Source organism: Neobacillus sp. OS1-32 (assembly GCF_030915425.1).
GTDB classification, from domain to species: domain Bacteria; phylum Bacillota; class Bacilli; order Bacillales; family Cytobacillaceae; genus Neobacillus; species Neobacillus paridis.
Map to the genome: position 1 here is coordinate 1 of NZ_CP133263.1, position 56,801 is coordinate 56,801.

At 43.3% G+C, this 56,801-nt stretch carries 47 protein-coding genes, 22 tRNA genes, 3 rRNA genes, 1 pseudogene, 1 riboswitch and 1 other annotated feature (1 of these 75 running past the window's edge); of the genes and pseudogenes, 58 read left to right on the forward strand and 15 right to left on the reverse strand.

The window, feature by feature from the left end; translation table 11 throughout:
• Positions 1 to 102 precede the first annotated feature (102 nt).
• From RCG24_RS00005 to RCG24_RS00175, 35 genes are all read left to right on the forward strand, one after another.
• Positions 103 to 1,652: ribosomal RNA gene (locus RCG24_RS00005) — 16S ribosomal RNA — on the forward strand.
• 189 nt (positions 1,653 to 1,841) lie between these two features.
• Positions 1,842 to 4,779, forward strand: a 23S ribosomal RNA gene (locus RCG24_RS00010).
• A gap of 335 nt (positions 4,780 to 5,114) precedes the next feature.
• Positions 5,115 to 5,231: ribosomal RNA gene (gene rrf / locus RCG24_RS00015) — 5S ribosomal RNA — on the forward strand.
• Together the 16S, 23S and 5S rRNA genes with 22 tRNA genes alongside form the textbook arrangement of a ribosomal RNA operon.
• A gap of 10 nt (positions 5,232 to 5,241) precedes the next feature.
• Positions 5,242 to 5,317 (forward strand) — tRNA-Val (locus RCG24_RS00020).
• 14 nt (positions 5,318 to 5,331) lie between these two features.
• Positions 5,332 to 5,404, forward strand: a tRNA-Thr gene (locus RCG24_RS00025).
• A 32-nt stretch (positions 5,405 to 5,436) separates the two neighbouring features.
• Positions 5,437 to 5,512, forward strand: a tRNA-Lys gene (locus RCG24_RS00030).
• 32 nt (positions 5,513 to 5,544) lie between these two features.
• A tRNA-Lys gene (locus RCG24_RS00035) sits at positions 5,545 to 5,620 on the forward strand.
• Between the two features lie 9 nt (positions 5,621 to 5,629).
• Positions 5,630 to 5,714: transfer RNA gene (locus tag RCG24_RS00040), tRNA-Leu, on the forward strand.
• Between the two features lie 8 nt (positions 5,715 to 5,722).
• A tRNA-Gly gene (locus RCG24_RS00045) sits at positions 5,723 to 5,797 on the forward strand.
• Positions 5,798 to 5,802: 5 nt separating this feature from the next.
• Positions 5,803 to 5,891: transfer RNA gene (locus RCG24_RS00050), tRNA-Leu, on the forward strand.
• Between the two features lie 10 nt (positions 5,892 to 5,901).
• A tRNA-Arg gene (locus tag RCG24_RS00055) sits at positions 5,902 to 5,978 on the forward strand.
• 8 nt (positions 5,979 to 5,986) lie between these two features.
• Positions 5,987 to 6,063 (forward strand) — tRNA-Pro (locus RCG24_RS00060).
• Between the two features lie 15 nt (positions 6,064 to 6,078).
• Positions 6,079 to 6,151: transfer RNA gene (locus RCG24_RS00065), tRNA-Ala, on the forward strand.
• 24 nt (positions 6,152 to 6,175) lie between these two features.
• Positions 6,176 to 6,252, forward strand: a tRNA-Met gene (locus RCG24_RS00070).
• A gap of 8 nt (positions 6,253 to 6,260) precedes the next feature.
• A tRNA-Ile gene (locus RCG24_RS00075) sits at positions 6,261 to 6,337 on the forward strand.
• A 27-nt stretch (positions 6,338 to 6,364) separates the two neighbouring features.
• Positions 6,365 to 6,457: transfer RNA gene (locus RCG24_RS00080), tRNA-Ser, on the forward strand.
• Positions 6,458 to 6,478: 21 nt separating this feature from the next.
• Positions 6,479 to 6,552, forward strand: a tRNA-Met gene (locus tag RCG24_RS00085).
• Positions 6,553 to 6,555: 3 nt separating this feature from the next.
• Positions 6,556 to 6,632: transfer RNA gene (locus RCG24_RS00090), tRNA-Asp, on the forward strand.
• A gap of 154 nt (positions 6,633 to 6,786) precedes the next feature.
• Positions 6,787 to 6,862, forward strand: a tRNA-Phe gene (locus tag RCG24_RS00095).
• Between the two features lie 21 nt (positions 6,863 to 6,883).
• A tRNA-His gene (locus tag RCG24_RS00100) sits at positions 6,884 to 6,959 on the forward strand.
• 323 nt (positions 6,960 to 7,282) lie between these two features.
• A tRNA-Gly gene (locus tag RCG24_RS00105) sits at positions 7,283 to 7,356 on the forward strand.
• Between the two features lie 4 nt (positions 7,357 to 7,360).
• A tRNA-Ile gene (locus RCG24_RS00110) sits at positions 7,361 to 7,434 on the forward strand.
• Between the two features lie 16 nt (positions 7,435 to 7,450).
• A tRNA-Asn gene (locus tag RCG24_RS00115) sits at positions 7,451 to 7,525 on the forward strand.
• A 3-nt stretch (positions 7,526 to 7,528) separates the two neighbouring features.
• Positions 7,529 to 7,616: transfer RNA gene (locus tag RCG24_RS00120), tRNA-Ser, on the forward strand.
• Between the two features lie 9 nt (positions 7,617 to 7,625).
• Positions 7,626 to 7,697 (forward strand) — tRNA-Glu (locus RCG24_RS00125).
• A gap of 367 nt (positions 7,698 to 8,064) precedes the next feature.
• Positions 8,065 to 8,790, forward strand: coding sequence for a GntR family transcriptional regulator (locus RCG24_RS00130; protein WP_202653138.1), 726 nt, complete (start codon positions 8,065 to 8,067; stop codon positions 8,788 to 8,790).
• A gap of 8 nt (positions 8,791 to 8,798) precedes the next feature.
• Positions 8,799 to 9,131, forward strand: coding sequence for a PTS system mannose/fructose/sorbose family transporter subunit IID (locus RCG24_RS00135; protein WP_308079079.1), 333 nt, complete (start codon positions 8,799 to 8,801; stop codon positions 9,129 to 9,131).
• A 72-nt stretch (positions 9,132 to 9,203) separates the two neighbouring features.
• The gene (gene nagA / locus RCG24_RS00140; RefSeq protein ID WP_308078001.1) at positions 9,204 to 10,352 is read left to right on the forward strand and encodes an N-acetylglucosamine-6-phosphate deacetylase; all 1,149 of its coding nucleotides are present in this window, start codon (positions 9,204 to 9,206) and stop codon (positions 10,350 to 10,352) included.
• 106 nt (positions 10,353 to 10,458) lie between these two features.
• Positions 10,459 to 11,400 (forward strand): hexose kinase, encoded by a 942-nt coding sequence (locus tag RCG24_RS00145; protein ID WP_308078002.1) that lies wholly within the window; start codon positions 10,459 to 10,461, stop codon positions 11,398 to 11,400.
• Positions 11,401 to 11,425: 25 nt separating this feature from the next.
• Positions 11,426 to 12,415, forward strand: a complete 990-nt coding sequence (gene lacD / locus RCG24_RS00150; RefSeq protein WP_308078003.1) for a tagatose-bisphosphate aldolase — start codon at positions 11,426 to 11,428, stop codon at positions 12,413 to 12,415.
• 569 nt (positions 12,416 to 12,984) lie between these two features.
• Positions 12,985 to 14,937, forward strand: coding sequence for a 1,4-alpha-glucan branching enzyme (gene glgB, locus RCG24_RS00155; RefSeq protein WP_308078004.1), 1,953 nt, complete (start codon positions 12,985 to 12,987; stop codon positions 14,935 to 14,937).
• Positions 14,876 to 16,021: a glucose-1-phosphate adenylyltransferase gene (locus RCG24_RS00160; RefSeq protein ID WP_308078005.1), complete on the forward strand. Its 1,146-nt coding sequence runs from the start codon at positions 14,876 to 14,878 to the stop codon at positions 16,019 to 16,021. Before glgB ends, RCG24_RS00160 begins: the two co-directional genes overlap by 62 nt.
• A gap of 63 nt (positions 16,022 to 16,084) precedes the next feature.
• On the forward strand, positions 16,085 to 17,116 hold the full coding sequence (locus RCG24_RS00165; protein ID WP_308078006.1) for a GlgC family sugar phosphate nucleotidyltransferase: 1,032 nt from the start codon (positions 16,085 to 16,087) through the stop codon (positions 17,114 to 17,116).
• Positions 17,113 to 18,579 carry a glycogen synthase GlgA gene (gene glgA, locus RCG24_RS00170; RefSeq protein ID WP_308078007.1) on the forward strand — a complete coding sequence of 489 codons (1,467 nt, stop codon included), beginning with the start codon at positions 17,113 to 17,115 and terminating at the stop codon, positions 18,577 to 18,579. Before RCG24_RS00165 ends, glgA begins: the two co-directional genes overlap by 4 nt.
• Positions 18,554 to 20,950: a glycogen/starch/alpha-glucan phosphorylase gene (locus RCG24_RS00175; protein ID WP_308078008.1), complete on the forward strand. Its 2,397-nt coding sequence runs from the start codon at positions 18,554 to 18,556 to the stop codon at positions 20,948 to 20,950. Before glgA ends, RCG24_RS00175 begins: the two co-directional genes overlap by 26 nt.
• Positions 20,951 to 20,988: 38 nt before the next feature.
• Here the strand turns inward: RCG24_RS00175 and RCG24_RS00180 are convergent, their stop codons facing one another.
• The gene (locus RCG24_RS00180) at positions 20,989 to 21,924 is read right to left on the reverse strand and encodes a 1,4-dihydroxy-2-naphthoate polyprenyltransferase (protein WP_202653152.1); all 936 of its coding nucleotides are present in this window, start codon (positions 21,922 to 21,924) and stop codon (positions 20,989 to 20,991) included.
• Positions 21,925 to 22,265: 341 nt separating this feature from the next.
• On the opposite strand from RCG24_RS00180, the gene RCG24_RS00185 reads away from it, so the two are divergent.
• The 6 genes from RCG24_RS00185 to menC all read left to right on the forward strand — a co-directional run bounded on the left by RCG24_RS00185 (position 22,266) and on the right by menC (position 29,725).
• Positions 22,266 to 23,666 (forward strand): isochorismate synthase, encoded by a 1,401-nt coding sequence (locus RCG24_RS00185; RefSeq protein ID WP_308078009.1) that lies wholly within the window; start codon positions 22,266 to 22,268, stop codon positions 23,664 to 23,666.
• A gap of 1 nt (position 23,667) precedes the next feature.
• Positions 23,668 to 25,413 (forward strand): 2-succinyl-5-enolpyruvyl-6-hydroxy-3-cyclohexene-1-carboxylic-acid synthase, encoded by a 1,746-nt coding sequence (menD, locus tag RCG24_RS00190; RefSeq protein WP_308078011.1) that lies wholly within the window; start codon positions 23,668 to 23,670, stop codon positions 25,411 to 25,413.
• Positions 25,413 to 26,228, forward strand: a complete 816-nt coding sequence (menH, locus tag RCG24_RS00195) for a 2-succinyl-6-hydroxy-2,4-cyclohexadiene-1-carboxylate synthase (protein ID WP_308078012.1) — start codon at positions 25,413 to 25,415, stop codon at positions 26,226 to 26,228. Before menD ends, menH begins: the two co-directional genes overlap by 1 nt.
• Before the next feature lie 14 nt (positions 26,229 to 26,242).
• Positions 26,243 to 27,061, forward strand: coding sequence for a 1,4-dihydroxy-2-naphthoyl-CoA synthase (gene menB / locus RCG24_RS00200; RefSeq protein ID WP_308078013.1), 819 nt, complete (start codon positions 26,243 to 26,245; stop codon positions 27,059 to 27,061).
• A gap of 64 nt (positions 27,062 to 27,125) precedes the next feature.
• Positions 27,126 to 28,622: an o-succinylbenzoate--CoA ligase gene (locus RCG24_RS00205; RefSeq protein ID WP_308078014.1), complete on the forward strand. Its 1,497-nt coding sequence runs from the start codon at positions 27,126 to 27,128 to the stop codon at positions 28,620 to 28,622.
• Positions 28,619 to 29,725, forward strand: coding sequence for an o-succinylbenzoate synthase (gene menC / locus RCG24_RS00210; RefSeq protein ID WP_308078015.1), 1,107 nt, complete (start codon positions 28,619 to 28,621; stop codon positions 29,723 to 29,725). The genes RCG24_RS00205 and menC overlap by 4 nt, the downstream gene beginning before the upstream one ends.
• Before the next feature lie 62 nt (positions 29,726 to 29,787).
• On the opposite strand, the gene RCG24_RS00215 is transcribed toward menC, so the two are convergent.
• On the reverse strand, positions 29,788 to 30,732 hold the full coding sequence (locus RCG24_RS00215; RefSeq protein WP_202653159.1) for a metal ABC transporter solute-binding protein, Zn/Mn family: 945 nt from the start codon (positions 30,730 to 30,732) through the stop codon (positions 29,788 to 29,790).
• Between the two features lie 206 nt (positions 30,733 to 30,938).
• On the opposite strand from RCG24_RS00215, the gene RCG24_RS00220 reads away from it, so the two are divergent.
• Positions 30,939 to 31,496: a beta-class carbonic anhydrase gene (locus RCG24_RS00220; RefSeq protein WP_374049143.1), complete on the forward strand. Its 558-nt coding sequence runs from the start codon at positions 30,939 to 30,941 to the stop codon at positions 31,494 to 31,496.
• Here the strand turns inward: RCG24_RS00220 and yidD are convergent.
• The 3 genes from yidD to RCG24_RS00235 all read right to left on the reverse strand — a co-directional run bounded on the left by yidD (position 31,487) and on the right by RCG24_RS00235 (position 32,353).
• Positions 31,487 to 31,732 (reverse strand): membrane protein insertion efficiency factor YidD, encoded by a 246-nt coding sequence (yidD, locus tag RCG24_RS00225; RefSeq protein ID WP_202653160.1) that lies wholly within the window; start codon positions 31,730 to 31,732, stop codon positions 31,487 to 31,489. The two genes, RCG24_RS00220 and yidD, sit on opposite strands and share 10 nt — an antisense overlap.
• A gap of 103 nt (positions 31,733 to 31,835) precedes the next feature.
• Positions 31,836 to 32,006 carry a YtzI protein gene (gene ytzI, locus RCG24_RS00230; RefSeq protein WP_202653161.1) on the reverse strand — a complete coding sequence of 57 codons (171 nt, stop codon included), beginning with the start codon at positions 32,004 to 32,006 and terminating at the stop codon, positions 31,836 to 31,838.
• An 89-nt stretch (positions 32,007 to 32,095) separates the two neighbouring features.
• Entirely contained in the window at positions 32,096 to 32,353 is a 258-nt protein-coding gene (locus RCG24_RS00235; protein WP_202653162.1) for a DUF6154 family protein, read from the reverse strand.
• A gap of 198 nt (positions 32,354 to 32,551) precedes the next feature.
• On the opposite strand from RCG24_RS00235, the gene RCG24_RS00240 reads away from it, so the two are divergent.
• Both RCG24_RS00240 and ytkD read left to right on the forward strand, forming a co-directional pair.
• Positions 32,552 to 32,878 (forward strand): hydrolase, encoded by a 327-nt coding sequence (locus RCG24_RS00240; RefSeq protein WP_202653163.1) that lies wholly within the window; start codon positions 32,552 to 32,554, stop codon positions 32,876 to 32,878.
• A gap of 74 nt (positions 32,879 to 32,952) precedes the next feature.
• Positions 32,953 to 33,429 (forward strand): RNA deprotection pyrophosphohydrolase, encoded by a 477-nt coding sequence (gene ytkD, locus RCG24_RS00245; protein WP_202653164.1) that lies wholly within the window; start codon positions 32,953 to 32,955, stop codon positions 33,427 to 33,429.
• 16 nt (positions 33,430 to 33,445) lie between these two features.
• On the opposite strand, the gene RCG24_RS00250 is transcribed toward ytkD, so the two are convergent.
• The 3 genes from RCG24_RS00250 to RCG24_RS00260 are packed head-to-tail and all read right to left on the reverse strand — an operon-like array spanning position 33,446 to position 36,052.
• Complete coding sequence (locus RCG24_RS00250) at positions 33,446 to 34,252, reverse strand: ABC transporter permease (RefSeq protein ID WP_308078016.1); 807 nt, start codon at positions 34,250 to 34,252, stop codon at positions 33,446 to 33,448.
• On the reverse strand, positions 34,233 to 35,012 hold the full coding sequence (locus tag RCG24_RS00255; RefSeq protein ID WP_202653166.1) for an ABC transporter ATP-binding protein: 780 nt from the start codon (positions 35,010 to 35,012) through the stop codon (positions 34,233 to 34,235). The genes RCG24_RS00250 and RCG24_RS00255 overlap by 20 nt, the downstream gene beginning before the upstream one ends.
• 23 nt (positions 35,013 to 35,035) lie before the next feature.
• Positions 35,036 to 36,052 (reverse strand): ABC transporter substrate-binding protein, encoded by a 1,017-nt coding sequence (locus RCG24_RS00260; RefSeq protein WP_202653167.1) that lies wholly within the window; start codon positions 36,050 to 36,052, stop codon positions 35,036 to 35,038.
• Between the two features lie 108 nt (positions 36,053 to 36,160).
• Between RCG24_RS00260 and RCG24_RS00265 the strand changes: the two genes are divergently transcribed.
• Complete coding sequence (locus RCG24_RS00265) at positions 36,161 to 36,949, forward strand: alpha/beta hydrolase family protein (protein ID WP_202653168.1); 789 nt, start codon at positions 36,161 to 36,163, stop codon at positions 36,947 to 36,949.
• 41 nt (positions 36,950 to 36,990) lie between these two features.
• Positions 36,991 to 37,233: a DUF2584 domain-containing protein gene (locus tag RCG24_RS00270; protein WP_202653169.1), complete on the forward strand. Its 243-nt coding sequence runs from the start codon at positions 36,991 to 36,993 to the stop codon at positions 37,231 to 37,233.
• A 61-nt stretch (positions 37,234 to 37,294) separates the two neighbouring features.
• On the opposite strand, the gene pckA is transcribed toward RCG24_RS00270, so the two are convergent.
• Entirely contained in the window at positions 37,295 to 38,881 is a 1,587-nt protein-coding gene (gene pckA / locus RCG24_RS00275; protein WP_202653170.1) for a phosphoenolpyruvate carboxykinase (ATP), read from the reverse strand.
• A 229-nt stretch (positions 38,882 to 39,110) separates the two neighbouring features.
• A riboswitch (SAM riboswitch) is annotated at positions 39,111 to 39,245 on the forward strand.
• A gap of 221 nt (positions 39,246 to 39,466) precedes the next feature.
• Between pckA and metK the strand changes: the two genes are divergently transcribed.
• Positions 39,467 to 40,669: a methionine adenosyltransferase gene (gene metK, locus RCG24_RS00280; RefSeq protein ID WP_202653171.1), complete on the forward strand. Its 1,203-nt coding sequence runs from the start codon at positions 39,467 to 39,469 to the stop codon at positions 40,667 to 40,669.
• A gap of 327 nt (positions 40,670 to 40,996) precedes the next feature.
• Positions 40,997 to 42,898, forward strand: coding sequence for an asparagine synthase (glutamine-hydrolyzing) (gene asnB, locus RCG24_RS00285; protein WP_202653172.1), 1,902 nt, complete (start codon positions 40,997 to 40,999; stop codon positions 42,896 to 42,898).
• 20 nt (positions 42,899 to 42,918) lie between these two features.
• On the opposite strand, the gene RCG24_RS00290 is transcribed toward asnB, so the two are convergent.
• A complete protein-coding gene (locus RCG24_RS00290; RefSeq protein WP_202653173.1) occupies positions 42,919 to 43,434 on the reverse strand; it encodes a gamma carbonic anhydrase in 516 nt (171 codons plus the stop codon).
• Between the two features lie 167 nt (positions 43,435 to 43,601).
• On the opposite strand from RCG24_RS00290, the gene RCG24_RS00295 reads away from it, so the two are divergent.
• Both RCG24_RS00295 and RCG24_RS00300 read left to right on the forward strand, forming a co-directional pair.
• Positions 43,602 to 44,405: an alpha/beta hydrolase gene (locus tag RCG24_RS00295; protein ID WP_308078017.1), complete on the forward strand. Its 804-nt coding sequence runs from the start codon at positions 43,602 to 43,604 to the stop codon at positions 44,403 to 44,405.
• A 35-nt stretch (positions 44,406 to 44,440) separates the two neighbouring features.
• Positions 44,441 to 45,523, forward strand: coding sequence for a tetraprenyl-beta-curcumene synthase family protein (locus RCG24_RS00300; RefSeq protein WP_374049112.1), 1,083 nt, complete (start codon positions 44,441 to 44,443; stop codon positions 45,521 to 45,523).
• Between the two features lie 118 nt (positions 45,524 to 45,641).
• Here RCG24_RS00300 and RCG24_RS00305 read toward each other — a convergent pair whose 3' ends face one another.
• Positions 45,642 to 46,214, reverse strand: a complete 573-nt coding sequence (locus tag RCG24_RS00305) for a tRNA 5-(aminomethyl)-2-thiouridylate-methyltransferase MnmM (protein ID WP_308078019.1) — start codon at positions 46,212 to 46,214, stop codon at positions 45,642 to 45,644.
• 2 nt (positions 46,215 to 46,216) lie between these two features.
• Positions 46,217 to 47,176 carry a tRNA modification radical SAM protein MnmL/YtqA gene (locus tag RCG24_RS00310; protein ID WP_308078020.1) on the reverse strand — a complete coding sequence of 320 codons (960 nt, stop codon included), beginning with the start codon at positions 47,174 to 47,176 and terminating at the stop codon, positions 46,217 to 46,219.
• A gap of 195 nt (positions 47,177 to 47,371) precedes the next feature.
• Here RCG24_RS00310 and RCG24_RS00315 point away from each other — a divergent pair, with 195 nt between their 5' ends.
• A complete protein-coding gene (locus tag RCG24_RS00315) occupies positions 47,372 to 47,653 on the forward strand; it encodes a YtzC family protein (RefSeq protein ID WP_308078021.1) in 282 nt (93 codons plus the stop codon).
• Positions 47,650 to 47,814 (forward strand): glycogen biosynthesis protein GlgD, encoded by a 165-nt coding sequence (locus tag RCG24_RS00320; RefSeq protein WP_308078022.1) that lies wholly within the window; start codon positions 47,650 to 47,652, stop codon positions 47,812 to 47,814. Before RCG24_RS00315 ends, RCG24_RS00320 begins: the two co-directional genes overlap by 4 nt.
• Before the next feature lie 216 nt (positions 47,815 to 48,030).
• Positions 48,031 to 48,251: a binding site (T-box leader), on the forward strand.
• A 22-nt stretch (positions 48,252 to 48,273) separates the two neighbouring features.
• Here the strand turns inward: RCG24_RS00320 and RCG24_RS00325 are convergent.
• Positions 48,274 to 48,405, reverse strand: a complete 132-nt coding sequence (locus tag RCG24_RS00325; RefSeq protein WP_308078023.1) for a hypothetical protein — start codon at positions 48,403 to 48,405, stop codon at positions 48,274 to 48,276.
• Between RCG24_RS00325 and leuS the strand changes: the two are divergent.
• Both leuS and RCG24_RS00335 read left to right on the forward strand, forming a co-directional pair.
• Positions 48,391 to 50,809: pseudogene (leuS, locus tag RCG24_RS00330) on the forward strand (leucine--tRNA ligase). The gene RCG24_RS00325 and the pseudogene leuS sit on opposite strands and share 15 nt — an antisense overlap.
• 108 nt (positions 50,810 to 50,917) lie before the next feature.
• Positions 50,918 to 51,103 carry a sporulation protein Cse60 gene (locus RCG24_RS00335; protein WP_308078024.1) on the forward strand — a complete coding sequence of 62 codons (186 nt, stop codon included), beginning with the start codon at positions 50,918 to 50,920 and terminating at the stop codon, positions 51,101 to 51,103.
• Positions 51,104 to 51,111: 8 nt separating this feature from the next.
• Here RCG24_RS00335 and RCG24_RS00340 read toward each other — a convergent pair whose 3' ends face one another.
• Positions 51,112 to 52,377, reverse strand: a complete 1,266-nt coding sequence (locus RCG24_RS00340; RefSeq protein ID WP_308079080.1) for a BaiN/RdsA family NAD(P)/FAD-dependent oxidoreductase — start codon at positions 52,375 to 52,377, stop codon at positions 51,112 to 51,114.
• 195 nt (positions 52,378 to 52,572) lie between these two features.
• Here RCG24_RS00340 and RCG24_RS00345 point away from each other — a divergent pair, with 195 nt between their 5' ends.
• From RCG24_RS00345 to speD, 3 genes are all read left to right on the forward strand, one after another.
• The gene (locus RCG24_RS00345; protein ID WP_308078025.1) at positions 52,573 to 54,204 is read left to right on the forward strand and encodes a putative polysaccharide biosynthesis protein; all 1,632 of its coding nucleotides are present in this window, start codon (positions 52,573 to 52,575) and stop codon (positions 54,202 to 54,204) included.
• Positions 54,194 to 54,913, forward strand: a complete 720-nt coding sequence (locus tag RCG24_RS00350; protein ID WP_235887939.1) for a pseudouridine synthase — start codon at positions 54,194 to 54,196, stop codon at positions 54,911 to 54,913. The genes RCG24_RS00345 and RCG24_RS00350 overlap by 11 nt, the downstream gene beginning before the upstream one ends.
• A gap of 135 nt (positions 54,914 to 55,048) precedes the next feature.
• Positions 55,049 to 55,855 carry an adenosylmethionine decarboxylase gene (speD, locus tag RCG24_RS00355; RefSeq protein ID WP_202653182.1) on the forward strand — a complete coding sequence of 269 codons (807 nt, stop codon included), beginning with the start codon at positions 55,049 to 55,051 and terminating at the stop codon, positions 55,853 to 55,855.
• Between the two features lie 33 nt (positions 55,856 to 55,888).
• Here speD and RCG24_RS00360 read toward each other — a convergent pair whose 3' ends face one another.
• Complete coding sequence (locus tag RCG24_RS00360; protein WP_235887940.1) at positions 55,889 to 56,599, reverse strand: AAA family ATPase; 711 nt, start codon at positions 56,597 to 56,599, stop codon at positions 55,889 to 55,891.
• A gap of 201 nt (positions 56,600 to 56,800) precedes the next feature.
• Here RCG24_RS00360 and RCG24_RS00365 point away from each other — a divergent pair, with 201 nt between their 5' ends.
• A protein-coding gene (locus RCG24_RS00365) for a DUF2935 domain-containing protein (protein WP_202653184.1) crosses the window boundary here: on the forward strand, position 56,801 shows a 1-nt sliver of it. 428 nt of this gene lie beyond the right edge of the window; a 1-nt sliver of its 429-nt coding sequence is all that appears in the window; its start codon straddles the right edge of the window (only 1 of its three bases is visible, at position 56,801); its stop codon lies off the right edge, out of view.

Genomic DNA, 56,801 nt, shown 5'->3' on the forward strand with positions numbered 1-56,801 from the left:
TGTTCTTTGAAAACTAAACAAACAAAAACGTCAACATAGAAAAAATTCATTTCTAACGAAATGAAGCCAACGTTAAATTTTATGAGCTATATCAACTTAACTTCATTGGAGAGTTTGATCCTGGCTCAGGACGAACGCTGGCGGCGTGCCTAATACATGCAAGTCGAGCGAATCAAGAGGAGCTTGCTCCTCGAGGTTAGCGGCGGACGGGTGAGTAACACGTGGGCAACCTGCCTGTAAGACTGGGATAACTTCGGGAAACCGGAGCTAATACCGGATGATTCTTATCTACACATGTAGATAAGCTAAAAGACGGCGCAAGCTGTCGCTTACAGATGGGCCCGCGGCGCATTAGCTAGTTGGTGAGGTAACGGCTCACCAAGGCGACGATGCGTAGCCGACCTGAGAGGGTGATCGGCCACACTGGGACTGAGACACGGCCCAGACTCCTACGGGAGGCAGCAGTAGGGAATCTTCCACAATGGACGAAAGTCTGATGGAGCAACGCCGCGTGAGCGATGAAGGCCTTCGGGTCGTAAAGCTCTGTTGTTAGGGAAGAACAAGTATCGGAGTAACTGCCGGTACCTTGACGGTACCTAACCAGAAAGCCACGGCTAACTACGTGCCAGCAGCCGCGGTAATACGTAGGTGGCAAGCGTTGTCCGGAATTATTGGGCGTAAAGCGCGCGCAGGCGGTCCTTTAAGTCTGATGTGAAAGCCCACGGCTCAACCGTGGAGGGTCATTGGAAACTGGGGGACTTGAGTGCAGAAGAGGAAAGCGGAATTCCACGTGTAGCGGTGAAATGCGTAGAGATGTGGAGGAACACCAGTGGCGAAGGCGGCTTTCTGGTCTGTAACTGACGCTGAGGCGCGAAAGCGTGGGGAGCAAACAGGATTAGATACCCTGGTAGTCCACGCCGTAAACGATGAGTGCTAAGTGTTAGAGGGTTTCCGCCCTTTAGTGCTGCAGCTAACGCATTAAGCACTCCGCCTGGGGAGTACGGCCGCAAGGCTGAAACTCAAAGGAATTGACGGGGGCCCGCACAAGCGGTGGAGCATGTGGTTTAATTCGAAGCAACGCGAAGAACCTTACCAGGTCTTGACATCCTCTGACACTCCTAGAGATAGGACGTTCCCCTTCGGGGGACAGAGTGACAGGTGGTGCATGGTTGTCGTCAGCTCGTGTCGTGAGATGTTGGGTTAAGTCCCGCAACGAGCGCAACCCTTGATCTTAGTTGCCAGCATTCAGTTGGGCACTCTAAGGTGACTGCCGGTGACAAACCGGAGGAAGGTGGGGATGACGTCAAATCATCATGCCCCTTATGACCTGGGCTACACACGTGCTACAATGGATGGTACAAAGGGCAGCGAAGCCGCGAGGCTAAGCCAATCCCATAAAACCATTCTCAGTTCGGATTGCAGGCTGCAACTCGCCTGCATGAAGCCGGAATCGCTAGTAATCGCGGATCAGCATGCCGCGGTGAATACGTTCCCGGGCCTTGTACACACCGCCCGTCACACCACGAGAGTTTGTAACACCCGAAGTCGGTGGGGTAACCGCAAGGGGCCAGCCGCCTAAGGTGGGACAGATGATTGGGGTGAAGTCGTAACAAGGTAGCCGTATCGGAAGGTGCGGCTGGATCACCTCCTTTCTAAGGATAATAAGAGTTGACGTTTCTTGTTTGTTTAGTTTTGAGAGAATAATCTCTCATAAAGCTATATGATCCATCACTTCGTGATGAAAATCAGTAGCCTTGTTCCTTGAAAACTAGATAATCGTAATAGAAGAAGTAACCAAGTAAGAACCGAGTAATCGCTCATTTATGGTTTTAAACCTTTTAGGTTAAGTTAGAAAGGGCGCACGGTGAATGCCTTGGCACTAGGAGCCGATGAAGGACGGGACTAACACCGATATGCTTCGGGGAGCTGTAAGTAAGCGTCGATCCGGAGATTTCCGAATGGGGGAACCCCCTGCTCGTAATGGAGCAGGATCCTTACCTGAATTCATAGGGTAAGGAAGGCAGACCCGGGGAACTGAAACATCTAAGTACCCGGAGGAAGAGAAAGCAAACGCGATTCCCTAAGTAGCGGCGAGCGAAACGGGAACAGCCCAAACCGAAAGGCTTGCCTTTCGGGGTTGTAGGACACTCAACATGGAGTTACAAAGGAACGGAGTAGACGAAGCGATCTGGAAAGGTCCGCAAGAGAAGGTAAAAGCCCTGTAGTCGAAACTTCGTTCCCTCCTGAGTGGATCCTGAGTACGGCCGGACACGTGAAATCTGGTCGGAAGCTGGGAGGACCATCTCCCAAGGCTAAATACTCCCTAGTGACCGATAGTGAACCAGTACCGTGAGGGAAAGGTGAAAAGCACCCCGGGAGGGGAGTGAAAGAGAACCTGAAACCGTGTGCCTACAAGTAGTCAAAGCCCTTTAACGGGTAATGGCGTGCCTTTTGTAGAATGAACCGGCGAGTTACGATTGCATGCAAGGTTAAGTTGAAGAGACGGAGCCGCAGCGAAAGCGAGTCTTAAGTAGGGCGATCTTTAGTATGTAGTTGTAGACCCGAAACCAGGTGATCTACCCATGTCCAGGGTGAAGGTAGGGTAACACCTACTGGAGGCCCGAACCCACGCACGTTGAAAAGTGCGGGGATGAGGTGTGGGTAGCGGAGAAATTCCAATCGAACTTGGAGATAGCTGGTTCTCTCCGAAATAGCTTTAGGGTTAGCCTCACGGCTTGGAGTCTTGGAGGTAGAGCACTGTTTGGACTAGGGGCCCTCATCGGGTTACCGAATTCAGACAAACTCCGAATGCCAAAGACTTACCCGTGGGAGTCAGACTGCGAGTGATAAGATCCGTAGTCAAAAGGGAAACAGCCCAGACCACCAGCTAAGGTCCCAAAGTATACGTTAAGTGGAAAAGGATGTGGAGTTGCTTAGACAACCAGGATGTTGGCTTAGAAGCAGCCACCATTTAAAGAGTGCGTAATAGCTCACTGGTCGAGTGACTCTGCGCCGAAAATGTACCGGGGCTAAACGTATCACCGAAGCTGTGGATGGACACCGTTGGTGTCCGTGGTAGGAGAGCGTTCTAAGGGCGTTGAAGCTAGACCGGAAGGACTGGTGGAGCGCTTAGAAGTGAGAATGCCGGTATGAGTAGCGAAAGATGAGCGAGAATCTCATCCACCGAATGCCTAAGGTTTCCTGAGGAAGGCTCGTCCGCTCAGGGTTAGTCGGGACCTAAGCCGAGGCCGAAAGGCGTAGGCGATGGACAACAGGTTGATATTCCTGTACCACCTCTGAATCGTTTGAGTGATGGGGGGACGCAGGAGGATAGGGTAAGCGCGCTGCTGGTCATGCGCGTCCAAGCAGTTAGGCTGGTGAATAGGAAAATCCGTTCACCGTGAAGGCCGAGCTGTGACGGCGAGGGAAATATAGTACCGAAGTTCCTGATTCCACACTGCCAAGAAAAGCCTCTAGCGAGATTCAAGGTGCCCGTACCGCAAACCGACACAGGTAGGCGAGGAGAGAATCCTAAGGTGAGCGAGAGAACTCTCGTTAAGGAACTCGGCAAAATGACCCCGTAACTTCGGGAGAAGGGGTGCTTTTTAGGGTGCATAGCCCTGAAAAGCCGCAGTGAATAGGCCCAGGCGACTGTTTAGCAAAAACACAGGTCTCTGCAAAGCCGCAAGGCGAAGTATAGGGGCTGACGCCTGCCCGGTGCTGGAAGGTTAAGAGGAGGGGTTAGCTCACGCGAAGCTCTGAATCGAAGCCCCAGTAAACGGCGGCCGTAACTATAACGGTCCTAAGGTAGCGAAATTCCTTGTCAGGTAAGTTCTGACCCGCACGAAAGGCGTAACGATCTGGGCACTGTCTCAACGAGAGACTCGGTGAAATTATAGTACCTGTGAAGATGCAGGTTACCCGCGACAGGACGGAAAGACCCCATGGAGCTTTACTGTAGCCTGATATTGAATTTTGGTACAGCTTGTACAGGATAGGTAGGAGCCTGAGAAACCGGAGCGCCAGCTTCGGTGGAGGCGTCGGTGGGATACTACCCTGGCTGTATTGAAATTCTAACCCGCACCCCTCAATTGGGGTGGGAGACAGTGTCAGGTGGGCAGTTTGACTGGGGCGGTCGCCTCCCAAAGAGTAACGGAGGCGCCCAAAGGTTCCCTCAGAATGGTTGGAAATCATTCGCAGAGTGTAAAGGCACAAGGGAGCTTGACTGCGAGACCTACAAGTCGAGCAGGGACGAAAGTCGGGCTTAGTGATCCGGTGGTTCCGCATGGAAGGGCCATCGCTCAACGGATAAAAGCTACCCTGGGGATAACAGGCTTATCTCCCCCAAGAGTCCACATCGACGGGGAGGTTTGGCACCTCGATGTCGGCTCATCGCATCCTGGGGCTGTAGTCGGTCCCAAGGGTTGGGCTGTTCGCCCATTAAAGCGGTACGCGAGCTGGGTTCAGAACGTCGTGAGACAGTTCGGTCCCTATCCGTCGTGGGCGTAGGAAATTTGAGAGGAGCTGTCCTTAGTACGAGAGGACCGGGATGGACGCACCGCTGGTGTACCAGTTGTCTTGCCAAAGGCATCGCTGGGTAGCTATGTGCGGACGGGATAAGTGCTGAAAGCATCTAAGCATGAAGCCCCCCTCGAGATGAGATTTCCCATAGCTTTAAGCTAGTAAGATCCCTGAAAGATGATCAGGTTGATAGGTCAGAGGTGGAAGCGTGGTGACACGTGGAGCTGACTGATACTAATCGATCGAGGACTTAACCAAAATCGAAAAGCGGAAGCGTCCGCTTAGCAACGTATGGCTTCCTCGAAAAAGCTAATGCTTTTTCCTCGTGCGATGCCTACGCTGACGAAGTGTTCCTTGTGGAGGGCTTTGACTGAGATAAAGGAAACACGAAGAGTGAAACGATTCGATGTTGACTTATCGTAGGGAAAAGACCGAAAGACACTAGTTGCTGGACGCTGGAGCTGGACAATTAATATAAATGAACTCGTTCTTAACTACTTCTTCTGTATTATCTAGTTTTGAGGGAATGAAAATTTTCTCTTGAAAAAAATGAAAAAGGCACTATAATAAGAAAGTGTCGATTAAATTAATGGCCTGGCGGTGATGGCGAGAAGGTCACACCCGTTCCCATACCGAACACGGAAGTTAAGCTTCTCAGCGCCGATGGTAGTTGGGGCACGCGCCCCTGTGAGAGTAGGACGCTGCCGGGCATAAATTATTGGAGGATTAGCTCAGCTGGGAGAGCATCTGCCTTACAAGCAGAGGGTCGGCGGTTCGATCCCGTCATCCTCCACCATATTTTATTTCTTTGCCGGCCTAGCTCAATTGGTAGAGCAACTGACTTGTAATCAGTAGGTTGGGGGTTCAAGTCCTCTGGCCGGCACCTTTTGCCTCTTTTATCAATTTGTTGATAATGGGCCATTAGCTTAGTTGGTAGAGCATCTGACTCTTAATCAGAGGGTCGAAGGTTCGAGTCCTTCATGGCCCACCATTAAAAGCAATCGACAAAAGGTTAAACAGTATGAGCCATTAGCTCAGCAGGTAGAGCATCTGACTTTTAATCAGAGGGTCGAAGGTTCGAGTCCTTCATGGCTCACCATTTAATCATGCGGGTGTGGCGGAATTGGCAGACGCACCAGACTTAGGATCTGGCGCCGTAAGGCGTGGGGGTTCGACTCCCTTCACCCGCACCATTCAATATGCGGAAGTAGTTCAGTGGTAGAACACCACCTTGCCAAGGTGGGGGTCGCGGGTTCGAATCCCGTCTTCCGCTCCAGATTTGCCGGGGTGGCGGAACTGGCAGACGCACAGGACTTAAAATCCTGCGGTAGGTGACTACCGTACCGGTTCGATTCCGGTCCTCGGCACCATGTTAATATTGCGCCCGTAGCTCAATTGGATAGAGCGTCTGACTACGGATCAGAAGGTTATGGGTTCGACTCCTTTCGGGCGCGCCATATATTAACGGGAAATAGCTCAGCTTGGTAGAGCACTTGGTTTGGGACCAAGGGGTCGCAGGTTCGAATCCTGTTTTCCCGACCATCTTTTTTAAAATTTGGGGCCTTAGCTCAGCTGGGAGAGCGCCTGCTTTGCACGCAGGAGGCCAGCGGTTCGATCCCGCTAGGCTCCACCTTAACTGTATATATATATATTTGGCGGTGTAGCTCAGCTGGCTAGAGCGTACGGTTCATACCCGTAAGGTCGGGGGTTCGATCCCCTCCGCCGCTACCAAATATAAAGGACCTTTAGCTCAGCTGGTTAGAGCAGACGGCTCATAACCGTCCGGTCGTAGGTTCGAATCCTACAAGGTCCACCATTTATCTTAATTTCTTATATAATTTACGGAGGAATACCCAAGTCTGGCTGAAGGGATCGGTCTTGAAAACCGACAGGCGGGTTAAACCGCGCGGGGGTTCGAATCCCTCTTCCTCCGCCATAATCTTTAAATAATTATTATCGCGGGGTGGAGCAGTCCGGTAGCTCGTCGGGCTCATAACCCGAAGGTCGCAGGTTCAAATCCTGCCCCCGCAATCTGGTCTGGTAGTTCAGTTGGTTAGAATGCCTGCCTGTCACGCAGGAGGTCGCGGGTTCGAGTCCCGTCCAGACCGCCATTTTTAGTTTTAACTAGAAGGCTCAGTAGCTCAGTCGGTAGAGCAGATTGCATGCTCCTTTGAATATGCTTCTGTGGCAATCTGCGAGAAAAATCGTGAGATTTTTTGAGCAAAGGACTATAACTAGCCTTTCTGTAGGGTACATTCTTAATATGGCTCAGTAGCTCAGTCGGTAGAGCAAAGGACTGAAAATCCTTGTGTCGGCGGTTCGATTCCGTCCTGAGCCACCATTATTAAAAAAGAATATTGTGGCGGCTGTGGCGAAGTGGTTAACGCACCAGATTGTGGCTCTGGCATTCGTGGGTTCGATTCCCGTCAGCCGCCCCATCAATAAATAAGCGGGTGTAGTTTAGTGGTAAAACCACAGCCACGAGCATTGCATCGTGAGTCTGCTACGAGTTGCCTCGACGCATCTATCATCATCGAATTAGCTATTAAAGGAAGAGGCATTCTACGCGTGTATGAGTATATGATTATAAAATCAATTAAATAATGCGGGTGTAGTTTAGTGGTAAAACCACAGCCACGAGCATTGCATCGTGAGTCTGCTACGAGTTGCCTCGACGCATTTATCATCATCGAATTAGCTATTAGAGGAAGAGGCATTCCACGCGTGTATGAGTATATGATTATAAAATCAATTAAATAATGCGGGTGTAGTTTAGTGGTAAAACCACAGCCTTCCAAGCTGTTGTTGTGGGTTCGATTCCCATCACCCGCTCCATAATGGGCCTATAGCTCAGCTGGTTAGAGCGCACGCCTGATAAGCGTGAGGTCGATGGTTCAAGTCCATTTAGGCCCATCCTAACATTATTTATTCCGCAGTAGCTCAGTGGTAGAGCTATCGGCTGTTAACCGATCGGTCGTAGGTTCGAATCCTACCTGCGGAGCCATATGGAGAAGTACTCAAGTGGCTGAAGAGGCGCCCCTGCTAAGGGTGTAGGTCGGGTAACCGGCGCGAGGGTTCAAATCCCTCCTTCTCCGTTTTTATCTGGCCCCTTGGTCAAGCGGTTAAGACACCGCCCTTTCACGGCGGTAACACGGGTTCGAATCCCGTAGGGGTCATAATTTTAAACGTCACTTTCCTTTCATTCGAACAAATAAAACAGTCGTCTTCTTCGACATAGGTCCAGTTCTTCACATTATTGTTCATAAAAAAATCGCCCTTTCTGTAGTGTTGGTTTGGTCACTTACATTTTACTAGAGAAGGCGATTTTTTTTGTGCCCTTTTTTGAAAGAATGCAAAATAATGGGGCATCCAAAAGTCAAAATTAATGACTTTTTGGACAGCTCCAAACCGTCCCCCACGCTTCTTTGAAAGGGGTTTCAATTTTTTCTTGACATTGGGGATAAAAGGTATATAATTTAATCAAGAGGTAGTAACCAGTTCAACAAAGGTAATGACCAGTTTGAATTTAAGGAGACGAAATATGTGCTTATCAGCGATAGTAAAGTACCTTTATATTATCAGTTAGTTGATATTTTAGGGAAGCAAATTAAAGAAAATATGAAGCCACATGATAGGATGCTTTCCGAAAGGGAAATTTGCACCAAGTATAATGTTAGTCGGACTACAGTGAGGCTGGCCATGGCTGAATTGGAAAAGATGGGCTATATATACAAAATGCATGGAAAAGGGACCTTTGTAGCTACCTTGGCTGAGAATAAGCAAAATTTAATGGAGAGCTACAGTTTTACCGAACATATGAAAAAATTGGGTAAAGTCCCGAAAACCGAGGTCTTATCTTTTGAAGTGATCAAGGTTAATGATTATTTGGCAAAACATATGGGCCTATCTGGTGAGGAAAATGCCATTAAAATTATCCGCTTAAGGCTTGCAGATGGTATACCCATGATGGTTGAAACGAGTTATTTACCTTTTGCAAAGTTTTCGAGTCTAACCGAGGAATTAGTAAAAAAGAAGCCTTTGTATGAAATTTTTAAAGAGGAATTTTCACAGGTGATTAAGGCAGCTGATGAGGAATTTTCAGCAAGCATTATTCCTAGCAGGGAAGCCCACCTCCTCCAGGTTCCGACTAATTCTGCCTGCCTGAAATTGGAGCGTACCACCTACAATACAGCAAACCAGGTTATTGAGTTTACATTCAGTATCGCCAGAGCTGACCAATTCATTTATAAAGTTAGACATATTAGATAATTGGTTTGATGCATTATGGATACAATGCAGGAACAAAAGCAGTATTAAGCTTAAAAGAAAGTACCAAGAAAATTTCTCGTGCCGCATCAATCGTCGGGTTAACCGTTATCGGCGCACTTGTTGCCACTTATATTAATTTCAAATTTGGCATCAAAATCCATGCCGGCAGCATTAATGTTGATTTGCAAAAAGGCGTAATCGATCAAATTATGCCGCAATTATTACCGTTGCTTTATACATTCTTCTGCTATTGGATGTTGAAAAAAGGCCGTTCACCATTAACCTTGATTGGTGTTACCGTTGTAATCGGGATTCTTGGAAGCCTGTTTAAATTATTCTAATTGTTTGAATACCAGCAAAAGAGAAAAGATTCCCCTTCTTTTCTCTTTTGTTACGATGAAAGAAGGAATAAAATGCGCTACTTTGTTTATGCAGATAAATTTTTTCTAAAGAATGCGGTGGAGGACGCCGGCTATTTAGAAATTGTGGCCGGCAAATTTGGCAGCTATTCTAAAACGCTCCCGGTTGATCATGCCGAGGTCATCGACTGTAAGGGGAAATGGATTGCCCCGGGGTTAGTCGATACCCATATTCATGGGCTGTTAAATCATGATGTGATGGACAATGACTTTGAGGGCATCAAAGCTATTTCGGAAGGTCTTCTTTCCTGCGGTGTCACTTCATTTTTACCCACTACTTTAACTGCACCGGTCGATTTACTCAACAAAGTCATTGAAACCATTGGCAAGCATTATCAAGAAGTTCAAGGTGCAAAAATTCAAGGAATCTATTTAGAAGGTCCATTTTTCACGGAAGAGCACAAAGGGGCACAGAACCCGGACTATTTTTCTGATCCAGATCTGCGAGCTTTTGAAAAATGGCAACAGCTCTCAGGCGGGATCATCAAAAAAATTGCCTTAGCTCCTGAGCGCAAAGGAGCTGCAGAATTTGTCAAGAATGTGACAGAACAGGGAGTTGTCGTGGCGTTGGGCCATAGCAATGCAAGTTTCGAGCAGGCAAAAGAGGTGGTCGAAAGCGGCGCTTCTGTGTTTGTCCATACGTATAATGGGATGAGTCCGTTAACCTCCCGTGAACTGGGGATGGTCGGGGCGGCTATGACGCTGGAAAAGGTATTTGCGGAATTAATCTGTGACGGCCACCATGTACATCCATTAGCTGCAAAAATTTTAATGGATGTCCGCGGCAGGGATCGGGTGGCGATGATTACTGATTGCATGCGCGCGGGCGCTATGCCGGATGGGGCCTATACGTTGGGGGAATTCCCGGTCATCGTCAAAGACGGGAAGGCAACGATTGAAAACGGCAGCCTAGCCGGGAGTGTACTAAAACTGAAAGAAGCGTTGAAAAATGTTGTTGATTGGGGCATTGCCACTCCGGAAGAAGCGGTAATGATGACAACTATTGTCCCGGCTGCCAGCTGTCATATTGATGATGTCTGCGGCTCAATTGCACCGGGAAGAGAAGCTGATTTTATCGTGCTGACGGACAAAATGGAGCTGGAAGCCACCTATCTTAACGGTGTGTGCAGGTATCATGTATAAGAGTTTAGGCTTCAAAAAAATATCGTAAAACATTCACTAGCAAGGTTGCTGGTATCATGTAAAAGCATTTGGTGCCATAAAGTAAAAGCAAAAAGGGAGTCATTCGATGATTGTAAGTGTAACCATGAACCCGTCTGTCGATATCTCGTATCACTTAGATGAATTTATTTTAAATGAGGTCAATCGTGTTGCACATGTCAGCAAAACTGCAGGCGGCAAAGGCCTGAATGTTGCAAGGGTCATTCACTTGTTGGACGTCCCTGTGAACGCTACCGGAATTATAGGGGGAACACTCGGGACTTTTATTGAAAATCAGTTGGACCGTGATGGAATTGCACACGACTTTTTAAAGACGAATCAAGAGTCGCGAAACTGTATTGCCATTCTTCATGAGGGAAAGCAAACGGAAATTTTGGAAGCTGGGCCGCATTTTTCCACCAAAGAGAAAAATGAATTTTTCACCCATTTTGGAAAATTTTTAAAAACCGGAAATATTATTACGATCTCCGGCAGTCTGCCAAGAGGATTTGATGCTTCGGTCTACACCGAAATGATTTGTTTAGCCAGTGAACAGCAAATTCCTGTCTTGTTGGATTGTTCGGGAAAGGTGCTTGAGCAAGTTCTTAAGGCTAAGGAAGCCATGCCGGATCTTATTAAGCCAAACATTGACGAGTTAAATCAACTGCTTGATAAAAAATTGCATGCAGAAAACTTGGACGGGCTTAAAACGGCTTTAGCAGATCCGTTATTTGCTGATATTGAATGGGTTGTCGTATCACTGGGGGCAAAAGGGGCGTTTGTCAAACATAACGATGCGTATTTTCAAGTAAAAATCCCTTCGGTCCAAGTAGTGAATCCCGTTGGGTCGGGTGATTCCGTCGTTGCTGGATTAGCGGCTGCGATGCTGCAAGGAAAATCAGCGGAAGATATTATGAAAACAGCTATGACAACCGGGGTGTTAAATGCGATGGAGACACAAACCGGTTATGTAAATAAAGCAAAATTCGATCTTGTTTTCCAACAAGTGGAAGTAATTGAGATAAAATAAGATCAAAAGAGAGGGAGTTACAACTATGGTCAAATTAACGAACAATAAGCTAGAAGCATTAAAACGATTATCAGATGAAAATGGCATCATTGGTGCATTGGCCATTGACCAGAGGGGGTCATTGAAAAAAATGATTGCAAGTGCCAGCTCAAAAGAGATTGGCGATGAAGGTATCATTGAATTCAAAAAACTGGTAAGTAAAGAGCTCACGAAATATGCCTCATCGATTTTACTTGATCCTGAATATGGCCTGCCTGCTGCGGAAGTAAGGGATGAAAACGCAGGATTGCTGTTGGCTTATGAAAAGACCGGTTACGACGCAACCGTTCCTGGACGCCTGCCGGATGTGCTTGACGTGTGGTCAGCGAAACGGTTAAAAGAAGCCGGGGCGGATGCGGTTAAGTTTCTTCTATATTATGATGTTGATGAAGACCCAGCGATTAATGATATCAAACACGCATTCATCGAACGGGTTGGTTCGGAATGCGTTGCCGAGGATATCCCGTTCTTCCTGGAAATTGTTTCATATGATGCAGCGATTGAAGATGTGAAAAGCGTCGAATATGCTAAGGTAAAACCACATAAAGTCATTGACGCTATGAAGGTGTTCTCAGACCCACGCTACAACGTCGATGTGTTAAAAGTGGAAGTGCCTGTCAATATGAATTATGTCGAAGGCTTCGCTGAAGGCGAGGTTGTCTACACGGCGGAACAAGCAAAACAATACTTTAAAGACCAAAGTGATGCGACAGAGCTGCCTTATATCTATTTAAGTGCAGGGGTCAGCGCCCAATTGTTCCAAGATACGCTGGAATTCGCTGCCCAAGCCGGTGCAGAATTCAACGGCGTCCTTTGCGGCCGCGCTACATGGAAAAACGGCGTCCAGCCATTCGCCGAAAAAGGTCAAGCTGCTGGTAACGACTGGCTCCAAACCGAAGGCAAAGACAACATCACCAGCCTAGATGCTGTCTTAAAGAAAACCGCAAAATCTTGGTTCACCAAAGTCGAAGCATAAGTCATTTGGGTGTGATAATTTCCTGTAGTAATCATTCGATTGCTCATAAAAATCGTCCTTTCTAAATTGTTGGTTTGGCCACTTGCAATTTTACAAGAAACGACGATTTTTTTTGTGCCATTTTTTAGAAAAATAAGTGTACTAAGGAAAGCTTCATAAGCATAGGCATCGCAGCCCAATAGTGAATCTTTTGGGCGAACTACGCCTCATGAACCGCCTTAAAGGCTCGCCAGTCGGCGAGTTTTCATTTATGAATTTAACGGCTATTTACATGAAGAAAATTAGGTGTTGTAGCCCGTGATTTCCATTGTGATTTTCATTTATTACCAATCCCCCCTTCTTGGTTCCTAAAAAAAAAATCAAAAGTTAATTAATATTTTTAGCAAAAAGGCTCAAAGTTTGATGAATTTTTTGTCGAAAATGCAAGACTACCGATGAGAAACCGAACATTATCCCGATTTGCCGCCTAAATTGTCTGAAAAGAGAAAAAAGTATTTTGAGGATTACGACCCAAATGCATATATAATTGTTTTTTGAAATACATATTCTCAAGTGAGGAAGAGGAAATCATGACAGTAAACACAATATTTCCCACTGACTATCAGTTGCATCTATTTCATGAGGGAAATCTTTTCCAAAGTCATCGGCTATTCGGTGCTCATATTTTTTCCTATTCCAACCAAACGAGTACACGGTTCTGTGTATGGGCTCCCAACGCTGTAATAGTCCGACTGGTTGGAGAGTTTAATAACTGGGATGGTCATGGATATGAATTAAACAAAATGAATAATGAAGGAGTTTGGATGATCGTTGTGACTGACGATCTGGAAGGAAAGCTTTATAAGTATGAAATTGTTACACGATCTGGGGAGAGGCTGTTAAAAGCTGATCCTTATGCCGTTTATTCGGAAGTAAGACCGAATACTGCCTCGATTGTTTATTCCATAAATGATTATGCGTGGCAAGACGATCGATGGATGAAACGGAAGTCTCAAAGCAACTTCTTAACGGAGCCTGTTGTGATCTATGAAGTCCATTTAGGATCATGGCGAAAAAAACAAAATGGAGATTATCTTACATATTCGGAATTAGCTGCCGAGCTAATCCCTTATGTTAAGGAACATGGATTTACCCATGTAGAACTATTGCCGCTTGTTGAGCACCCGCTCGACGATTCGTGGGGTTATCAAGGAACCGGGTATTTTTCCGTTACTTCAAGGTTTGGTGAGCCCCGTGAGTTTATGTATTTTGTGGATCAGTGTCATCAACACGGAATTGGCGTAATCCTTGATTGGGTCCCGGGTCATTTTTGCAAAGACGCACATGGGTTATACCGTTTTGATGGTACCCATCTTTATTCGTATCAGACTCCTGGCGATCGGGAAAATATGATTTGGGGAACAGCCAATTTTGATTTAGGTAAGGGAGAAGTACAAAGTTTTCTCATTTCCAATGCCTTATTTTGGATGGACTATTTTCATATCGATGGTTTTCGGATGGATGCTGTTGCCAATATTATTTATTGGCCCAATGCAGGTCATGAGAAACGTGAAAATCCATTTGGAGTTGCGTTTTTAAAAAAGTTGAACCAGGTGATCGAAGAATATAATCCCAACTTTTTAATGATTGGTGAGGATTCTACCGAATTTCCCCGTGTAACCACGCCCGTACGCTTTGGTGGGCTGGGGTTTCATTATAAATGGAATATGGGCTGGATGAATGATGTTCTGGAATTTATGGAAACACCGCCGTTTGCCAGATCTCACGTTCATTCTAAGATTACATTTTCACTTTTATATGCTTTTTCGGAAAACTTTATGCTCCCATTTTCACATGATGAGGTTGTCCACGGAAAAAAGTCATTGCTTGATAAAATGCCTGGGGAATATCACGAGAAATTTGCTCAATTACGGCTATTGCTTGGATATATGTTTGCCCATCCAGGGAAAAAACTGCTATTTATGGGTTTTGAATTGGGGCAGTTTGCCGAATGGAAGGATAAAGAACAACTAGACTGGAATTTAATGGAATATCCCCTTCATCAAAAGAATAATTTTTATGTAAAAATGTTAACGAAAGTATATAAACGCTCAAAAGCGCTCTATGAACTAGATCACCTGCAGGCAGGTTTTGAGTGGATTGACGTTGACAATGCAGATCAATCCATTTTTTCTTTTATTCGCCGCGGAAAAAAAGAAGAGGCCCTGCTGATCATTGTTTGTAATTTCACAGGTATTGGCTATCAAGGATATAAGATTGGTGTCCCCAATCCGGGTCAGTATCGGGAAATATTTAATAGTGACCAAGAAGAATATGGCGGATCGGGGGTTGTAAATAAAAGGGCACTTATGGCGGTACAAGAGCCAAGTCATGGAAAACCATATTCACTTCATCTAACAGTAGCCCCGTTTGGGTTTCAAATAATAAGACCAGTCAAAAAACGAAAGGAGCGAAAAGGGAATGGTAAAGAAAAAGTGCGTGGCCATGCTGCTAGCAGGAGGAAAGGGGAGCAGGCTGAATGATCTAACCAAGGAGGTGGCAAAACCCGCAGTCCCTTTTGGAGGAAAATATCGGATAATCGATTTTACTCTAAGCAATTGTGCTAATTCCGGAATTGATACGGTTGGCGTTTTAACACAGTACCAGCCTTTACTATTAAACTCCTATATTGGCATTGGCAGTGCCTGGGACCTCGATTGTAAGGACGGCGGGGTAACGGTACTGCCGCCATATAGTGAATCTTCAGAGGTCAAGTGGTATACCGGAACCGCCAGTGCCATCTATCAAAATTTGAATTATTTAAAGCAATATCAGCCTGACTATGTCTTAATCCTTTCAGGGGACCATATATACAAAATGAATTATGAGAGTATGCTTGAATATCACAAGGAGAAACAGGCGGATGTCACAATTTCACTCATTGAGGTCGCCTGGGACGAAGCCAACCGGTTCGGCATTATGAATACGGATAGTGATATGAGGATCGTAGAGTTTGAGGAGAAGCCCGCCAATCCGAAAAATAATCTTGCTTCCATGGGAATTTATATCTTCAGCTGGAATATTCTTAAGGAATATTTGGAACTGGATGCTAACAATCCCGATTCAAGTCATGACTTTGGTAAAGATATTATCCCTTTGTTATTAAGAGAAAAGAAAAACTTGTTTGCTTATCCGTTTAGGGGATATTGGAAAGATGTGGGTACTGTTGAAAGCCTGTGGGAGGCCAATATGGATTTATTAAAGGAAGACTGTGAGTTAAATTTATTTGATTACAGCTGGAAGATTTACTCCGTCAATCCGAATCGGCCGCCGCAGTTTATTTCACCGGAAGCGGTTGTCAAAGAGTCACTGATCAATGAAGGCTGCACGATTGAAGGAGAAATAGAGCATTCCGTGCTCTTTCAAGGTGTTTCAATTGGGAAAGGATCAGTCGTGAAAGATGCAGTGGTTATGCAGGATACAGCTATAGGTAAAGATTGTTTCATCGAAAGAGCGATTGTTCCTTATGATATGACAATCCCGGATGGAACGGTGATTCGTTCCTTTGATGAAAAAATAATTCTAGTAACCGAGCAACTGATCCGCGGGTTAAAGCCAGCCTATTAGCATGATCCGTCATGGCAGCAAGGATACTGGGGATGGAATAGAGAAACTGGAGGGACTTATTGAGTGAAAAGAAAGCTATTAGGAATTATTGATGCAACAACCTATCATGAAGACTTGAAGGACTTATTAACGCATCGGTCTCTAGCTGCACTGCCATTTGCCGGTAGGTACCGAATTATTGATTTTATCTTATCAAATATGGTTAACTCTGGAATTAGAAGCGTCGCTATTTTTCCAAAAATACAGTACCGCTCCTTGATGGATCATTTAGGATCAGGAAAAAATTGGGATTTAAATCGCAAACGGGATGGGCTTTTCTTTTTTCCATCGGCCATTGTTGATAGTGAATATAATAGAATTGGTTCATTCGACCTTTTTGCGGCTAATATGGATTATTTTTATCGCAGCACACAGGAATATGCGATTATTAGTAATTGCTTTACGATTTTAAATATCGATTTTAGCTCAGTTTTTAAATGGCATTTGCAATCAGGCTGCGATATTACGGAAATCCATGATCAGCGCGGAAGTTCACTAGAAATATATTTGATCAAAACTTCGCTTCTCATCAAGTTATTAGAAACTAGAAATCAAACCGGGTATACCTGCATGCAGGATGTGGTAAATGACCCGCATCATGGCTATTCCATTTGCCAGTATGTGTATGATGGCTATGCCGTGATGATTGATTCCATTAAAACCTATTATTCTAGCAACATGAATTTATTGCAGCCTGATATGTGGAAACAGTTGTTTTTGCGTGAGCGGCCCATTTTTACCAAGGTCAAGGATGAGCCGCCGACAAAATATTTGAAAGGGTCGAAAGTAACAAATGCGATGATTGCCAATGGCTGCCTCATCAGCGGTATTGTGGACAGAAGCATCATTGCCCGTGGTGTAAAAATTGGCAAAGGTTCAGTTATTAAGAACTGCATTATCATGCAAAAATGCCAAATTGAAGATAATTGTTACCTGGATTCGATGATTTTGGATAAGGATGTAAAAATTGAAGCAGGGACCAAAATAATCGGCACGCCAGGGTCACCATATGTGATTCGTAAAGGGACGAAGCAAGGAGCGTTGATGAAATCATGAAAGTACTATTTGCGGTGTCAGAATGTGGTCCGTTTGCAAAATCAGGAGGCCTGGCCGATGTTGCCGGGTCTTTGCCAAAAGAACTGAAGGCCCAGGGAACAGATGTTAGAGTGATTCTTCCGAAGTACGGAACGATTGCCGAAAATTATCAAAAGGAAATGAAAAAGGTCAAGGAATTTACCGTTTCTGTCGGCTGGAGAAAGCAGTATTGCGGCATCGAGCAGCTCGAGTTCCAAGAAGTTATCTATTATTTTATCGATAATGAATATTACTTTAAACGCGAAGGACTATATGGCTATTTCGATGATGGCGAGCGGTTTAGCTATTTTAACCGGGCGGTTCTGGAAACCATCGCCCAGCTGAATTTTTTCCCAGACGTGCTTCATTGTCATGATTGGCATACGGCAATGATTCCCTATCTATTAAAAACAGAATATTACAGGCACAAGGGGTACGAGCTGATTAGAACGGTTTTTACGATTCATAATCTCCAGTTCCAAGGAATTTTTCCAAAAGAAGTGTTGGGGGATTTATTGGGCTTGGAGGACCTAGAGCTTCACTATCAGCATTTGGAGTTTTACGGAAATATCAATTTTCTTAAGGGGGCACTGATTGCTGCCGATAAAATTACCACTGTCAGTCCAACGTATAAAGAGGAAATTAAGACGGAGGCCTATGGGGAAAAACTGGAGGGTTTATTAAGGGAACGGAATGAGGACCTTGTGGGAATTTTAAATGGAATTGATGAGGGGTTCTACAATCCTGTTCATGACCCGCTTATATTTCAAACATATAGTCTGGAGGACTTAACTAAAAAGCAGGATAATAAACGTATGATTCAAAAGCAATTCGGCCTAAAGCAAAGCCCTGGTACGCCGCTCCTGGTGATGATTTCTCGGCTGACCAAACAAAAGGGGGTTGACCTTGTACAATGTGTACTCCGGGAAATTCTGCAGGAAAATTTACAGGTCATAATCCTGGGAACGGGTGATTACGAGTACGAGGAATTCTTTCGGCAGGCGGCAAGAATTTATCCGGAAAAGCTGAAGGTCCAGACGGAATTTAATGAAGCTTTGGCGCATAAGCTGTATGCCGCGGCAGATCTGTTCTTAATGCCTTCACTATTTGAACCTTGCGGCCTTGGTCAATTGATTGCGATGAAATACGGGGCTATTCCAATTGTACGGGAGACGGGCGGGTTGAATGATACGGTTAGCTCATGGAATGAAGTTACCGGGCAGGGAAATGGCTTTTCTTTTCGCGATTTCAATGCGCATGACATGCTTTTTACCATTCAGCGGGCAATTGGCTTCTATCATGATCACAGGACATGGCAGAAAATAATCAAACAGGCAATGGAAAAGGATTATAGCTGGGCGCAATCGGCCTTTGGCTATAATCAGCTCTACGCTGAAATCGTCTCTGGGAGTGAATCGCATGTTTTCTTCGAAAGAACAATTTAAGAAGACCTTTTTAAAACGGCTTGAAATGCTATGCGGGAAAAGCTTTGCCGAAAGTACGCCAAGAGATCATTACCAAACGCTTGGTCAGATGATCCGTGAATTTGTCAGCAATGACTGGATTACAACAAATGAGCGCTATTGGACATCAAAGAGAAAACAAGTCTATTACTTGTCAATCGAATATTTATTAGGCAAGCTTTTACGGCAAAACTTAATCAATCTCGGGGTGGAGGCGATGGTTGAGGACGGACTGCAGGAACTGGGAATAAATTTGACCGAGATAGAAGAAATAGAACCTGATGCGGGCTTGGGGAATGGCGGCTTAGGAAGACTGGCCGCCTGTTTTTTAGACTCGCTGGCTTCGCTCAATCTTCCCGGCCATGGGCATGGCATCCGCTACAAGCATGGCTTATTTGAACAAAAAATTGTTGATGGTTATCAGGTTGAATTGCCTGAGCAGTGGCTCAGAAGCGGCAATGTTTGGGAGGTTCGCAAAGCGGACTTGGCAGTCAGCATCTCATTTTGGGGCAATGTGGAAGCAAGAATTGAAAATGGCCGGCTCATCTTCCGGCATTTAAATGCTGAAAAGGTGACCGCTGTCCCTTACGATATTCCGGTTGTCGGCTTTAACACAAACACCGTTAACACGCTGAGACTCTGGAGCGCGGAGCCGGCCCAATCTCCGTTTCATCAGGATGTTCTTAAATATAAGCGGGAAACAGAAGCTATTTCGGAGCTGCTTTACCCGGATGATACTCATGATGAAGGAAAAATCCTTCGGCTAAAACAGCAATATTTTCTAGTATCAGCATGTATACAGTCCATTTTACGTTCTTATAAGAAGCAGCATGCGAATCTGGAACAGCTGCACGAATATGTCTGCCTTCATATAAATGATACCCACCCGGTTCTGGCCATTCCAGAGCTGATGCGAATCTTGATGGATGAGGAGGGCTTCGGCTGGGACGAGGCATGGCATATTACAACGAATGCGATTTCCTATACCAATCATACGACCTTATCAGAAGCGTTGGAAAAATGGCCGGTCCATATTTTTCAACCGCTCTTGCCAAGGATATATATGATTGTCGAAGAAATTAACGAGCGTTTTTGCCGTAAGCTTTGGGAGGAAACACCCGGTGATTGGGCAAGAATTAGCGGTCTTGCGATTATTGCCGACCATCAGGTGAAAATGGCCCATTTGGCAATCGTCGGCAGCTTTAGCGTCAATGGAGTGGCGAGACTGCATACAGAGATTTTAAAGGAACGGGAAATGAAGCCATTTTTCCAGCTGTACCCTGACAAATTTAATAATAAGACAAACGGGATTGCCTATCGCCGCTGGCTGTTACAAGCAAATCCGCGGCTGTCCGCCTTGATTACAGAAGCAATCGGAGCAGAATGGACCCAATCAGCGGATAAACTAAAACAATTACTTCAATTCCAGCAAGATCAGCCATTTTTACAGCATTTAAAAAAAGTCAAAACCGATAATAAGAGGCAGCTAGCAGAAATGATTTACAAACAGAATGGAATAGCTGTTGATTCAGAGGCCATTTTTGATGTCCAGGTAAAACGGCTTCATGCTTACAAAAGACAGCTTCTGAATGTTTTACACATTATGTATCTATATAATCGGATGAAAGCGGACTCCAGTTTTGAAATCGTTCCGAGGGTGTTTATTTTTGGGGCAAAGGCATCACCGGGATACTATTATGCTAAAAAGATTATCAAATTAATTAATACAGTAGCGGATAAGGTTAATACTGATCCGCAGATAGGTAATAGACTCAAAGTGGTTTTTTTGGAGAATTATCGCGTCTCCTTAGCAGAAAGGATTTTTCCGGCGGCAGATGTCAGCGAGCAAATTTCGACTGCCAGTAAAGAAGCTTCCGGAACAGGCAATATGAAATTTATGCTTAATGGAGCATTAACGATTGGAACATTGGATGGGGCGAATGTCGAAATTCATGAGCTTGTAGGGGAAGATAATATCTTTATCTTTGGACTGACAGCAGCAGAAGTCCTCCGTTATTATCAACATGGCGGTTATGAATCGGTTGAGTATTATCATCATGATCAACGAATTCGTGAAGTCGTCGATCAGCTTGTGAACGGCTTTTTTCCTAATGTGTCCAATGAATTTGAACCCATTTTCGATTCCTTACTTGGGGAAAACGATCAATATTTTGTTTTAAAGGATTTTGCTTCCTATACTACTACTCAAAAGAAAGTAAGTGAGGCTTTTAAAGATTCAATCCGCTGGCAGCAAAAAAGTCTTATGAATATTGCCCATGCCGGTTATTTTTCCAGTGACCGGACAATCAAGGAATATGCAAGAGATATTTGGGGAATTTTACCTTATCAATAAACAAAAAGCTTCTGCAGCTTGCAGAAGCTTTTCAAATTCTAAAAGAAATGTCCGACAAAAATGCCGACGGTGAATAACAGTCCAAAAAAGGTATTGGTCTGCGCCGTGGCCTTCATCGCTGGAGCCATTTGAATTGGCAGGACGCCTTTATTAAAGACTTTGATTGCCTTGATTGGTTTGATTGTGCTTAAAATGACAAGAGCCGTCCATATAGGTGCAACGCTGCTGATAATCAGCCCTAAAACCCAGAGATAGGAAAAGATAAACATCCCGGCTAATAATATAACGGCTTTTTTCTTGCCTAACAGAACTGCCACGGTTTTGCGGCCATTCTCTTTATCACCGTCAAGGTCGCGAATATTGTTCGATAAATTAATCGCACTGACTAAAATAAAAATTGGGATTGAAAACAGAATGCTTCCGCTGGTAATGGTTCCTGTTTGGATAAAGAAAGCAATTAAGATAATGAACATTCCCATAAAAAGACCGGAAAATAATTCACCAAAAGGTGTATAGGAAATAGGCAGCGGACCGCCGGTATACAGGTAGCCGACCGCCATACAAATAAGCCCGACAAGAGTTAAATACCAGCTGCTATTGGCGCAAATGTAAACCCCCAATAACAGGGCAATTCCATAACAGGCTAGAGCGAGCTGCATGACTGTCTTTGGTTTAATTCCGTCACGGACGATAGTACCGCCAATCCCGACTGAATGTTCAGAATCAAGCCCGCGTTTAAAGTCATAGTACTCATTAAACATATTAGTGGCTGCCTGAATTAATAGGCTGGCAATTAACATCGCAAAGAAAAGTCCAAAGTGAAAACTTCCTTCTTTAAAAGCAAGTGCGGTGCCAAGTACAACAGGTACAAATGCTGCTGTTAATGTATGAGGACGGGTCATTTGCCACCACACTTGAAAACCCTTGTTGGCTTCAACAACCGGTTTCGCACCCTGCTGTAAATTAGGCTGCATATGCCATTCTCCTCCCCTTATATAGATCTCTAATTTCATCAAATTGTTACAATTTTATTAATATCCAACCCTAAGTGTAGGGAATTCACCAATGAGTGTCAATTAAATTTTACTTTCAAAACTAGAAGATTCTCCCTACTTGGTAAATAGGGAGAAGTTCGTGAGAAAATGATAAAACACATTTTAACCATTACACGGAAATTTGACATATAATAAGGGATGAAACGGGGATAAATAGTGACAAGTCATGTTGACTTCTTTACAATTGGAGTTGTATCTTAAAAAAAGGGCTTACAAAATGGATGGCTGGCAGTCATTTCGGCTGTTTTGGAGGGATTTATTTGTATACCATTCAGGAAACAGAAATAATTGAAAGGGGCCTTACGGCAGTTGACCGCGCAAAGGAACTTGGTCGACCCGTATTGCTTAGTGAAGTGCATAAATTGGATGGCCTCAATCCATTTACATTTTTAAATTCCGGAGAAGAGCTGTTTTTAGGGGAAAGATTTTTCTGGAAGGATCCAAAAGACGAGATTTTCCTGATTGGACTTGGAATTGCAAAACAGATTCAGTCGGTTCAGGCTACTGACCGCTTTTTTCGTGTGGAAAAAGAGTGGGAACAGATTTTAAAGGACAGTCTCATCTTTAATTCCTATTCCACAATTGGCATTGGTCCGGTTCTTTTTGGCGGATTTTCTTTTGATCCCTATAAGAATAAAACGGAACTGTGGGCAAAATACCCTGATTCCCTCTTTTATTTACCTAAATATATGCTCACCATTATGCATAATGAGGCTTATTTAACGACAAATGTTATTTGCCTGGCGGAGGATGATCCCTCTTTATTGGAGAAGATCTCCGTTGAACGCAATCAGCTGATGCTTTCATTTTATCTCAAGCGCGAAGCAGAACCAGCAGTACTTAGTGAAATAAAAGAAATTTCAAAGGATAAATGGAAACGGTCTGTTGACGACGTCGCCAAGGAATTAAGCGGCGGGCCATTGAAGAAAGTTGTTTTGGCCCGTGAACTGAGGCTTATTTTTAACAAGCAGCTGGATACGGGGAAAATAATCGCGAACTTATATGAACAGCAGCATGAAAGCTTTATCTTTGCACTGGAATCAAATGGGGATTGTTTTCTGGGGGCGACACCGGAAAGGCTCGTTAAAAAACATGGAACTGAGATTTTTTCCACCTGCCTGGCTGGTTCCATTTCTCGCGGAACTACAGCAGAGGAAGACCGGCGTTTAGGAGAAGAATTACTTCATGATCAAAAGAATTTAATTGAACATCATTATGTGGTGGAAATGATCAGGGAAGCATTAGCGGAGTCATGTGATAAGATCATTCTTCCTGACCAGCCGCAATTAATGAAAATTAGAGATATTCAGCATCTTTACACACCTGTAATCGGTCAGGCACGTAAAGATTCATCATTGCTCAGATTAGTAGAAAAGCTGCATCCGACGCCCGCTCTTGGCGGTCTGCCGCAACAGGAAGCAGTTGAAAAAATTAGGCAGGTTGAGGAGCTTGACCGCGGTTTTTATGCTGGACCAATTGGCTGGCTTGATTACCAAGGGAACGGGGAGTTTGCGGTGGCAATTCGCTCCGGCTTAATTCAGGGGAACGAGGCATCGTTGTTTGCCGGCTGTGGAGTAGTAGCAGATTCTGATTCCGAAAGTGAATATTTGGAGACGGGCTTGAAATTTAGACCAATGCTTAGAGCCCTTGGAGGGGAATAAAATGAGTCATCAAGAATCATTAACCGCATACCTTGCTGCCTTCGTGGCAGAATTGGTTCATTCAGGGATTAGCGATGTCGTCGTAAGTCCCGGTTCCCGGTCTACACCGATGGCAATGGTAATGGCAGAACATCCAAATTTAAAGGTTCATATTCATGTTGACGAACGTTCAGCTGCCTTTTTTGCACTAGGAATTGCCAAAATAACCAATCGTCCGGTTGCCATTCTTTGTACTTCGGGAACGGCAGCAGCCAATTATTTCCCGGCGATTGTCGAAGCGCATTATGCCCGGGTTCCTTTGCTTGTATTGACTGCTGACAGGCCGCCTGAATTAAGGGAAATTGGCGCGCCACAGGCAATTGACCAAATTCACCTATATGGACATCATGTCAAATGGTTTGCGGAAATGGCCTTGCCGGAGAAATCAGTAGATATGATTCGCTATGCCAGAACCGTTTGTTCCCGGGCTATTGCCATTGCGGACAAGGCACCTGCTGGTCCGGTTCATTTGAATTTCCCGTTTCGGGAGCCGCTCATTCCACAATTGGATGAGAATCTCTTTCGATTAACAGAGCGTCCGCAGGGTTATGTCAAGGTTCATAGTGGTGAGTTACTGATGGGTGACGGACATTTTCAGCAAGTTGCTGCGAGAGTGGACAATAGGCGGGGGATTATTGTTTGTGGAAACATTGCTGACGAAAGATTTGCCAATGCTGTAACCATGTTGGCTGAAGTCTTAAAGTTTCCTATTTTAGCGGATCCTTTATCGCAGCTTAGAAGCGGCAAGCATGAATTAAAAAATATTATTGATACATACGACACTTTTTTACGGAATGAAGAGGCTAAGTCTTTCCTGAAGCCGGAGGTAATTATTCGTTTCGGAGCCATGCCCGTTTCTAAAGCATTAACATTCTTTATTAAAGAAAATCCTGAGGCCGATCAGTTTGTTATTGATGGCGGCGGTGACTGGCGGGATCCGGCTGTTTTATCTACCGATATGATTTTTTGTCAGGAAACGAGCTTTTGTGAAAAGCTGTTACCATATGTAAAAGGAAATGCTTCACCGCAATACTTAAACGATTGGCAGCAAGTGAATACGGTGACAAAGGAAAGTATGACCAAAGTTTGCGAGCTGCCTGAGTTAAGTGAAGGAAAACTGTTCTATCAATTGGCCGAACTGCTTCCGGAGGAAGCGACATTGTTTGTCGGAAACAGCATGCCTATTCGTGATTTGGACAGCTTTTTCCTGACCAATCGGAAAAATATTAAAGTGATGGCCAATCGCGGAGCGAATGGTATTGATGGAACTGTTTCTACGGCACTCGGTGCGGCCCTTTATGCCAAATCGATGTATCTCGTCCTTGGCGATTTAACCTTTTTCCATGACTTAAATGGTTTATTGGCGGCAAAGAGGTTTAATATAGATATCCATATTATTCTGGTGAACAATAATGGCGGCGGTATTTTTTCTTTCTTGCCGCAGGCAGAGCATCCGAAACATTTTGAACTCCTTTTTGGGACACCATTGGATCTTGAATTTGAACATGCTGTCAAGATGTTTAACGGCCGCTTTACAAAAATAACCGATTGGGAGCATCTTCGTCTTGAAATGGAAAAATCTCAAGATATAAAAGGTTTAAATGTTTATGAAATTACCACAAATAGAGAGCAAAATCGTGCCGAACATCGGGAATTTTGGCAGTTTGTTTCCCAGGAAATATCGAAATTTGTCAAAGGTGAGTTTTGATGAAGTTTCTTGTAAATGATGTTAACTACCATGTTGAGGTATGCGGCAGCGGTTTTCCCCTTGTGTTATTACATGGTTTCACCGGTGATTCCTCGACATGGACTTACTTTTGTGAACAGTTGGGGAAACATTCTCAGCTGATAATACCCGATATTATCGGACATGGGAAAACCGATCTTCCTGATGATTCCCAGCGGTATTCCATTGAAGCAGCGGCACAGGATCTCAGCCTCATCCTTGACCAGCTTGGAATCAGGCAAATCGATTTGCTTGGTTATTCAATGGGCGGCAGACTTGCGTTAACGTTTGCCGTTCTTTTCCCTGAGCGGGTTAGAAAGTTGATTTTGGAGAGCTCCTCTCCAGGTCTCTTATCAGTTGAAGAAAGAAAGCAGCGTCGCGAGAAGGACGCCGTACTTGCGCATTTTATCATCGAAAAAGGAATTGCGCAATTTGTCGATTATTGGGAAGAAATCCCCTTATTTGCATCAATGAAACAACTTCCACAAGCCACTAGGGAAAGAGTCAGGAAGCAGCGGCTTGCCAACTCACCTAAGGGGCTGGCGAACAGTCTGCTTTATATGGGGACAGGTTCCCAGCCATCTTGGTGGGAACGGCTGGAAACACTTAAATGTGAAGTATTATTAATAACAGGGGAAAAGGATCAAAAGTTTTGTGGAATTGCTGAAAAAATGATCACTAGGCTGAAAAAAGCGATTTGGGTTTCGGTTCCCGATACCGGTCATGCAATTCATGTGGAAGATTGTGAAAAATTTGTTACAATAGTAAGTGACTTCTTGTCAATTGAGAAAAAATAAGGAGGTTATATAGAATGGCAGTAGAATGGGTTCCAGGCCGTAAGTACGATGAAATTATCTATGAAACATATAATGGAATTGCTAAAATTACGATTAACCGCCCTCATGTACATAATGCATTTACACCAAAGACCGTTGCCGAAATGATCGATGCGTTTGCCGCTGCTCGTGATGACTCCAATATTGGTGTGATCATCCTGACTGGTGCCGGTGATAAGGCATTCTGTTCCGGAGGAGACCAAAAAGTTCGCGGTCACGGCGGTTATGTTGGGGAGGATCAAATCCCAAGGTTAAATGTTCTTGATTTGCAGCACTTGATTAGGATTATTCCCAAACCGGTTGTCGCCATGGTTAAGGGCTATGCGATTGGCGGAGGCCATGTCTTGCATGTTGTCTGTGATTTAACGATTGCCGCAGATAACGCGATTTTCGGTCAGACAGGCCCTAAGGTGGGGAGCTTTGATGCCGGTTATGGTTCTGGTTATTTGGCAAGAATAGTTGGTCATAAAAAAGCCCGGGAAATCTGGTACTTATGCCGTCAATACAATGCGCAGGAAGCATTGGATATGGGCTTGGTCAATGCCGTTGTACCGCTTGAACAGGTTGAAGAAGAAACGCTTAAATGGTGTGAGGAAATGCTTGAAAAGAGTCCGACTGCGTTGCGTTTCTTGAAAGCCGCGATGAATGCCGATACGGATGGATTAGCAGGATTACAGCAATTTGCCGGTGATGCTACATTGCTTTATTATACAACAGATGAAGCGAAGGAAGGCCGCGATGCCTTTAAGGAAAAGCGGAAGCCCAATTTTGGACAATTCCCGCGTTTTCCATAATGAACAGTCCAGCTTGATGGGTTTCCATCAGGCTGTTTTTCTTAAGAAAAGCAGGTGAATAAAGATGGATCATAAAATGCCGAATTTTTTAACGAGAAGGGCGTTTTTAACCCCTGAACGAACGGCTGTATGTTTTCAAGAACAATCACTAACCTTTAAAGAATTGTACGATCGTTCTTGCCGAACAGCCGGACAGCTGCAAAAACTTGGAGTAACGAACGGTCAGTTTACTGCGGTTTTATTAAAAAATCATCTCGATACCATTGTGATTTTATTTGCACTCCAGCTATTAGGAGCAAAAACGGTGATCTTGAATTGCCGCTTGACCACGGCGGAATTGCTGTGGCAGCTGCAGGATTCGCAGGCATCTGTATTAATAGTTGAAGATTGCTTTGCTGATTTAAAGCAGCAATTTACCGAGCAGCTCCCCACTTTAATATCGGTACCAAAGACAATGTTGTTTGCCCAGGAGCAGGTGCAGCCGCAACTTTTAGAAGAGGTCAGTTTGGATGAGATTTGTACCATTATGTATACTTCCGGGACAACCGGGAAGCCCAAAGGGGTTATTCAGACATATGGCAACCACTGGTGGAGTGCTGTCGGTTCAGCGTTAAACTTGGGGCTGACAGACCAGGATTGCTGGCTATGTACTGTGCCGTTATTTCATATCAGCGGTTTCTCTATTTTAATGCGCAGTGTGATTTATGGGATGCCGATTGTCCTACATGAAAAGTTTTCCGAACAAAAAACGATTCGTGATATCAAAGATAAGCGGGTAACGATTATGTCGGTGGTTGGCACGATGCTCTCACGAATCGTTGATACCCTGGAGGACGAGCGGCTGCCGAAGGAGTTTCGCTGCATGCTCCTGGGCGGCGGCCCGGCCCCTTTGCCATTGCTAAAGACATGTGTTGAAAAGCAAATTCCTGTGTTTCAAACATATGGGATGACCGAGACCTCTTCACAAATCGTCACCCTTTCGCCGGAATACAGCCTGACTAAGCTTGGTTCTGCCGGAAAGCCATTATTCCCGTCAGAAATCCGAATTGAACGAATCGACGGGGCCATGGCACAGCCGGGAGAAGCAGGGGAAATCGTCGTGAAAGGGCCGAATGTGACAAGCGGCTACTTAAATCGTGAGGATGCTACCGCAGAAAAAATTCGCCAGGGCTGGTTGTATACCGGAGATGTAGGTTACTTGGATGAGGAAGGGTTTCTATTTGTCCTTGATAGACGCTCAGATTTAATTATTTCCGGCGGTGAAAATATTTACCCGGCTGAAATCGAAGCGGTACTATTAGCCCATCCCGATATTTTAGAGGCAGGCGTTACCGCTGTTGATGATAAGGATTGGGGTCAGGTGCCGGCTGCTTTTATCGTCACCAGGAATGGCCGGGATATACCTGGTGATGAACTGCAGCAATTTTGCCGCAATCGGTTGGCAAAATACAAAATCCCTAAGTTTTTTTATCTAATAGACCGGCTGCCAAGAAATGTGGCAAAAAAGTTGCTGCGCAGAGCCTTAAGAGATTGGGTGAATGAAGGAAGGTTCCGTTCATGAAAATCACTGCTGTCGAGCTATTTATCATCAAAATGCCATTAAAGGCTCCATTTATAACTCACCTAGGGACTGTTCAGGATCGGGAAGGGATTATCGTCAAAATAACGGATCAGGAGGGAATGACCGGGTATGGTGAAGGTGTTGCTTTTTCCACCCCGTGGTATACAGAGGAAACGGTAAAAACAAGCATCCATATGCTGACCGACGTGTTAATTCCTGTAATGCAAACACATCCAATCGACCATCCGGACGAGGCAGCGGAGCTTTTCAAATCTGTTCGCCGAAACAACATGGCCAAGGCCGGGTTGGAAACAGCCCTTTGGGATTTGTATGCAAAACAGCAGGCTCTGCCGTTGTCAAAGATGCTGGGGGGGACACGCCAAGAAGTTGCCTCCGGAGTAGTGGTCGCAACTGATTCTCTGACAAACGCACTGAAACAAATCGAAAGCTACCTGGAAGCTGGATATCAGCGGATTAAGGTGAAAATTAGTCCGCAGCAGGATTATCAATTCTTAGCAGAAATCAGACAACATTATCCGCAGCTCCCAATAATGGCCGATGCCAATTCAGCTTATAGTTTAGCTGATCTTGACCGCCTAAGAGCCCTTGATGAACTCAATTTGCTGATGATTGAGCAGCCGCTGGGACATGATGATATCATTGAACATGCGAGGCTGCAAAAACAAATAAAAACGCCAATTTGTCTTGATGAAAGTATCGTAACTTTTGACGATGCCAGAAAAGCGGTGGAGTTGGGAAGCTGTAAGGTGATTAATATAAAAGTGGGCCGTGTGGGCGGTCTTTCCGAAGCAAAGCGGATTCATGATTATTGTGTTGAGCAGGAAATTCCAGTTTGGTGTGGGGGAATGATTGAGTTTGGAATTTCTCGGGCTCATAATATTGCTCTTGCCTCTTTACAAGGCTTTTCCATCCCTGGAGATATTTCTGCTTCGAGCCGTTTTTGGGAGGAGGATATTATCTTACCTGAAGTATCAGTTGAAAACGGCGTGATTCAAGTACCCAACAGTCCTGGAATCGGGTTTGCCATTAATGAAAAAAGACTGAAGGAAACAACAATTGCTACAAAAGTATTTCCAATTTAAAGAACCAGACAAAAATGCCTGGTTCTTTCATTAATTACTCAGTAGACAGCAAGGGAAGAAAGCTAATCATTTAGAGCGGTTTTTAATGTCTTCAAGTTCTTATTCATCAATGAAAAATATGTTTCTTTATGATTCAGATTATCTGTTGTTAAAACCGCCAAATTATGAACTGGTAGCGCTCGGGCACCAATCTCCTGCTGGACTATTTTTCCCAGCTTTGATTGAACATTTTGCTCAAATAAAATGTATTTTAAACCTTCTCGATCGGCTAAAGAAATGATTTTTTCCAGAGCCTTTTGTGTTGGCTCATTGGTCGTGGAGAGTCCGGAAATACTAATTTGTTCCAGTCCATAACGATTTTCCCAATACCCAAATGCAGCGTGGGTTACAATAATTTGTTTATGCTTTGCCTTGGAGATCGTAGATGCAAATTGCCGATTTAATTCATTTAATTTTGCTGCCAGCTTCTGATAGTTTTGATTAAAATATGCCTTTTGCTTTGGCATTTTTTTACTTAATTGATCGCGAATCACACCAGCCATTTCCTTTGCGTACAGTGGGTCAAGCCATACATGAGGGTTAATATCGCCATGTAAATTATGATCCTGATCATGGTCATGGTCTTCTTTTTTATAGCTGTTGTCTTGCGGAAGCTGAAGCTTCTCAGCGACAGGGACCATGGTTACATGTTGATTTTTCAACGTTTCCTTTGCCTTCTCAACAAATCCTTCCAGACCAAGTCCAATGTAGAAAAAAAGGTCTGAATCGGCTAGGTTCATCATATCCTTTTGCGATGGCTCGAAGGTATGTTCATCAGAACCAGGGGGATAGATCGTGTTTACATGAACGTATTTTCCGCCTATTTGCTCCGAAAAATATTGCAGCGGGTATACCGTTGTATAGATTTGCAGCTGCCCCTTCTTTTTGGCAGTATGCTCATTTGTACATGCAGATAATAAGATGCTTAATGGTAAAAAGACTGATAGAATAATAATAAATTTCTTCATATAAGCCCCCTTGAATTAAATCGTACTTATTCCGATTTATTGTTCAAAAAAATTTAGTTGTAATCCGTAACGATTCCGATTAACATTAGTATATTACAAGAAATCCGGGGAAAATGCAAGAGTAAAAATATTTGTTTAAAACTTCGGTTATTTTGTATCATAAAGGGAGAGATAGAGAGGATGTGGTGATGATGAAAAATGGGACAATGTTACAAGAGATCCTTGCATACAACCAGAAGTTTGTGGAAAATCGAGAATATGAGAAATATGAAACAACAAAATATCCGAACAAAAAGATGGTCATTTTGACATGTATGGATACTCGTCTCCTTGAACTCTTGCCAAAGGCCTTAAATTTGGGAAACGGAGATGCAAAGGTCATCAAAAATGCAGGGGCACTTGTATCACATCCGTTTGGCAGTATTATGCGGAGTATCTTAATCGCGGTATATGAATTACAGGCTAAGGAAGTATTAGTGATCGCCCACCATGATTGCGGAATGAGCGGGTTAAAGGCCGAATCGGTTTTAACGCATATGAAGGAACAGGGAATTACCGAGGAAACGCTGAATACTTTAGCTTTTTCCGGAATTGATATTAATCATTGGCTTCACGGCTTTGATAGTGTCAACGACAGTGTTTCTCACAGCGTGGACATCATTAAAAATCATCCGCTGATGCCAAAAAATGTACCGGTTCATGGCTTAGTGATTGATCCTAAAACGGGAAAGCTTGACCTCATCGTTAACGGTTATCAAGATTGATGTTTTTTTCGATCCTCCCATGTTTCCGGAACGGGATCCAGTCCCCCCGGGTGCAATGGATGGCATTTTAAGATTCTTTTTACTGCCAAATATCCGCCCTTTACGGCACCAAAGCGCTTGACAGCTTCTAATCCATATTGGGAACAGGTCGGGTAAAAGCGGCATGTCGGCGGTTTCAAGGGTGAAATCGCGACTTGGTAAAAACGGATCAGTGAAATAAATATTTTTTTCAGCATCCTCGGTTTCTCCTTTGAGTGGTTATTTTCAAGATACCATATTTAAGACGGAATCATACAGGTTTTTGCCTGTAAAAAAACTCGCCTATTCAGCGAGTTTTTATTATACATTTTGCTTCCGCTCTTTTTCATCATTTAATTTTAGTAAATGATTATTTTCCAGCGGATCCGGATCAACCGTGTGCTTAAAGGAATAGGCTTTTGAGGTTGTAATCACAGCCAATAACAGTACAACAAAAACAATAATGATCGATACCACTAAAACAGTAGTCAACTCTACCATCCCCCCTTATTTCAATATTGTACCATGAAAATGAAAAGGAAACTGACTTTTCAGTTTCCTCTTCGCGTTAGTATGTAAATTTAATGGATATTCCTTGGATAATAAATATGTGCTCGCTGCTGCCCATATTGTTCTTGAGCAAATTTCCCCTTTAAGCTTTCAATCAAATACAGCCCCATTAAATCATACAACTCTTGTTTATCCATTTCATGAATTAAAGCCAACAGGTCCTCGTATGACATTTCCTCTAAAAAAGCAAACGCGAGCATATCAATGTCTTCTTCATCACCTGTAAGTTTGTTGCGATACATTTCAAATAATTCATCAATTAGTTTCAATTTCAAGCACCTCCCATTAGTATTCTTTCCTTATGGCACTCCCTTAAGTAACTAAAAAACATTTCCAAATTTACTGAAAAATCTGTAATTTATTGTTTATATATTATATCTTATTCAATTTGGAAAAATGAATCGAAATTTGGCAGAGAATAAATTTTTTCTTTTTGCAGATGACTAAAAATGAAAAGGGGTGGAAAAATGGAAGACCAAAAGAAAACCTATTATATTGATGTAGGTACGGGGGGAATTTCCCGAAGTGCCACAGCATCGACTTGGAGCTACAAAATTGAAGCAACAGATGCAGAAATTTCACAGCTTCGGGCCTTAATGGATCAAAATCACACAACTGAATGGAAAAACTTTTTTAGGGCTCATGTTCCTTATGTTCAATATCATTATGACCGGCAAAATGATGCTTATGACAGCACCATTCAGCAAATCTACGGAATGTTATATCAACTTGGTGATGAAGAGGCTAAAAATCATATTGCAACCATGAATATTTTACCACACAATAACGAGTAAAGGAAAATCCAAATTCGAGGATTTTCCTTTTTTCGTATATAATCTTTTTAGATACATGAGTGGAGATGGATTTTATGAGATTTCAGTTTTTCGATGATCACGGAAATAATGTGGAGTTAGCTTTTTCAAAGCAGGTGTTTGCCGAGGAAGCAGGGCATGTGTTGATTATCAGTAAAATCGGGAAGAGCTGGGTTCTGACCGACCATAAAAAGAGAGGGCTGGAATTCCCCGGCGGCAAAAGGGAACAGGGTGAAACGTTGGAGGAAGCGGCAAGGCGGGAGGCTTTTGAAGAAACAGGAGCCATCTTTAAGGAATTAAAGCAAATTGCTGAATACAGAGTTACTGAAGAAAACGGCTCGTTTGTAAAGGCAGTTTTTTGGGGAAAAGTAAGCAATCTGGAGAAGTCCAGCCATTATTTTGAAACCAATGGTCCGGTTTTGATAGACGGTGATCTGCTCAAGCGGCGGTTTGGTCCGGAGTATAGCTTTATTATGAAGGACAAGGTTGTCGAGGAATGTATCAAATATATCGAACAGCAGCAAAAAGAATAGCAGACATACGAACCTGCTATTCTTTGATTAATTTCTTTTCCAATAAATCAACAAGCTGATACATAACTGTAGCCAATACGGCTATTACAAAAAGTGATAGAAACACGAGGGTAAAATTAAATACTTGGAATCCATAGATGATCATATAACCTAACCCTCTGGACGAAACTAAAAATTCTCCCACAATCACGCCAACCCAGGATAGCCCGACATTGACTTTTAACGTCGAAATAATGGTCGGAAAACTTGCCGGTATAATTGCTTCTTTAAAACATTGAAAGCGTGTTGCTCCAAAGGTTTGGAGCACTTTTAAATAATTGGGATCGACCTCTTTAAATGAAGTATAGACAACAATCGCGGTAATGATAACACAGATAATGACGCCATTGGCAATGATTGAAGTGTATCCGGGGCTCAGAGCAACAATGATAACTGGCCCCAGGGCGACCTTCGGCATGGCGTTAAAAATGACCAGGTAGGGGTCGAGAATGTTGGACAGCATCGGTGACCACCAAAGAAGGGCAGCAATGATGACGCCAAGAGCAGTCGCAATAATAAAGCTGGCAACCGTTTCTGTTAATGTTACTCCTAAATTAGCTGCTAATGAACCGTCTTGTATTTTCTCAAAAAACAGCTTCCATATTTTATTGGGAGAACTAAAAATTAGCGGGTCAATCCACTGCATCCTGCTTAACAATTCCCAGCTTGCAAAAACAAACACGAGAATAATCAGCTGATAAAAGCGGACCCATCTTTTTTCAATTTTTAACGACTGAAGATAGTTTTGATGAAGGAGTTCGATCTTATTCCGATTTTCGTTCAAGGGTCTCCAACTCCTTCCAAATTGCTTGAAACACAGAAGAATACAAAAAGTGATTTCTTGCTTCGAACGGGGATAATTTTCGTAATTCCTCCGGTATTTCAAATGTTTTATGGATTGTTCCCGGTCGAGATGACAGCAAAAATACACGGTCACTCATGGCAATAGCCTCTCCAATATCGTGGGTAACGAGAATCGCCGTTTTGCCGAAATCTTTTAAGGTCTGCGAAACTAAGTCTTCCAGCTTTAGCTTTGTTTGATAATCCAACGCGGAGAAAGGTTCATCCAGCATCAACAGCTTTGGTTCCGTTGCCAATGTTCGAACTAATGCTACACGCTGTCTCATCCCGCCAGATAGTTGCTTTGGCAGTTGTTTTTCGACACCGCCGTTTAATCCCATCTGTTTTAATAGGTTGAGAGCGTTCGACCTTGTTTTTGGGTTAAGCTGTTTTGCTAATTTTAGACCTAAGAGGATATTTTCTTCAATCGTTTTCCAGGGAAAAAGGTAATCTTGCTGAAGCATATAGCCGATTGTATTTTTGGTAGTGGCAACGGGTTTATTTTCTAATAAAACGGCACCTTCCGTTGGTTTCAGCAGACTCGAGATAATTGAAAGCAGGGTGGTTTTTCCACAGCCACTTGGGCCGAGAAGGGAGACAAATTCTCCCTCCTCAACGGTAAGATTAATATTGGAGAGGGCCGTGGTTCGTAAGGCTTTGGTAAAATACGTGTGGTGAACATCTTGAACTTTCAAGAAACTCATCTTGTTACGGCCTCCCTTTCCGTTTATTTTTCAATGACTTTTTCGGCAATTTCTGTGTTTACAAGCGTTTTATGGGCAACTTCCTGGGGAAGCTCTCCAGCCTCTTTCATGATATTTTGCAGATTGTTCCACTCTTCTTCATCCAGGATCGGATCGGTTGCGAAGCTGCCCTGGTTTTTATAGCGTTCTACAACAGTTGTCATAATATCTAAATCGGTATCCGGAAAGTACGGTTCCACCGCCTTGGCGATTTCTGCAGCACTGTGGTCCTTAACCCATTGCTGCGCTTTATAAATAGCTTTTGTAAATTTTTCAATGGTGTCTTTGTGTTCTTTTATATAGCTTTTTTTCGCCATAAACGTTGTATAGGGAACATGACCGGATTCTTTTCCAAAGGAGGCGACAATGTGGCCTTTTCCTTCTTTTTCAAAAATACTGGCCGTCGGTTCAAATAATTGTACAAATTCACCGGTTCCGGAAGCAAAGGCATTGGCAATATTAGCAAATTCAATATTTTGGATTAAATTTAAATCTTTGTGTGGATCAATACCGTGCTTCTTTAACACGAATTCACCGACCATTTGCGGCATGCCGCCTTTCCGCTGTCCAAGAAAGGTTGTTCCCTTTAATTGCTCCCATGAGAAGTTATCGATTTTCTTGCGGGCAACCAGGAAGGTGCCGTCGGTTTGGGTGACTTGCGCAAAATTTATCACCGGATCATTCGAGCCCTGGGCATATACATAAATGGATGTCTCTGAACCAACAAGAGCGACATCGGCCCCGCCGGAGAGAAGGGTCGTCATTGTTTTGTCACCGCCGGGAGTTGTTGTTAAAGTGACATCCAAACCTTCTTCTTTAAAAAATCCCTTTGCTAAGGCAACGTATTCCGGAGCATAGAAGATCGAGCGGGTTACTTCGGCAATACGAACTTTCTCCAGTTTCTTCGGCTCTTTTCCAGAGTCATTATTACAAGCAGCCAATGGTATCATAAGAATAGCGATTAAAGCTAAGGAGAAACTGATTTTTAACCATTTATTCATAAATGTTAAACCTCCTTAATATGGGCTGATTACCTATGATAATGTATGAAAAGGAGTAAAATGTGTGATTACCCGGTGTTTAATTTTTTTCAAAAGGATGAATCCAGAATGAATAATGACAACGGAATGATTGTTGAGGTTACACGGTTCCCATCTCCTAATCCAAATGTGGAATTAAAGGAAATTACTTATCTTTCCAATGGATTAAGGGTAAAGGGGATGTTGGCGGAACCGAAAAATGAACAAGTATCGGATGGTTTTCTTTATCTGCGCGGCGGCATTAAAAATGTCGGTAAAGTTCGGCCAGCGCGGATTGCCCAATTTGCACAAGAGGGCTTTGTTGTCTTTGCACCCTATTATCGGGGAAACCAAGGCGGGGAAGGGAATGAGGATTTCGCCGGTGAGGATCGGGAAGATGCTTTTGCAGCATTTCAATTGCTGCAATCGCTGCCACAGATTCGGAACGTTCATATTTTTGGCTTTTCTCGGGGCGGAGTCATGGCGCTAATGACCGGGAATCAGTTTCCGCAAGCTGCTTCACTGGTTACATGGGGCGGAGTCAGCGATATGAGCTTAACTTATTGGGAACGCAAGGATTTAAGGAGAATGATGAAGCGGGTGATTGGTGGAACACCGGCAAAATATCCGCAAAGGTACAAATCGAGAACACCTTTATATGAACTTGAAAAAATGTCGGCACCGATCCTGATTATTCACGGTGTTAAAGATCATAATGTTTCCATTGAGCATGCTCACCGGCTGGAAAGGCGGCTGAAAGAATTGGCGAAACCCGTTGAGTGCTGGTATTTTGCCGAATTTACCCATTACTTTCCTCCTGTAGTGAATCGTAAAGTTGTCCAAGATTTAACGAGATGGATGAAAAATCAGTGTAAATGATGATAAGATAGAGGTATCAATTGGAGAGGAGCGGATTTTATATGGGAATGCCCCTTGAATTAAACACCCTGATTGTGACGAAGGGAAGAGAGATAAGAATTGAGGAAAATCTATTTCAGTTAGAAAAAGAAGGGTACAGACTCTACCCGATTGAAATTCCACTCGATATCAGAAAAACTCTTGAAAGCAATTCCAGCGGTTCAGCATTGATTAAGAAGCTGGAATGGGAAAATAACAAAACGACGATTACTTATCAACTCATTTCATTGAACTCGACAAATTAGATCACAGTTTTATCCATAAAAAATGGTGCCCTTCAAGGAAATGGGCACCATTTTAGTTTATTTAGGCAATCGGTCCGCCTTTTTCGGCAATTTCAGTGGCAACGTTTTGGAATTTTTTAAAGTTTTCCCGGAATTTGGCTGCAAGTTCCTTCGCTTTTTCAGCGTAAGCTTGTGGGTCATGCCAAGTTTTGCTTGGCTGCAGAACCTCGTCTGGCACGCCAGCGATATGAAGCGGAATATTTAAGCCAAAGATTTCGTCGGTGACTGTTTCGACATGGTTTAATTCACCTTCAAGTGCGGCCTGCACCATCGCTCTTGTGTAGGAAAGCTTCATCCTGCTGCCAACACCGTATTCTCCGCCGGTCCAGCCTGTATTGACTAGGAAGACGTTGACGTTATGCTCGAGAATTTTATCTCCCAGCATTTCCGCGTAACGGGTCGCTGGTAATGGCATGAACGGAGCTCCAAAGCAAGTCGAGAAAGTTGCTTCCGGAGTGGTGACACCGCGCTCAGTGCCGGCAAGCTTTGAGGTATAACCGCTTAAGAAATGGTACATGGCCTGTTCTTTCGTTAATTTTGCAATAGGCGGCAGCACGCCGAAGGCATCAGCAGTTAAAAACACGATTGTATGTGGATGACCGGCAATACTAGGAATGACACTATTATCAATGTTTTCAAGTGGATAGGCAGCCCTTGTATTTTCCGTTAAGGTATTGTCGTCGTAATCGGCAATCCTTGATTCTTGGTTGACGATGACGTTTTCCAAGACAGTTCCAAAGCGAATGGCATCAAAGATTTGCGGTTCTTTTTCATGCGAAAGATTGATACATTTAGCATAGCAGCCGCCTTCAATATTAAAGACGCCATGGGACGACCAGCCGTGTTCATCGTCACCAATTAGCTTCCGATTCGGATCGGCTGACAGCGTTGTCTTTCCAGTTCCGGATAATCCAAAGAATAAGGCAACGTCACCTTCTTGACCAACATTTGCCGAGCAGTGCATGGAAAAAATATTCTTTTCAGGAAGTAAGAAATTCATAATCGAGAAGATCGACTTTTTCATTTCTCCTGCATACTCAGTCCCGCCAATAAGAACAATTCGGCGCTCAAACGATATAATAATAAAGGTTTCCGAATTGGTTCCATCTACTGCAGGATCCGCTTTAAAATTAGGAGCAGCGATGACAGTGAATTGGGCATCATGCGCTAAAAGCTCATCCTCTGTCGGACGAATGAACAATTGATGAACGAAAAGATTATGCCAAGCCAATTCATTAATCACTTGAATCGGCAATCTCGATTTTTTATCTGCACCGGCAAATCCTTTGAATACAAATACATCTTCCTTCTGTCTTAAATACTGAAGGACTTTATGATAAAGATTTGTAAATACTTCCTCAGAGATAGGTTGGTTTGTTGAACCCCAGTCAATTTTATCTTTCGTTGATTTTTCTACAACAATAAATTTGTCTTTTGGAGAACGGCCTGTATATTTGCCGGTGGAGACACGTACTGCACCGGTTGAGGTCAACGTTCCTTCGTTTCGCGCCAAGATTTTTTCAACCAATTGGGGTACAGATAATTGCATTTGAACGTTCTTTTCTTTCAGTAACTGATTAAGTTCGTTTGGAACGTGAACAGAGTTCATGGATCGGACCTTCCTTTTCTTGTTTTTAACGAAAAAATTGTCTTTAAATAGTATAACACAATTAAATGATTAGTCTATACTAATTATGTGAAAAAATTATGTCATCTTCCACTTTATACTATTCATTGAAAGAAAAAAAAGGAAGAACAATTTATTATTAGAGCAATAGATTGAAAAATATTGACATTGTTTCCAGTAGTACGTTATGATTATATTTTGAACGGATACTCTCTTATCCCGAGCTGGTGGAGGGACGGGCCCAATGAAACCCAGCAACCTGCAACGAAGAAAATGTTTTTTTTCTATGCATTTTCTAGGCAAAGGTGCTAACCCAGATGCAAGGCTTGACCTTGAACGATAAGAGCGAAAGGAATGAATTTAGTGTATTTTAACCTTTCCTCATTGATGGAAAGGTTTTTTGTTTTTAAGAAATTATTGGGGATAATGGTTCTTCTTAATAAATTTCCCATTTTTATTTCATACTACAAAGGGAATGAGTTCCGTTTAAATTAGAGGTTCAATATATTGTCAGCAACAGGCCATGTAGATAACCTCATTTATTTCATTAATATAGGAGGAATTCAGATGCCAACAAGACGCCACTTGTTTACATCCGAATCAGTAACTGAAGGTCATCCTGATAAGATCTGTGACCAAATTTCTGATTCAATTTTAGATGCAATTTTAGCCCAAGACCCTAATGCCCGTGTTGCTGCTGAAACATCGGTAACCACTGGTCTAGTGCTTGTAGCCGGGGAAATTACCACATCTACATATGTAGATATTCCCAAGATTGTTCGGGAAACGATTAAGGAAATTGGCTATAATCGTGCCAAATATGGCTTTGATGCGGAAACATGTGCAGTGTTAACCTCCATCGACGAGCAGTCGCCCGATATTGCCATGGGTGTCAACCAAGCACTTGAAGCCCGCGAAGGGAACATGACGGATGAAGAAATCGAGGCAATTGGGGCAGGAGATCAGGGGTTAATGTTTGGTTTCGCCTGCAACGAAACGAAGGAACTGATGCCGCTGCCGATTTCGCTTGCGCATAAGCTTGCCCGCAGGTTAGCAGAAGTACGAAAAGAAGATATTCTTCCGTATCTGCGTCCTGATGGGAAAACACAGGTTACTGTTGAATATGACGAAAACAATCAGCCGGTCCGGATTGATACAATTGTCGTGTCAACCCAGCACCATCCTGAGATTTCTTTGGAGCAAATTCAGCGCAACATAAAAGAATATGTCATCAATCCGGTTGTTCCAAAAGAACTTATTGATGACAATACGAAATATTTCATTAACCCAACAGGACGTTTTGTGATTGGCGGTCCACAGGGAGATGCCGGCTTAACTGGTCGGAAAATTATTGTTGATACGTATGGAGGCTATGCCCGCCATGGCGGTGGTGCTTTCTCTGGGAAAGATCCGACCAAGGTAGACCGCTCTGCCGCCTACGCGGCCCGCTATGTAGCAAAAAATATTGTGGCCGCTGGCCTTGCCGATAAATGTGAAGTTCAGCTGGCCTACGCAATCGGGGTTGCCAGACCAGTTTCAATTTCAATTGATACGTTTGGAACCGGAAAAGTAAGTGAGGACGTCTTAGTTAATCTAGTCAGTCAAAACTTTGATCTTCGTCCGGCAGGCATTATTAAAATGCTGGATTTACGCCGTCCGATTTATAAGAAAACAGCCGCTTATGGACATTTTGGCCGTACAGATATTGACCTCCCTTGGGAGCGGACAGATAAAGCGGAAACACTGCGCCAACAGGCAGAAAATCGTTGATCCTCAGTGGGAGTTGCAAATAAACTGTAACTCCCATTTTTTATTTTTCGTCTAATTCTTTGTTTAGCGGTTTAAACCAATGTTTATCCAGCAGCAGCGAACTGAAAAATGGTAAGGCCATAAATTTCCTTATACTCACAGTGCCATTTTGCGAAAAAAAGTGGTAGTATTAGATAGTATGTTTGCTTGAAGGAAGGGGCGGAGCGCCTCATGATTGGATCGGATTTTCCCGTTATGGCAGAATAAAACTCTTGCTCTGACGTTGGGTAAATATGTTCTGATCCACCGTCTTTTTTGATATTTTGAATGGAGTAGGTGAGGTACATAATGTGCGGATTTATCGGTTGTATACATGATAAAGCACAAAATTATACGGACGAACAAAGACAACAATTTAAAAATATGAATGATATCATTACCCATCGCGGCCCTGATGATGATGGCTTTTATTTTGATGACCATATTCAGTTTGGCTTCCGCCGCTTGAGTATTATTGATCTTGAGGCAGGTCATCAGCCGCTTACGTATGAGAATGAACGCTATTGGATTATTTTTAACGGTGAAATCTATAACTATGTAGAGTTGCGCGAAGAATTGTTAAAAGCCGGCTTAACGTTTGCGACAAGCTCTGATACCGAAGTAATCATTGCCCTTTACAGCCATTTAGGGGAAAAAGCAGTCGAAAAACTAAGAGGAATGTTTGCCTTTGTTATTTGGGATAAACAGGAGCAAATCCTCTACGGCGCCCGCGATCCGTTTGGAATTAAACCATTCTTTTATTTGCAGGATGGGGAGAGAACGTTCTTTGCCTCCGAGAAAAAAAGTATTTTGCTGGCGCTGGAAAATGATGTCTTAGATTATGATTCCTTGCAGCACTATTTAACTTATCAGTTTGTACCGGAACCATATACACTTTCTGCAGGCATTAAGAAGCTTGAACCAGGCCATTATTTCACGAAAAAAGTCGGTTCTCAAATGGAAATTAAACGCTATTGGAAGGCGCATTTTGCCCCAATTCAAAAATCAGAAGCCGATTTTATTAAAGAAATAAGAGATGTGTTATTTGATTCGGTAAAAATGCATATGCGCAGCGATGTACCAGTCGGTTCGTTCCTTTCCGGCGGGATTGATTCATCGATCATTGCCTCCATTGCTAAGGAATTCCATCCAGCGATTAAGACCTTCTCGGTTGGCTTTGAACGTAATGGCTTCAGTGAAATTGATGTGGCCAAAGAAACAGCAGAAAAACTTGGCGTAGAAAATATCAGTTATGTTATCACACCTGAAGAATACATGAAAGAAGTGCCGAAAATCATCTGGCATATGGATGATCCGCTGGCGGATCCTGCCTGCGTGCCGCTTTACTTTGTTGCTCGTGAAGCAAGAAAGCATGTTACCGTTGTCCTATCCGGTGAAGGCGCCGATGAGTTGTTTGGCGGTTATAATATTTACCGCGAACCACAAGACTTAGAGATTTTTAACAAAATCCCTCGTGTATTTCATCGCTTTTTGCGGCTGATTTCGAGGATGATGCCGGAGGGGATGAAGGGAAAAAGCTTTATCGAACGCGGAGTAACCCCAATGGAAGAGCGTTATATCGGCAATGCCAAAATGTTTAGCGAAGAAGAAAAACGTGAATTGTTAAATGTGTATCGTGAAGGACTAAAGTTTACCGATATCACCAAGCCGCTTTACCAGGAATCAAGCGGCTATGACCCTGTTGACCGAATGCAATATATTGATATTCATACATGGATGCGCGGCGATATTTTACTAAAGGCAGATAAAATGACGATGGCGCATTCATTAGAGCTTCGCGTACCATTCCTTGATAAAGCCGTGTTTGAAGTGGCTTCAAAAATTCCGACGAGCCTAAAAACGGCAAACGGAACAACGAAGTATGTGTTACGGAAAGCAGCCGAAGGAATTGTTCCGGATCATGTGTTAAATCGAAAAAAACTCGGTTTTCCGGTACCAATTCGCCACTGGCTCAAGGCTGAGATGAACGAGTGGGCGAAAACCATCATTCGCGAAAGCGCGACTGATCATTTAATCAATAAATCATACCTGTTAAAGCTGCTTGATGACCATTGCCTCGGGAAAGCCGATAACAGCCGGAAAATTTGGACTGTTCTCATGTTTATGGTGTGGCATCAAGTATATGTTGAGAAGGTATATTCTTTCCAAAATGACTATAAGACAGAAAAAGTGCATGCGAGTCATTCATAAAAAATAAGCACCTTGAGTGCTTATTTTTTTTGCAAAGACTTATAGTATTGAGCTTTTTCAGCATATTCTGTATAAATACGTTTTATTTCTTTTCTGTCTTCATCCGTTAATTCTCTAATAACTTTTGCCGGTCTGCCAAATGCTAATGTATTAGGGGGGATTTTCTTTCCCTGCGGGACAAGACTGCCAGCACCGATAAAGGCACCTTCACCAATTTCGGCCTGGTCAAGGATAATCGAGCCCATCCCAATCAGGGCCCTCTTTCTGATAATACAGCTATGTAAAATTACTTGGTGTCCAATTGTTACCTCATCTTCTAAAATGAGCGGGTTGTTTGGGCTTTGATGCAAGACGGAATTGTCCTGGATGTTGACTTTGTTGCCAATTCTAGTAGGCGCTACATCACCTCTAATCGAAGTATTGAACCAAACGCTCGATTGTTCGCCAATTTCAACATCTCCGGTAATGGTTACAAAATCAGCGATAAATGCGGAGTCAGCAATCTTTGGGTACCTATCTTTGAATGGGTAAATCATTCTGGTCGCTCCTTTTGTAATGATGACTCTATTTTAGCGAATTTAATAAATGGAATACAAAAAATAAATCTCGGCGTCAATTTTTTGAAACAGTTTCAGGACAACGTTACACTAGTTTTTATGGTAAAATATATGAATGATAATGAATTTTTGTAGGAGGAAAAAGTATGTGGAAGTGGGAAGCAGAAGGGGAAGCGAAAGCAGTCATTGTAATTGTTCATGGTGCGATGGAGCATCATAGACGATATGGCTGGCTGATTGAAATGTGGCGTTCATCCGGCTTCCATGTCATCATGTCAGACCTGCCGGGGCAAGGCATCACCACAAGAGCGAACCGCGGCCATATTGATTCCTTTGATGAATACATATTTGAGGTCAAAGATTGGGTTCAAGCCGCTTACCGCTATGATCTGCCAGTGTTTTTAATGGGGCATAGTATGGGGGGGTTGATTTCAATCCGCCTACTCCAGGAGGAAAGGTTAAATATCGCCGGGGTCATCCTTTCTTCTCCTTGCCTAGGGCTGGTTCAGAAACAGCCTAAATTTCTGGAACTTATTTCTCTTCTGTTAAATATTGTATTTCCATCCTTTAAGGTGAATTCAGGATTGACGGTCCAAATGGCCACAAGGAATGAGGATGTCTGGGAAGCTGATTCAAATGATTCGCTGTTCGTGACCAAGGTTTCCGTCAGGTGGTATCGTGAGCTGGTTTATGCGATGAAGCAGGCCTTTCTCGATCTTGAAAAAATCCAGGATATCCCAATGCTTCTCATGCAGGGAGGCGAAGATAAAATAGTTAACAAGGCCAATGTCAAGGACTGGTTCAATCACGCCCCATTATCGGAAAAAAGGTTTAAAGAGTGGCCCCAATGCTACCATGAAATCTTTAACGAGCCGGAGCGAGAAGAAATTTTTGAATATGCCAAGGATTTTGTTTTGAGTCAATTAAAAGCTATTGGCTACATTGTATAGAAAGGTTGTTGTTTTCCATGAAGCCATTCACTCTTATGTCCAGGGTATACCGCAAAATCCTGCCTGCCGTTCATCGAGAATTGGCTTATTGGAAAAGTCGTGCTGCAAAGATTCCCAATCCGGAGTTAAGAAGGCAGGCACTTGCCAGTATTGAGACTAAAACCTTCCATTGCGAAGGTGGAGGTATTCTCGCTTTGACAGCCAATCAGCAGTATAAACAGGCTGTAAAATTTATTGTGGCTTATCAAACCATCAGCGATTATTTGGATAATCTCTGCGACCGGAGTACTTCGCTGGATCCCAATGACTTCGCGGCCCTTCATGAATCGATGCTGGATGCGCTAGTGCTGAAAGCTGACAGGAAAAATTATTACCGGCTCCGTGAAGATCAGGACGATGCTGATTATTTATATGACTTATCGGAAACATGCCGTTCCGTATTAAGAGAATTAAGCACGTATGGGCTGATTAAAGATTATCTTCAAGAACTGTGCCGCTATTATTGTGACTTGCAGATTCACAAGCACGTGAAAAAAGAGGAACGGGTGCCGCGTCTTGAAAAGTGGTTCGAGCGGAATCGGAATCATGTCCCAGACATGGAATGGTACGAATTTTCGGCCTGCTCAGGTTCAACATTAGGAATCTTTTGCTTAATCTCTTATGCGATGCGGGAAGATTTTAAAGCAAGTGCCGCGGAAAATATCCGCAATGGCTATTTCCCGTATATTCAAGGCTTACATATCCTGCTGGATTATTTTATTGATCAGGAAGAGGATAAAGCGGAAGGGGACTTGAACTTTTGCTTTTATTATGAAGATCAGGAAACGCTGTTTAACCGCTTAAAATATTTTGTGGCCGAAGCAGACAAACACACCGAACAGCTGCCGCATAAGAAATTCCATCAGCTGATTAACCGCGGCTTATTGGGGATTTATTTATCGGATTCCAAAGTCCGCAGGCAGAAGAATATCCGTAGAATGGCGAGAGGAATTATCAAAACCGGCGGCTGGGCCAGCTATTTCTTTTATTTTAATGGACTAGTCTACCGCACACTGCAAAAATCTGCACCCGCGTTTCTAACCAGGCTGGCTTCCAAGCCTCTACATCAACAAGAGTAACACATTTTGCGGTGAAATCGACATTGACAATGGATATCAAACAACGAGTTATCGCGGATATTTACATAAGTTCAAAGAATACCGACATTTCCAAAAAAACCAGGCGCAGATGGCCTGGTTAAATTTTTTCAATCGCGACAATAAATGGCGGGTTATGCTGCTGGTTAATAAATTGGTATTGCAGGACATGGGCCGTCTTTTGATCCAGTCCGCGGCAATAGGCTAAAAGTGCGTCCCGTTCGGCGGCACCGCCTTCATGCCCGTGATAAATAACCAGAACAATGATCCCTGCCGGAGCCATGATTTCAAGCAGCTGGTCAATTGCCGTAATTGTTGTTTCCGGCCGGGTGACAATCGTTTTGTCGCTGCCTGGCAGGTAGCCAAGGTTAAAAATCGCCCCGGTTATGTTTCCGTGATCTGCAGCTGGGATTTTTTCGGCAAGATGCTCATGTCCATCATGGAAAAGTACTGCCCGGTCAAGTAAACCGTGTTGCCGCAAACGTTCCCTAGAAGCATCTATAGCTTGCTGCTGTACATCGAAGCCGTACACTTTTCCGGCCTCACCGACAAGTTCTGCTAGGAAAACGGTGTCGTGGCCATTGCCTAATGTGGCATCGACCACGACATCCCCGGCAGTAACGGCTTTTTGCAATAAAATTTTAGCAAAGGGCAGAATCCGATCCAATTTCATCGTTAACGATTTACACTTCCTTGGTAATACTTACCTTGCCAGCTGTCGCGGCGTTTCAGCTCATCATCAATGGCGTTCAGCACTTCCCACTTATTGACGCTCCACATTGGTCCGACCATCAGATCAATCGGTCCGTCGCCGGTGATACGGTGGACAATCATTTCCGGCGGTAAAATTTCTAATTGGTCGCATACTAAGTTTACATAGTCCTGTTGCGACAGAAATTCGAGCATGCCTTTTTCATATTGTTTCACCATTGGCGTTCCTTTAAGCAGATGAAGTAGGTGAATTTTAATTCCTTGAACATCCAATTTTGCGACTTCACGTGCCGTTTCCATCATCATTTCGACATTTTCAAGCGGCAGACCGTTAATAATATGAGTACAAATCCGAATCCCGTGCTTTCTCAGCTTGTTTACTCCATCGATATAACATTGAAAATCATGGGCTCGGTTAATTAGGTTTGCGGTCTGTTCGTGAACAGTTTGCAGTCCGAGTTCCACCCATAAATATGTTCTTTCGTTGAGTTCTGCCAAATACTCAACCACATCATCAGGCAGGCAGTCAGGCCGGGTTGCAATCGAAAGGCCGACAACACCATCCAGGCCAAGGACGGTTTCATATTTTTCGCGAAGCACTCGGACAGGGGCATGGGTATTAGTGAAAGCCTGAAAATAGGCCATATATTTCCCATCTTTCCATTTCGAATGCATTTTCGCTTTGATGTCATTAAATTGTGTCACTAAGCTTTCAGTCCGATTTCCGGCAAAGTCACCGGAACCGGCAGCACTACAAAAAGTACAGCCGCCATAGGCAACAGTACCGTCACGATTTGGACAGTCAAAGCCGCCATCAAGCGCCACCTTAAACACTTTATGGCCAAATTGCTTTCGTAAATGATAATTCCACGTATGGTAACGTTTATCGTCTGAGGCATATGGAAAAGGTTTTGTCTGAAGCATTCAGCAAACCTCCTTTTTAAAAATTAAGCATAGGAATAATTTTATCATGAACTATAAAGCATATCCAAATGTAATGGTTTCAAAATGATTCCCAGTAATTATCAATCTGTTTATGTAATAGGAAAAGGAATCGAGAACAAAATAAGAATTGAAGCAGTATGCTTCAAGGCGTGTTGACTCAAAGGGGGTTCTTTAATGGCTACGCGTGATTCGATGTCGAACTTAACTCAGCAGGTGGAGGACACGATTCGCTTTGCTGAAGACCAATATAAACAAAGCAGTCTGCAGGAACAATATAATGACGATAATTATTATCAAGCATTGCAGCGGCTGGAGCAGACATACCAGGATATTGCAACAATGGCGCATAGTGCCAATGGACCGCAGAGAGAACAACTTCACCGGATGCGGCTGCAAATTCAGCAGATGCAAAACAATATGATTTTAAAGGGGACAAGAGGAGGAGAACAGTTTTGAAAAAACGTTCTAAACAGCAAAACCCTGAACAAAAGACACGAAATGGCATCAATAACCAAGACATTGAACTGGGCCAAGACCGGGATTTAATAAAACAGGCAAAAAAGAAATATGAAAATATCGGCAGCCAGCCGATAAAATCGAAGTCTCATCAAGAATAATCGCACGTAATGGCAAAATCTCTCAACAGTGGTTGGGAGATTTTTTTAAATTTTATCGATTTCATTTGCGGAACAGAAAGGTAGCAATTGTTCATTGACGTTCTGGATCTTGTGTTTATCGGAATAATTTTTGGTTAAGAATGAAATTAGGTTTAAGTTTACTTGCATCCTGTTAGAAAATTTAATAAAATAATATTTACATTATATTTCTTATAGTCAACAACAGTGAATAGGAGCAGTAGTGGTGAAAAACCGTTACAAGAGAGTTGACGGCTGGTGAAAGTCAACCGGGGGACATCATGAACTCGCCTAGGAGTTGCAGATATGAAGTGACAGTAATGTCTGCCGTTTTCCGCGTTAAGGATAATGAAGCGAGTGCATTAGCACTAATGTGGGTGGTACCGCGGGAAGATACATATAATCCTCTCGTCCCTGTGTGGGGATGGGGGTTTTTTTATTTTATTTGGCGGCAGCGCCTGCCACTAAGGAGATCTCCTGAGAATCATCATCGCAGGAACTAGCTGTGCTTGTTCCGAAGGCACTTCCGCTTTTATTTTTCAATAGGAGGAAATCATAATGAGTTTCGATCATCGAAAAATCGAAAAAAAATGGCAAAAAAGATGGGAAGAAGAAAAAACTTTTAAAACAAGCGAAGAGTATGATAAACGAAAATTCTACGCCTTAGATATGTTCCCATATCCATCAGGAGCCGGACTCCATGTCGGACACCCTGAGGGCTACACCGCAACAGATATACTTTCGCGGATGAAACGGATGCAGGGCTACAACGTGCTGCACCCGATGGGCTGGGATGCCTTCGGTCTACCTGCAGAGCAGTATGCATTGGATACTGGGAATGATCCGGCAGAATTTACAGCAAAAAATATTGATACCTTCCGCAGGCAAATTAAAGCGCTCGGTTTCTCTTATGATTGGGATCGTGAAGTCAACACAACCGATCCGGACTATTACAAATGGACACAATGGATTTTCTTAAAGCTGTGGGAAAAAGGCCTTGCCTATGTGGATGAAGTTCCGGTTAACTGGTGTCCGGCACTGGGGACTGTATTAGCTAACGAAGAAGTGATTGATGGTAAAAGCGAACGCGGCGGCCATCCGGTAGAACGCCGGCCAATGAGGCAGTGGATGTTGAAGATTACCGCTTATGCCGACCGTTTGCTTGAGGATCTGGAAGAGCTCGATTGGCCCGAGTCTTTAAAAGAAATGCAGCGCAACTGGATTGGCCGTTCTGAAGGGGCCGAGGTCAACTTCCAAATTGAAGGACATGACGGAATATTCACTGTATTTACGACTCGTCCTGATACACTTTTTGGGGCAACCTATGCGGTCCTTGCACCTGAGCATAAGCTTGTCGAAAAAATTACCACGGCAGAACAGCGCCCGGCAGTTGAGGCCTATCTTGAAAAAATCAAATCCAAGAGTGATCTTGAACGTACCGACCTTGCCAAAGAAAAAACCGGCGTCTTTACCGGTGCCTATGCAATAAATCCGGCCAATGGCGAAAAAATGCCAATCTGGATTGCCGACTATGTACTGGCAAGTTACGGTACCGGGGCAATTATGGCAGTACCGGCCCATGATGAGCGCGACTATGAGTTTGCCAGGAAATTTGACCTGCCAATTAAGGAAGTTGTTGCTGGCGGCGATATTACAAAAGAGGCTTATACCGGCGACGGTGAACATATAAACTCCGACTTCTTAAACGGTTTGAATAAAGCTGATGCGATTTCGAACATGATCGCCTGGCTTGAAGATAAAGGCATTGGGACGAAGAAAGTGACATACCGCCTGCGCGATTGGCTGTTCAGCCGGCAGCGTTACTGGGGTGAACCGATTCCAATTATTCATTGGGAGGACGGTACCACCACAGCAGTTCCGGAGGATCAGCTTCCATTGACACTGCCGAACACAAAGGATATTAAACCATCCGGCACCGGTGAGTCACCACTTGCGAACATCGAAGAATGGGTCAATGTTGTCGATCCGGTAACAGGGAAAAAAGGCCGCCGCGAAACCAATACAATGCCGCAATGGGCTGGCAGCTGCTGGTACTATTTACGTTATATTGATCCGAAAAATGATCAGGAACTGGCCTCACCAGAAAAATTAAAGCACTGGCTGCCTATTGATATTTATATTGGCGGTGCTGAACATGCCGTACTGCACTTACTATATGCCCGTTTTTGGCATAAATTCTTATATGATCTTGGCGTGGTACCAACAAAAGAGCCATTCCAAAAACTATTTAACCAAGGAATGATTTTAGGCGAAGGCAATGAAAGAGATGAGTAAGTCAAAGGGAAATGTTGTTAATCCAGATGACATCATTGAAAGTCATGGTGCTGATACCCTGCGCTTATATGAAATGTTCATGGGACCATTGGATGCCTCGATTGCCTGGTCGACCAACGGGTTGGACGGTTCCCGCCGTTTCTTGGATCGGATCTGGCGTTTGCTGGTTGAAGAAGATGGCACGTTAAATCCAAAGATTCAGCCGACTGAAGAAGCTTCAAGCATGGAAAAAGTATATCATCAGACAGTGAAGAAAGTTACTGAGGATTATGAAGGCCTAAGATTTAACACGGCTATTTCGCAAATGATGGTATTCGTAAATGAAGCGTATAAAGCTGATGTTCTGCCAAAGCAATACATCGAAGGCTTTGTTAAATTACTTTCGCCGGTGGTACCGCATCTTGCCGAGGAGCTTTGGGAAAAGCTTGGACATCATGATACGATTTCCTATGAAGCTTGGCCTGCCTATGATGAAGCCAAGCTGGTGGATAACGAAGTGGAAATTGTTATTCAAATCAATGGTAAAGTAAAAGCCAAGCTGGTAGTGCCAAAAGATGCCAGCAAAGAGACGTTAGAGGGAATCGCCATGGGTGATGACCGCGTGCAAGCACAAATTGACGGCAAAACAATTCGCAAAGTCATTACCGTACCTGGCAAGCTCGTGAATATTGTGGCAAATTAAAATGATGACATCCTCCATCCATGTATGGGGGATGTTTTTTTGAAACCTTCTATTTTAATTTTCTGAAAAATAGTCAATAATGAGAGACAAAAAGAAAGGAAGAGTTCGATGATCCAAGTGAAGCTGTTTGACCGGGAGCATGAAAAGGATTTAGAAAAAGAAATGAATCATTTTTTAAAAAGATTGGATGAGAAGAGCTTGCTGGATATTAAATATAATGTCGCGGCATTTCCAGAGGATGATGAGGAGGAACAAATTTACTGTTTTTCGGCAATGATTATTTATAAGGCCTGACCAATGAGTCAGGCCCTTGCTGATAATGCGGCATTCACCCCTGCCAATCTCCCAGTAACCAGCGCGGAGGTAATGTTATATCCTCCTGTATAACCGTGAATATCGAGGATTTCGCCGCAAAAATATAACCCGTTCATCCGTTTTGAACCCATCGTTTTTGGGTCGATTTCTTTCACAGACACCCCGCCGCCGGTAACAAAGGCTTTTTCCAACGGCAATGTCCCATTGACCTTAAATTGAAACTGCTTGCAGCTTTTGGCAAAACTGCGGATCTTTTCGTTCGTAAGAGAGCCTGCCTGCGCTGCGGGATCGATCTCATTGGTTTCCAACAGAAAAAGCAGGTAGCGCTCCGGCAGCCGCCCTTTTAAGGTATTTTTGATGCTCTTTTTCGGCTCTTCTTTTATAATTTTGATCATTTCCTGAAATAATTCTTCTTCATTTCGATCCGGCATCACATCGAGGCTCATCGTAACCTCTGTAAGATGCCATTTTTTCATGGCTTTCACGACGAACTGACTGCATCTTAACACAGCGGGGCCGCTGATGCCGAAATGGGTAAAAATCATATCCATCCGGTGGCTGATAAGAGGCTTTCCTTTTGGGTTTAACACGCTTAATTCAATGTCTCTTAATGATATTCCTTGCAGAATTTTTTGCTTAATAAACGGTTCACTGGAAGTGACAGGCACCTCCGTTGGAAATAATTCAGTAATTGTGTGTCCGGCTTTCTCCGCCCAGGCATAACCGTCGCCGGTTGAACCCGTTTGCGGAACCGATTTGCCGCCAACAGCAATGACAATGGATTTTGCCCAGATTTTTTGCCCGTCTTTTAATTGGACTGCTGATACCCTGCCATCCTCGTAGAGTACATCGGCAACCGGGCTGTTTTTAAAAACTTTAACCTGTAGTTTTTCTAATTGCTGCAACAAGGCATCAACCACCGACTGTGCCTTATTGGAAACTGGAAACATCCGGCCGTGGTCCTCTTCCTTAAGAGCAATTCCCAGATTCTCGAAAAACTGAATAATATCTTCATTATTAAAAATCGAAAAAGCGCTGTATAAAAACTTGCCGTTTCCCGGGATATGTTTAATAATTTCCTCTACTGGCCTCCGGTTTGTTACGTTGCAGCGGCCGCCACCGGATATCGCCAGCTTCCGGCCAAGCTTGTCCCCTTTATCAATGAGCAGCACCTTGGCCCCTTTTTCGCCAGCAGCAATGGCTGCCATTAAACCTGATGGACCGCCGCCAATCACAATTACATCCAATTGCATTTTTTCACCAACTTTAACTAGATTCACTTCATTATGCAACAATTATAGTAAAATTAAACGAACCTCCCATTATTTTTCACAAAAATAACTTGATTGTAAGTGGCATCGGGAGAAAAGAAGTTGTAAACTACTAATAGTGTGCAAAAAGTCAAGTTTCTTATTGCGCATGTATTTCTTCAGTCAGGAAGGGATTCTATGCAGTCGAAGCTTTTAAGAGGTACCTTTATCTTAACACTGGGAACGATACTTTCGAAAGTTCTTGGGTTAATTTATGTTATTCCATTCTTTCAAATTGTCGGTCGCGAAGGAACCGTTCTATATCAATATTCCTACGTTCCGTATACAGTTTTTATCAGTATTGCAACAGCTGGTGTACCGCTTGCTGTTTCGAAATTTATTTCAAAATATAATGCCCTCGAGGAATATGCAGTTGGCAGAAAGCTGTTTAAATCCGGGATTGTGGTTATGCTGACAACTGGATTTTTGGCCTTTTTAGTGATGTATCTCGCTGCGCCCACCCTTGCCGAGATGAGTACGGGCGGAGACGCCAATTTAAAAAATGTTACCACCGTCATGCGGGCTGTCAGCTTTGCTTTAATTGTTGTGCCGTTTATGAGTTTAATCAGAGGCTACTTTCAAGGTCATCAATCCATGGGGCCATCAGCTCTTTCACAAGTAGTAGAACAGATTGTCAGAATTGCTTTTGTTCTGCTGGGTGCCTTCGTAGTCATGAAGTTTTTAAATGGAAAAATTGTTACGGCTGTCAGCGTAGCGACGTTTGCCGCATTTATTGGGGCAATCGGCGGACTTGCTGTATTATTTTGGTATTGGTATAAAAGGAAACCATATTTAGACGAATTGCTTGAACATGATAAGGGTACGATTAATATATCACTCAAAGAAATCTATAAAGAAATTATTTTGTATTCCTTTCCCTTTGTTCTAGTCGGAATCGCCAATCCGTTATTTCAGGCAATTGATCAATTTACCTTTAGTAAGGCATTAGTTCAAATTGGTTTTACCGAGCAAGTGGCCGATTCCTTTTTTTCAATGTTAAACTTTGAATCACATAAAATTGTTATCATTCCTGTTTCCCTGGCAACTGCTTTCTCCTTAACGCTGGTTCCAAGCATCACCAAAGCGTTTGTAGAGGGTGACAAAAAAAGTATGGTTCATCAATTAAATCAGTCGTTTCAGGTTTTATTATTTTTAACATTACCGGCAGCGATTGGGTTATCATTATTAGCTGAGCCGGTTTACACCGTTTTTTACCAACATGATGTTATGGGAACGGAAGTATTGAGGGCATACGCGCCGGTAGCGATTCTCTTTTCTTTATATTCCGTTACAGCTGCTATTTTACAGGGAATTAATGAACAGCGCTTTACGGTTCTTAGCCTGCTTGTCGGCTTATTGATCAAATTGTCATTGAATATTCCTCTTATTAAGATGATGGAAACAAGAGGTGCCGTTTTAGCCACGACATTAGGATACACGGCAGCAATTATAATCAATCTGATTGTTATTAAAACCTTTGCCCGTTATCCATTCCGGATTGTCTGGCGCAGAAGTTTGCTGATCGGGATATTTGCCGGTTTAATGTGGGCTGTAACAGAAGGGGTTTACCGGGTACTATTGCTATTCCTTTCACCCGAGTCAAAAATTCAATCGGTCATTATTATTCTCTTATGTGCTGCAATTGGTGCGGCGGTTTATTTCTATCTTGGGGTTAAGTCAGGTCTCATTAGCCGCTTATTCGGCTCAAGATTTGACCGCCTGATGACAAAAATAAAATTGCCGGGAAGGAGAAGAACGGTTGAGAATTGATAAAATGCTGGCGAATCTGGGTTATGGCAGCCGTAAGGAAGTCAAACAACTGTTGAAAAGCGGTGCTGTAATGATTGATGATATCGTGGTTAAGGATGCCAAACAGCAAGTGGATCCAACTATCCAAACGGTAACCTTAAATGGTGAAGTGATTGAGTATAAGGAATATATATATTTGCTGATGAATAAGCCGCCTGGTGTTTTATCTGCGACAGAGGATAACGTCGATGAGACGGTGATTGATTTACTGGAAATAGAGGACCAAGTCTATGAACCGTTCCCGGTCGGCCGGCTCGACAAAGATACCGAGGGTTTGCTGTTGATTACTAATGATGGGCAATTGGCGCACAGGTTGTTATCGCCAAAAAAGCACGTTCCCAAGACTTATTTTGCGGTCATTGATCGTGAAGTAACGGACGAGGATGTTAGGGCTTTTGCCGAAGGTGTTGTACTCGACGATGGTTATAAAACTAAGCCCGGCAAGCTGAAAATTCTAAAATCCGGGACTCATTCCGATGTTGAACTAACGATTACTGAAGGAAAATTCCACCAGGTAAAAAGGATGTTTGAAGCCGTAGGCAAGAGGGTTATATACCTGCAGCGGATTTCCATGGGCCCCTTAGTACTGGATGAAACACTTGAACCTGGTGAATACCGCGAACTAACGGACGAAGAAATTGAGTTATTAAAAAATGATCAAGTGAAGTGAAAAAGCAGCTATAGTGTTAGCTGCTTTTTCTTTAATTTCCTCAACAATAGGTAAAATATGATTTTCTGTCGTCACAATATTTTTCCTAAACTTTGGGTATCTTACAATCAAAAGAAGACATGGGGGGAAGTGTTGATGAAATTAACACATGAGAAGGCGATCGAATTACATGGCTTTAATAATCTGACGAAATCATTAAGTTTTAATATGTATGATATTTGTTTTACGAGGACGCGGGAAGAGCGGGAAGCCTATTTAAATTATATTGATGAGCAATACAGTGCAGAGCGGTTGACAAGAATTCTACAGGATGTCGCCGATATTATTGGGGCACATGTATTGAATATTGCCAGTCAGGACTTTGAACCGACCGGGGCCAGCGTGACCTTTTTAATATCGGAGGCACCCGTTCACAATCCGCCTTTGGAAATATTCGAAGAATCACCGGGACCGTTAATGGAATCGGTGGTTTTGCAGCTTGATAAGAGTCATATTACCGTTCATACATATCCGGAATACCACCCTGATGAGGGGATCAGTACGTTCCGCGCTGATATCGATGTTTCAACATGCGGTGAAATCTCACCTTTGAAGGCGCTGCACCATTTAATCCGTTCGTTTGAGACGGATGTGATGACCATCGATTACCGAGTCCGCGGATTTACTAGGGATAAAGATGGATATAAATTATTTATTGATCATGAAATTAGCTCCATTCAGAACTATATTCCCGACGATTTGATCGATATGTTTGATATGATTGATGTCAACGTTTATCAGGAAAATATATTTCACACGAAATGTAAACTGCGGAATTTTGATTTAAATAACTATTTATTTGGGTATACAAAAGATAAATTGTCCCCAGAAGAAGCTGCTGAAATTACAGAACGAATTCATTTTGAAATGGATGAAATTTTTTATGGGAAAAATATTATTTGAAAAAGAGCCTGATTGCCGGGCTCTTTTCATATATTATCCTTCGAATAAATGATGCAGCATCCGATTTTTATCATCGAAAAATTGCTTCATCAGTCGATAATGGTTTGTCTCTTCCAGTTTGCTTTCTGAAATTCCTGACTCAGTAAACTCAAAAATTTTTGCATCTGGGTAGGCCATAATGATGGGTGAATGGGTTGCGATAATCAATTGGGAATTTTCCTGTACTAAATCATGAATTCGTGTCAGCATCGACATTTGTCTGAGAGGTGACAAGGCAGCCTCCGGTTCATCCAAAATATAGATACCATTTCCACGGAATCGATGAAGAAACGTGGCGAAGAATGCTTCACCATGGGATTGCTCATGGAGTGAAACCCCGCCAAATGAATCAATCACCTTAGTTCCGAATCCTTCCCGGTCCATTTCTTCAATATTGGAAGCAACATTATAAAAGCTTTCCGCCCTTAGAAAAAATCCATCAGTTGGTTTATCGATGCCTTTTATTAATTTGAGGTAATCAGCAAGCGGGGAATGAGAATCATAGGTGGAAAAATTAAAGTTCAACGATCCGCCCTCAGGATTAAATCCTAATGCAACGGCAATTGCTTCGATTAATGTAGATTTCCCCATGCCGTTTTCACCAACAAAAAAGGTAACCTTAGGATGTAATACGAGTTCATCCAAAGTTTCTACACTGGGGAGATGAAAAGGATATTGTTTGAATGACGGAATATCAGCTTTCATTAATTGGATACTTCTTAAAAATTGGCTATTCCAATACATATATTGACCTCGGTTTGCTTTTTACCTTCATTGTATCAACCTGTTGGAATTTGTATCAATTAGGATGACAAAAATTCTGCACATTCGGAAAAGGGAGGCTGCATGAAATTAGGTATATTATAACAGCTTATCCCATACATTTGAAATAGGAGGGGAACTTGTA

What these genes read in the sequence shown, in the direction of transcription:
- RCG24_RS00135 (WP_308079079.1), top strand. Translation starts at nt 8,799, where the DNA reads ATGCATTATGGATACAATGCAGGAACAAAAGCAGTATTAAGCTTAAAA.
- nagA (WP_308078001.1), top strand. Translation starts at nt 9,204, where the DNA reads ATGCGCTACTTTGTTTATGCAGATAAATTTTTTCTAAAGAATGCGGTG.
- RCG24_RS00145 (WP_308078002.1), top strand. Translation starts at nt 10,459, where the DNA reads ATGATTGTAAGTGTAACCATGAACCCGTCTGTCGATATCTCGTATCAC.
- lacD (WP_308078003.1), top strand. Translation starts at nt 11,426, where the DNA reads ATGGTCAAATTAACGAACAATAAGCTAGAAGCATTAAAACGATTATCA.
- glgB (WP_308078004.1), top strand. Translation starts at nt 12,985, where the DNA reads ATGACAGTAAACACAATATTTCCCACTGACTATCAGTTGCATCTATTT.
- RCG24_RS00160 (WP_308078005.1), top strand. Translation starts at nt 14,876, where the DNA reads ATGGTAAAGAAAAAGTGCGTGGCCATGCTGCTAGCAGGAGGAAAGGGG.
- glgA (WP_308078007.1), top strand. Translation starts at nt 17,113, where the DNA reads ATGAAAGTACTATTTGCGGTGTCAGAATGTGGTCCGTTTGCAAAATCA.
- RCG24_RS00175 (WP_308078008.1), top strand. Translation starts at nt 18,554, where the DNA reads ATGTTTTCTTCGAAAGAACAATTTAAGAAGACCTTTTTAAAACGGCTT.
- RCG24_RS00180 (WP_202653152.1), bottom strand. Translation starts at nt 21,924, where the DNA reads ATGCAGCCTAATTTACAGCAGGGTGCGAAACCGGTTGTTGAAGCCAAC.
- menD (WP_308078011.1), top strand. Translation starts at nt 23,668, where the DNA reads ATGAGTCATCAAGAATCATTAACCGCATACCTTGCTGCCTTCGTGGCA.
- menH (WP_308078012.1), top strand. Translation starts at nt 25,413, where the DNA reads ATGAAGTTTCTTGTAAATGATGTTAACTACCATGTTGAGGTATGCGGC.
- menB (WP_308078013.1), top strand. Translation starts at nt 26,243, where the DNA reads ATGGCAGTAGAATGGGTTCCAGGCCGTAAGTACGATGAAATTATCTAT.
- RCG24_RS00205 (WP_308078014.1), top strand. Translation starts at nt 27,126, where the DNA reads ATGGATCATAAAATGCCGAATTTTTTAACGAGAAGGGCGTTTTTAACC.
- menC (WP_308078015.1), top strand. Translation starts at nt 28,619, where the DNA reads ATGAAAATCACTGCTGTCGAGCTATTTATCATCAAAATGCCATTAAAG.
- RCG24_RS00215 (WP_202653159.1), bottom strand. Translation starts at nt 30,732, where the DNA reads ATGAAGAAATTTATTATTATTCTATCAGTCTTTTTACCATTAAGCATC.
- RCG24_RS00220 (WP_374049143.1), top strand. Translation starts at nt 30,939, where the DNA reads ATGTTACAAGAGATCCTTGCATACAACCAGAAGTTTGTGGAAAATCGA.
- yidD (WP_202653160.1), bottom strand. Translation starts at nt 31,732, where the DNA reads ATGCTGAAAAAAATATTTATTTCACTGATCCGTTTTTACCAAGTCGCG.
- RCG24_RS00240 (WP_202653163.1), top strand. Translation starts at nt 32,552, where the DNA reads ATGGAAGACCAAAAGAAAACCTATTATATTGATGTAGGTACGGGGGGA.
- ytkD (WP_202653164.1), top strand. Translation starts at nt 32,953, where the DNA reads ATGAGATTTCAGTTTTTCGATGATCACGGAAATAATGTGGAGTTAGCT.
- RCG24_RS00255 (WP_202653166.1), bottom strand. Translation starts at nt 35,012, where the DNA reads ATGAGTTTCTTGAAAGTTCAAGATGTTCACCACACGTATTTTACCAAA.
- RCG24_RS00260 (WP_202653167.1), bottom strand. Translation starts at nt 36,052, where the DNA reads ATGAATAAATGGTTAAAAATCAGTTTCTCCTTAGCTTTAATCGCTATT.
- RCG24_RS00265 (WP_202653168.1), top strand. Translation starts at nt 36,161, where the DNA reads ATGAATAATGACAACGGAATGATTGTTGAGGTTACACGGTTCCCATCT.
- RCG24_RS00270 (WP_202653169.1), top strand. Translation starts at nt 36,991, where the DNA reads ATGGGAATGCCCCTTGAATTAAACACCCTGATTGTGACGAAGGGAAGA.
- pckA (WP_202653170.1), bottom strand. Translation starts at nt 38,881, where the DNA reads ATGAACTCTGTTCACGTTCCAAACGAACTTAATCAGTTACTGAAAGAA.
- metK (WP_202653171.1), top strand. Translation starts at nt 39,467, where the DNA reads ATGCCAACAAGACGCCACTTGTTTACATCCGAATCAGTAACTGAAGGT.
- asnB (WP_202653172.1), top strand. Translation starts at nt 40,997, where the DNA reads ATGTGCGGATTTATCGGTTGTATACATGATAAAGCACAAAATTATACG.
- RCG24_RS00290 (WP_202653173.1), bottom strand. Translation starts at nt 43,434, where the DNA reads ATGATTTACCCATTCAAAGATAGGTACCCAAAGATTGCTGACTCCGCA.
- RCG24_RS00295 (WP_308078017.1), top strand. Translation starts at nt 43,602, where the DNA reads ATGTGGAAGTGGGAAGCAGAAGGGGAAGCGAAAGCAGTCATTGTAATT.
- RCG24_RS00300 (WP_374049112.1), top strand. Translation starts at nt 44,441, where the DNA reads ATGTCCAGGGTATACCGCAAAATCCTGCCTGCCGTTCATCGAGAATTG.
- RCG24_RS00305 (WP_308078019.1), bottom strand. Translation starts at nt 46,214, where the DNA reads ATGAAATTGGATCGGATTCTGCCCTTTGCTAAAATTTTATTGCAAAAA.
- RCG24_RS00310 (WP_308078020.1), bottom strand. Translation starts at nt 47,176, where the DNA reads ATGCTTCAGACAAAACCTTTTCCATATGCCTCAGACGATAAACGTTAC.
- RCG24_RS00315 (WP_308078021.1), top strand. Translation starts at nt 47,372, where the DNA reads ATGGCTACGCGTGATTCGATGTCGAACTTAACTCAGCAGGTGGAGGAC.
- RCG24_RS00325 (WP_308078023.1), bottom strand. Translation starts at nt 48,405, where the DNA reads ATGATCGAAACTCATTATGATTTCCTCCTATTGAAAAATAAAAGCGGA.
- RCG24_RS00335 (WP_308078024.1), top strand. Translation starts at nt 50,918, where the DNA reads ATGATCCAAGTGAAGCTGTTTGACCGGGAGCATGAAAAGGATTTAGAA.
- RCG24_RS00340 (WP_308079080.1), bottom strand. Translation starts at nt 52,377, where the DNA reads ATGCAATTGGATGTAATTGTGATTGGCGGCGGTCCATCAGGTTTAATG.
- RCG24_RS00345 (WP_308078025.1), top strand. Translation starts at nt 52,573, where the DNA reads ATGCAGTCGAAGCTTTTAAGAGGTACCTTTATCTTAACACTGGGAACG.
- speD (WP_202653182.1), top strand. Translation starts at nt 55,049, where the DNA reads ATGAAATTAACACATGAGAAGGCGATCGAATTACATGGCTTTAATAAT.
- RCG24_RS00360 (WP_235887940.1), bottom strand. Translation starts at nt 56,599, where the DNA reads ATGAAAGCTGATATTCCGTCATTCAAACAATATCCTTTTCATCTCCCC.